58 protein-coding genes and 1 pseudogene (1 of these 59 only partly in view) are annotated in these 57,671 nt (G+C 27.5%); 56 read left to right on the forward strand and 3 right to left on the reverse strand.

The genetic code is table 11. The features are described from left to right. Positions 1-93 precede the first annotated feature (93 nt). From H8S20_RS07160 to H8S20_RS07305, 30 genes and pseudogenes are all read left to right on the forward strand, one after another. Positions 94-1,692 (forward strand): DNA polymerase, encoded by a 1,599-nt coding sequence (locus H8S20_RS07160; protein WP_186859655.1) that lies wholly within the window; start codon positions 94-96, stop codon positions 1,690-1,692. 16 nt (positions 1,693-1,708) lie between these two features. Then, positions 1,709-2,089, forward strand: a complete 381-nt coding sequence (locus H8S20_RS07165; RefSeq protein WP_186859656.1) for a hypothetical protein — start codon at positions 1,709-1,711, stop codon at positions 2,087-2,089. Between the two features lie 58 nt (positions 2,090-2,147). After that, complete coding sequence (locus tag H8S20_RS20780; RefSeq protein WP_186859657.1) at positions 2,148-4,049, forward strand: DUF927 domain-containing protein; 1,902 nt, start codon at positions 2,148-2,150, stop codon at positions 4,047-4,049. 314 nt (positions 4,050-4,363) lie between these two features. Further along, positions 4,364-4,813: a hypothetical protein gene (locus tag H8S20_RS07175; RefSeq protein WP_186859658.1), complete on the forward strand. Its 450-nt coding sequence runs from the start codon at positions 4,364-4,366 to the stop codon at positions 4,811-4,813. Between the two features lie 171 nt (positions 4,814-4,984). Next, positions 4,985-6,679 carry a recombinase family protein gene (locus tag H8S20_RS07180; protein ID WP_186859714.1) on the forward strand — a complete coding sequence of 565 codons (1,695 nt, stop codon included), beginning with the start codon at positions 4,985-4,987 and terminating at the stop codon, positions 6,677-6,679. Between the two features lie 69 nt (positions 6,680-6,748). Next, positions 6,749-7,909, forward strand: a complete 1,161-nt coding sequence (locus H8S20_RS07185; RefSeq protein ID WP_186859659.1) for a hypothetical protein — start codon at positions 6,749-6,751, stop codon at positions 7,907-7,909. A gap of 162 nt (positions 7,910-8,071) precedes the next feature. Continuing rightward, positions 8,072-9,340 (forward strand): hypothetical protein, encoded by a 1,269-nt coding sequence (locus H8S20_RS07190; RefSeq protein WP_186859660.1) that lies wholly within the window; start codon positions 8,072-8,074, stop codon positions 9,338-9,340. Next, positions 9,291-10,157, forward strand: a complete 867-nt coding sequence (locus H8S20_RS07195) for a toll/interleukin-1 receptor domain-containing protein (protein ID WP_243177562.1) — start codon at positions 9,291-9,293, stop codon at positions 10,155-10,157. The genes H8S20_RS07190 and H8S20_RS07195 overlap by 50 nt, the downstream gene beginning before the upstream one ends. 56 nt (positions 10,158-10,213) lie before the next feature. Then, the gene (locus H8S20_RS07200) at positions 10,214-12,040 is read left to right on the forward strand and encodes an AAA family ATPase (protein WP_186859662.1); all 1,827 of its coding nucleotides are present in this window, start codon (positions 10,214-10,216) and stop codon (positions 12,038-12,040) included. A gap of 348 nt (positions 12,041-12,388) precedes the next feature. Then, the gene (locus H8S20_RS07205) at positions 12,389-13,054 is read left to right on the forward strand and encodes a response regulator transcription factor (RefSeq protein ID WP_186859663.1); all 666 of its coding nucleotides are present in this window, start codon (positions 12,389-12,391) and stop codon (positions 13,052-13,054) included. Beyond that, on the forward strand, positions 13,051-14,496 hold the full coding sequence (locus H8S20_RS07210) for a sensor histidine kinase (RefSeq protein ID WP_005211996.1): 1,446 nt from the start codon (positions 13,051-13,053) through the stop codon (positions 14,494-14,496). Before H8S20_RS07205 ends, H8S20_RS07210 begins: the two co-directional genes overlap by 4 nt. A gap of 208 nt (positions 14,497-14,704) precedes the next feature. Continuing rightward, positions 14,705-16,063: an ABC transporter permease family protein gene (locus H8S20_RS07215; RefSeq protein WP_005211998.1), complete on the forward strand. Its 1,359-nt coding sequence runs from the start codon at positions 14,705-14,707 to the stop codon at positions 16,061-16,063. An 11-nt stretch (positions 16,064-16,074) separates the two neighbouring features. Beyond that, on the forward strand, positions 16,075-16,707 hold the full coding sequence (locus H8S20_RS07220) for an ABC transporter ATP-binding protein (protein ID WP_005212002.1): 633 nt from the start codon (positions 16,075-16,077) through the stop codon (positions 16,705-16,707). Between the two features lie 47 nt (positions 16,708-16,754). Further along, the gene (locus H8S20_RS07225) at positions 16,755-17,117 is read left to right on the forward strand and encodes a hypothetical protein (protein WP_005212003.1); all 363 of its coding nucleotides are present in this window, start codon (positions 16,755-16,757) and stop codon (positions 17,115-17,117) included. Positions 17,118-17,450: 333 nt separating this feature from the next. Continuing rightward, positions 17,451-17,663: an NUDIX hydrolase gene (locus H8S20_RS07230; protein WP_042397347.1), complete on the forward strand. Its 213-nt coding sequence runs from the start codon at positions 17,451-17,453 to the stop codon at positions 17,661-17,663. A gap of 41 nt (positions 17,664-17,704) precedes the next feature. Next, positions 17,705-18,019, forward strand: a pseudogene (locus tag H8S20_RS07235) (hypothetical protein). Between the two features lie 66 nt (positions 18,020-18,085). Next, positions 18,086-18,424 (forward strand): hypothetical protein, encoded by a 339-nt coding sequence (locus H8S20_RS07240; protein WP_032116770.1) that lies wholly within the window; start codon positions 18,086-18,088, stop codon positions 18,422-18,424. Positions 18,425-18,444: 20 nt separating this feature from the next. Next, positions 18,445-18,750, forward strand: a complete 306-nt coding sequence (locus tag H8S20_RS07245; protein WP_042397354.1) for a hypothetical protein — start codon at positions 18,445-18,447, stop codon at positions 18,748-18,750. A 75-nt stretch (positions 18,751-18,825) separates the two neighbouring features. Beyond that, entirely contained in the window at positions 18,826-19,452 is a 627-nt protein-coding gene (locus H8S20_RS07250) for a hypothetical protein (RefSeq protein ID WP_186859664.1), read from the forward strand. 84 nt (positions 19,453-19,536) lie between these two features. Continuing rightward, complete coding sequence (locus tag H8S20_RS07255) at positions 19,537-19,845, forward strand: DUF960 family protein (protein ID WP_186859665.1); 309 nt, start codon at positions 19,537-19,539, stop codon at positions 19,843-19,845. A gap of 19 nt (positions 19,846-19,864) precedes the next feature. Beyond that, entirely contained in the window at positions 19,865-20,215 is a 351-nt protein-coding gene (locus tag H8S20_RS07260; RefSeq protein ID WP_186859666.1) for a hypothetical protein, read from the forward strand. 1,422 nt (positions 20,216-21,637) lie between these two features. After that, a complete protein-coding gene (locus H8S20_RS07265) occupies positions 21,638-21,889 on the forward strand; it encodes a Mor transcription activator family protein (RefSeq protein WP_032116765.1) in 252 nt (83 codons plus the stop codon). A 619-nt stretch (positions 21,890-22,508) separates the two neighbouring features. Further along, positions 22,509-24,185 (forward strand): recombinase family protein, encoded by a 1,677-nt coding sequence (locus H8S20_RS07270; RefSeq protein WP_032116764.1) that lies wholly within the window; start codon positions 22,509-22,511, stop codon positions 24,183-24,185. 93 nt (positions 24,186-24,278) lie between these two features. After that, positions 24,279-24,788 carry a GNAT family N-acetyltransferase gene (locus tag H8S20_RS07275; protein ID WP_032116763.1) on the forward strand — a complete coding sequence of 170 codons (510 nt, stop codon included), beginning with the start codon at positions 24,279-24,281 and terminating at the stop codon, positions 24,786-24,788. A gap of 224 nt (positions 24,789-25,012) precedes the next feature. Beyond that, a complete protein-coding gene (locus H8S20_RS07280) occupies positions 25,013-25,468 on the forward strand; it encodes a DIP1984 family protein (protein ID WP_032116762.1) in 456 nt (151 codons plus the stop codon). Positions 25,469-25,801: 333 nt separating this feature from the next. Continuing rightward, positions 25,802-26,038, forward strand: coding sequence for a hypothetical protein (locus tag H8S20_RS07285; protein WP_081921648.1), 237 nt, complete (start codon positions 25,802-25,804; stop codon positions 26,036-26,038). A gap of 175 nt (positions 26,039-26,213) precedes the next feature. Next, positions 26,214-27,194, forward strand: coding sequence for an NAD(P)H-quinone oxidoreductase (locus H8S20_RS07290; RefSeq protein ID WP_032116761.1), 981 nt, complete (start codon positions 26,214-26,216; stop codon positions 27,192-27,194). Positions 27,195-27,200: 6 nt separating this feature from the next. Continuing rightward, entirely contained in the window at positions 27,201-27,341 is a 141-nt protein-coding gene (locus H8S20_RS07295; protein ID WP_186859667.1) for a hypothetical protein, read from the forward strand. A 319-nt stretch (positions 27,342-27,660) separates the two neighbouring features. Then, positions 27,661-27,813, forward strand: a complete 153-nt coding sequence (locus H8S20_RS07300) for a zinc-ribbon domain-containing protein (protein WP_032116760.1) — start codon at positions 27,661-27,663, stop codon at positions 27,811-27,813. 301 nt (positions 27,814-28,114) lie between these two features. After that, the gene (locus H8S20_RS07305) at positions 28,115-29,278 is read left to right on the forward strand and encodes a sensor histidine kinase (protein WP_186859668.1); all 1,164 of its coding nucleotides are present in this window, start codon (positions 28,115-28,117) and stop codon (positions 29,276-29,278) included. A 123-nt stretch (positions 29,279-29,401) separates the two neighbouring features. Here the strand turns inward: H8S20_RS07305 and H8S20_RS07310 are convergent, their stop codons facing one another. Continuing rightward, the gene (locus H8S20_RS07310) at positions 29,402-29,749 is read right to left on the reverse strand and encodes a helix-turn-helix domain-containing protein (RefSeq protein ID WP_032120193.1); all 348 of its coding nucleotides are present in this window, start codon (positions 29,747-29,749) and stop codon (positions 29,402-29,404) included. A gap of 170 nt (positions 29,750-29,919) precedes the next feature. Between H8S20_RS07310 and H8S20_RS07315 the strand changes: the two genes are divergently transcribed. Together H8S20_RS07315 and H8S20_RS07320 are read left to right on the forward strand one after the other, a co-directional pair. After that, a complete protein-coding gene (locus tag H8S20_RS07315) occupies positions 29,920-30,111 on the forward strand; it encodes a helix-turn-helix domain-containing protein (RefSeq protein WP_032120192.1) in 192 nt (63 codons plus the stop codon). 971 nt (positions 30,112-31,082) lie between these two features. Then, a complete protein-coding gene (locus tag H8S20_RS07320; RefSeq protein ID WP_032120191.1) occupies positions 31,083-32,483 on the forward strand; it encodes a glycoside hydrolase family 1 protein in 1,401 nt (466 codons plus the stop codon). 125 nt (positions 32,484-32,608) lie between these two features. On the opposite strand, the gene H8S20_RS07325 is transcribed toward H8S20_RS07320, so the two are convergent. Next, positions 32,609-32,887 (reverse strand): DUF4491 family protein, encoded by a 279-nt coding sequence (locus H8S20_RS07325; protein ID WP_032120190.1) that lies wholly within the window; start codon positions 32,885-32,887, stop codon positions 32,609-32,611. Positions 32,888-33,117: 230 nt separating this feature from the next. On the opposite strand from H8S20_RS07325, the gene H8S20_RS07330 reads away from it, so the two are divergent. The 11 genes from H8S20_RS07330 to H8S20_RS07380 all read left to right on the forward strand — a co-directional run bounded on the left by H8S20_RS07330 (position 33,118) and on the right by H8S20_RS07380 (position 43,178). Beyond that, the gene (locus H8S20_RS07330) at positions 33,118-33,267 is read left to right on the forward strand and encodes a zinc-ribbon domain-containing protein (RefSeq protein WP_032120189.1); all 150 of its coding nucleotides are present in this window, start codon (positions 33,118-33,120) and stop codon (positions 33,265-33,267) included. Positions 33,268-33,709: 442 nt separating this feature from the next. After that, on the forward strand, positions 33,710-34,396 hold the full coding sequence (locus H8S20_RS07335) for a response regulator transcription factor (RefSeq protein ID WP_186859669.1): 687 nt from the start codon (positions 33,710-33,712) through the stop codon (positions 34,394-34,396). After that, entirely contained in the window at positions 34,393-35,547 is a 1,155-nt protein-coding gene (locus tag H8S20_RS07340) for a HAMP domain-containing sensor histidine kinase (protein ID WP_186859670.1), read from the forward strand. The genes H8S20_RS07335 and H8S20_RS07340 overlap by 4 nt, the downstream gene beginning before the upstream one ends. 319 nt (positions 35,548-35,866) lie before the next feature. Beyond that, positions 35,867-36,871, forward strand: a complete 1,005-nt coding sequence (locus H8S20_RS07345; protein ID WP_207725276.1) for an efflux RND transporter periplasmic adaptor subunit — start codon at positions 35,867-35,869, stop codon at positions 36,869-36,871. A gap of 2 nt (positions 36,872-36,873) precedes the next feature. Further along, complete coding sequence (locus H8S20_RS07350) at positions 36,874-38,073, forward strand: ABC transporter permease (RefSeq protein ID WP_186859672.1); 1,200 nt, start codon at positions 36,874-36,876, stop codon at positions 38,071-38,073. A 41-nt stretch (positions 38,074-38,114) separates the two neighbouring features. Next, the gene (locus tag H8S20_RS07355; RefSeq protein WP_186859673.1) at positions 38,115-38,732 is read left to right on the forward strand and encodes a hypothetical protein; all 618 of its coding nucleotides are present in this window, start codon (positions 38,115-38,117) and stop codon (positions 38,730-38,732) included. 4 nt (positions 38,733-38,736) lie between these two features. Beyond that, the gene (locus H8S20_RS07360) at positions 38,737-39,423 is read left to right on the forward strand and encodes an ABC transporter ATP-binding protein (protein WP_186859674.1); all 687 of its coding nucleotides are present in this window, start codon (positions 38,737-38,739) and stop codon (positions 39,421-39,423) included. 110 nt (positions 39,424-39,533) lie between these two features. After that, entirely contained in the window at positions 39,534-40,121 is a 588-nt protein-coding gene (locus tag H8S20_RS07365) for an ATP/GTP-binding protein (RefSeq protein WP_186859675.1), read from the forward strand. A 93-nt stretch (positions 40,122-40,214) separates the two neighbouring features. Then, positions 40,215-41,180: a serine hydrolase gene (locus tag H8S20_RS07370; protein WP_186859676.1), complete on the forward strand. Its 966-nt coding sequence runs from the start codon at positions 40,215-40,217 to the stop codon at positions 41,178-41,180. Between the two features lie 364 nt (positions 41,181-41,544). Continuing rightward, a complete protein-coding gene (locus H8S20_RS07375) occupies positions 41,545-42,300 on the forward strand; it encodes a tyrosine-protein phosphatase (RefSeq protein ID WP_186859677.1) in 756 nt (251 codons plus the stop codon). A 128-nt stretch (positions 42,301-42,428) separates the two neighbouring features. After that, positions 42,429-43,178, forward strand: coding sequence for a thioester domain-containing protein (locus H8S20_RS07380; protein ID WP_186859678.1), 750 nt, complete (start codon positions 42,429-42,431; stop codon positions 43,176-43,178). A gap of 20 nt (positions 43,179-43,198) precedes the next feature. Here H8S20_RS07380 and H8S20_RS07385 read toward each other — a convergent pair whose 3' ends face one another. Next, a complete protein-coding gene (locus H8S20_RS07385; RefSeq protein WP_186859679.1) occupies positions 43,199-43,837 on the reverse strand; it encodes a sigma-70 family RNA polymerase sigma factor in 639 nt (212 codons plus the stop codon). Between the two features lie 396 nt (positions 43,838-44,233). On the opposite strand from H8S20_RS07385, the gene H8S20_RS07390 reads away from it, so the two are divergent. From H8S20_RS07390 to H8S20_RS07450, 13 genes are all read left to right on the forward strand, one after another. Beyond that, complete coding sequence (locus H8S20_RS07390; RefSeq protein WP_186859680.1) at positions 44,234-44,473, forward strand: hypothetical protein; 240 nt, start codon at positions 44,234-44,236, stop codon at positions 44,471-44,473. A gap of 509 nt (positions 44,474-44,982) precedes the next feature. After that, complete coding sequence (locus H8S20_RS07395; RefSeq protein WP_186859681.1) at positions 44,983-45,654, forward strand: YveK family protein; 672 nt, start codon at positions 44,983-44,985, stop codon at positions 45,652-45,654. Between the two features lie 124 nt (positions 45,655-45,778). Next, a complete protein-coding gene (locus H8S20_RS07400) occupies positions 45,779-46,456 on the forward strand; it encodes a YveK family protein (protein WP_186859682.1) in 678 nt (225 codons plus the stop codon). Positions 46,457-46,591: 135 nt separating this feature from the next. Further along, complete coding sequence (locus H8S20_RS07405) at positions 46,592-47,245, forward strand: CpsD/CapB family tyrosine-protein kinase (RefSeq protein WP_032120173.1); 654 nt, start codon at positions 46,592-46,594, stop codon at positions 47,243-47,245. 667 nt (positions 47,246-47,912) lie between these two features. Further along, on the forward strand, positions 47,913-48,569 hold the full coding sequence (locus H8S20_RS07410) for a sugar transferase (protein ID WP_186859683.1): 657 nt from the start codon (positions 47,913-47,915) through the stop codon (positions 48,567-48,569). Positions 48,570-48,587: 18 nt separating this feature from the next. Further along, the gene (gene wecB, locus H8S20_RS07415; RefSeq protein ID WP_186859684.1) at positions 48,588-49,727 is read left to right on the forward strand and encodes a non-hydrolyzing UDP-N-acetylglucosamine 2-epimerase; all 1,140 of its coding nucleotides are present in this window, start codon (positions 48,588-48,590) and stop codon (positions 49,725-49,727) included. Position 49,728: 1 nt separating this feature from the next. Beyond that, complete coding sequence (locus H8S20_RS07420) at positions 49,729-50,958, forward strand: nucleotide sugar dehydrogenase (protein ID WP_186859685.1); 1,230 nt, start codon at positions 49,729-49,731, stop codon at positions 50,956-50,958. A gap of 62 nt (positions 50,959-51,020) precedes the next feature. Continuing rightward, on the forward strand, positions 51,021-51,764 hold the full coding sequence (locus H8S20_RS07425) for a WecB/TagA/CpsF family glycosyltransferase (protein ID WP_186859686.1): 744 nt from the start codon (positions 51,021-51,023) through the stop codon (positions 51,762-51,764). Beyond that, positions 51,764-52,906 (forward strand): glycosyltransferase family protein, encoded by a 1,143-nt coding sequence (locus H8S20_RS07430; protein WP_186859687.1) that lies wholly within the window; start codon positions 51,764-51,766, stop codon positions 52,904-52,906. Before H8S20_RS07425 ends, H8S20_RS07430 begins: the two co-directional genes overlap by 1 nt. A 473-nt stretch (positions 52,907-53,379) precedes the next feature. Next, positions 53,380-54,435, forward strand: coding sequence for a glycosyltransferase (locus H8S20_RS07435; RefSeq protein WP_186859688.1), 1,056 nt, complete (start codon positions 53,380-53,382; stop codon positions 54,433-54,435). 1 nt (position 54,436) lies between these two features. After that, a complete protein-coding gene (locus H8S20_RS07440) occupies positions 54,437-55,675 on the forward strand; it encodes a hypothetical protein (RefSeq protein WP_186859689.1) in 1,239 nt (412 codons plus the stop codon). After that, positions 55,644-57,629, forward strand: coding sequence for a heparinase II/III family protein (locus H8S20_RS07445; RefSeq protein WP_186859690.1), 1,986 nt, complete (start codon positions 55,644-55,646; stop codon positions 57,627-57,629). The genes H8S20_RS07440 and H8S20_RS07445 overlap by 32 nt, the downstream gene beginning before the upstream one ends. A 3-nt stretch (positions 57,630-57,632) precedes the next feature. Further along, positions 57,633-57,671, forward strand: partial view of a glycosyltransferase gene (locus tag H8S20_RS07450; protein WP_186859691.1) — the 5' portion only. The gene runs 1,128 nt beyond the window's last position; only the first 39 of its 1,167 coding nucleotides appear in the window; it begins with the start codon at positions 57,633-57,635; the stop codon falls past the right edge of the window.

Here is a 57,671-nt window from a genome sequence, read left to right on the forward strand (position 1 = left end):
TATATATTTTTTTTGTATTATAAGTAGGTAGCAAGTGAGCTACAAAATGTTCTTTAAAAATTAAATAACAAACATCTAAAGGAGAGAAATCTTATGACAAAATTAAAAGTAGTTTTTGTTGATATTGAAACAAGTTCACTATACTTTATGAAAGGTGTGATAAGACTAATAGCTTTTTCAGATGGGAATAGTGAAGTAATTACTAAAACTGTAGTTGATGATGAATTAAAGGAGATTCTAAAGGATGAGAATATCCTTAAAGTGTTTCATAATGCTAAGTTTGATGTAGAATTCTTTGTACATAATGGGTATGAGGTAAATAATTACGCTTGCACTCTAATAATGGCACAGATATTAGGTGAAAAAGAATTAAGTCTTAAAGCTCTATGTAATAAGTACCTAGGAATAGCTATAGATAAATCTATGCAACATAGTGACAACTGGAGTGTTGATGAATTAACTCAAGAGCATATTGATTATGCTATTAATGATGTTACTAACACAAGATTGTTATACTATAGGCTTTTAGACGAATTAGTTAAGAGAAATCTATTGGAAACTTATGAAAGAGAAAGAAGAGCTTTACCTTCTATAGTAATGTTAGAGCTTAATGGTATAAAGATGAACTTTGACCAGTGGGATAAAGTATTAGACTATGATAGAGAACTTTGTGATGAAATTCAGAAAGAAGTAAGGGCAATATTAGGTTTAGAGGAATTAAATCTAAACTCTCCAAAGCAGTTAGTTGAAGCTTTATATGAATATGGAATTAAGCTACATTCAACATCTGATGATGAATTAGCTAAATACTCAGATGACCATGAAGTGATCAAGCTTATAAGAAAGTACAGAAAGTTAATGACTAAGATAAAGACTTATGGCGACAAAATGAAAACGTTTTTGCATGGGGATGGAAGAATTAGAGGTTCATGGTGGCTAATAGGAGCTACTTCTGGAAGAATGTCTTGTAAAAATCCTCCACTTCAAGCTATGCCTAGTAGTAGTAGAGAATTCTTTGTTGCAGAAAAAGGAAATAAGCTAATATGCGCTGATTATTCACAAGTGGAGCTTAGAGTTCTTGCAAATATTTCTAGAGATGAAACTTTAATTAGTTACTTTAATGAGGGTGTTGACCTCCATGCAGGTACAGCTAGTTTAGTTTTCAATAAACCTATAGAAGAAGTTACTAAGGAAGAAAGGCAAGTAGGAAAGAGTCTTAATTTTGGTATATGCTATGGAATTACAGCTTATGGTATCCAAAAAAATCTGAGAAAATTTGGTATACATATATCGTTAGAAGAAGCAGAGAAATATAGAGTTGAGTTTCTTAAAGCATATCCAAAGGTAAAAGAGCTTCAAGATAAATTACTAAGAGCAGATGGAATCATAAGTTTAGGCGGAAGGTATTGGGAAGGAAGAGCTTTGTCAATGACTCAAAGATTGAATCTTCCAATTCAAGGTTCAGCAGCAGAGGGATTAAAAGAAGCTTTAGCATTACTTGTATGTAATATGAAGAGTTCTTGGAAGTTAGTAGCTGTAGTTCATGATGAGGTTGTTATAGAGGTAGCAGAAGAGGAGGCAATGGAAGCAAAAGATATTTTGAAATGTTGCATGATTAATGGAATGAAAAAAATTATTAATGATATCCCAATTATTGTTGATATTTCAATAAGTGATAATTGGTGTAAGTAAAAGGAGGAAATTATAGATGATTTTTAGAGATAATAAAGGAATATTAGGAACAACTAAAACTATGCCTAATTTAAATGAAGGCAATTATGAATCAATAATACAAAGAATAATTTATTTAAGAGATCAGAAAACAGATTGGGGATTTAGAGATTTTCTTGAAGTAACATATGAGCTTGATGATGATACCACAAAGCAAACAAAAAAGGAAAATATAATGATATCTCAAGCAAAAAACTCTAAATGTTTCAATTTCTTAAATGATGTGTACAAAGGTGATATTCCTGATGAGATAAATATTGAAGAACTAATAGGTAAGAAATGTGTATTAGCTATTAAGCATAATGCTGATGATAAGGGAAATGTTTATGCAAATATAGTAGAAAGAAAGTTTTATTAATTATAAGATGGCTTAGATTTTTTTCTAAGTCATCTTAAATAAAAAAGGAGAGATAGAAGTGTCAGATGTAGCAAGATTAAGACAAAGAAGACCAGCGCCCAAAGTTACATATAAAAAACCTATAATAAAATACGATGATTTAGAAACGGAACAGGAGCTTGATGAAGAGCAGAGCATTGTAGATACAGATAGAATTAAAAATCAAAAAAAGTATATTAATTTTGAGGAAAGGTTAGAAAATGAGGAGAGTATTTCAATTGGAAATTTTAGATATGACCGACACGGCATATATTTTAAATATACTGACAAGAAATCAGGAGAAATAAAAGAGAAAAAAATTTCTGATGGAGTTTATATCAAAGATAAGGTTTATAATATCGATACTCAAGAAGTGTATACAAATGTATTATATAAGTTTGATGATAATTTTAATGAGATTAAGTGTCCTATGAGCGTTATTCTACCTAATGAGTTAACAAAGAAAGTTATCAATGGATTTGATATTCCATATGTAAATAGAAAGTTAATATCAGAATTTTTGAGTTTGCAAGTTAAAACCGCCCCTTGTATTAATGTTTACAAAAATGTGGGATGGCATAAAGCTATAAATTTTAATGATGAATTTATTTTTAGACATGATAGGACAATAACTAATGATGAAGATGAGATAGCTATATGCGATGTAGAAATTTCAGACTATGATTTACGACATAAAGGCTATTTGCAAAGTTGGGTTAATATGTATAGAAAACATATAAAGGGTAACATTCAGTTAGAAGCATTAATTTGTATTGCAACTTCTTCGGTAATTGTCGGGAAGTTAGCTAGAACAACTGGGGAAATGGAAAGTTTATTAATACATATATATGGAAACAGTACACAAGGTAAAACAACTGGTGTGATGACAGCAGTTTCGCTAATGGGTAATCCTAGTACTAAGAATAAAGGACTTATAAGGCTTTGGAATGGTACAAACAATGCAATAATGAATTCTTTAGGCGGTAATTTTGGAATTCCAGTAGTTTTTGATGAATTATCAATGAGTAGAGAAAATGACTTTACAAGTATGATTTACTCAATGGTTAGTGGAAAAGATAAAGCTAGATTAAATGATTCAATTACACAAAGGGAACAGGTGGAGTGGTCAACTGTAATAATTTCTACAGGAGAGCAATCTATTCTTGAAAGAACTAATAAAAATGCTGGATTATCAATTAGAGCAATTGAATTTGCTAATATTCAATGGACTAAATCTGCTGAAAATGCAGAAGAAATAAAAAGAGTAATTCTTAATAATTATGGAGTAGGAGCAGAATCAATAGTAAGGAGAGTAAAGGTTTTAAAGGAAGAAGGGGTACAAGCTTCACTTAATAAATGGATAACTAAGCTAAAAGAGATACTTCCCACAAATAAGTTTAGAGATAGGATTGCAAATAAGCTAGCAATAATACTTTTTACTGGAGAAATAATAAATGATTCCATAAGAATTGATTTAGATTTAGATAGTATACTTAACTTTTTAGTTGAGAATGAAGAGAAAAACATGCTTGAAAGAGATATTGGAGCAAAGGCATTCAATCAGATAATACAAAAGGTAATTGAGAATAAAGGTAATTTCAAAATTAATAATATGCCAATTAAAAGTAACATTTGTTGGGGAAGTATTAATTTCAAAGAAGATTACTATGAAGTTGCGATTTTAAAGAATGTCTTAGAAAAGAACTTGAGAGATTTAGGATATGGAGAACCTAAAGTAGTGGTAAAAGAATGGAAAAATTCTAATTATTTAGATACTGAAAATGATAGAACAACTAAGAGATTCAGACTCTTTAACAGTGAAGAGCAAGAACTTAGAAAAAATTCATTGAAGAAGGAAGAGCTACCAAAGAAATTAGATGATACAACATATATTCTAAAAGTATCAAAAGAATATTTAGATAAATTTTTAATTGATAATTAATTAAATACAACCCCGTAAAACCCGTAATCCCGTTAAAAGTAATAGTTATATATAAAATAAAAGCTAAGTAAGTTAATTATATTAATAAATTTTATATAGCTATAGAAAAAACTACGGGATTACGGGAAAACGGGAAATTAAATAACCATATACAAAGGAGGGAAAATAATGAGTTCCAATAATAATAGTAATGAAATAATAGATTTACTTTCAGAAATAATAATTAACTTTATATGTGAAAGTAAATCTAATAATAAATAGAATCAATAAATTAAATGCATATATAAATAATCAAGAAAGTAGAGGTACATATTATGAAAGAAAGAGAAATGAAAATAGTTAAAGAAATGATAGAGAAAGGAATGGGCAAGCATAGGTATAGTGGACAAGAAGCTTTAGTAAGGCTTTCAATAAAAATACCTGCTAAAAATATATCTCAATTAGTTGAGAAACTTAAAAAATTATCAATAATTCCGATGATGATTTTTAAACACCAAAGAGGACTTACTATAGAGTGGTGGGCAATTAATAATCAGCTAATTTTTGGTAAGGATAATTATCTTAGCTTAATTGAGGAGTTTTTAAATTATGTAGAAGGAATAGCATTTAATGAGTGGATATTTGATTTAGGTTGTTTAGATGATTCTTTACCATTTACTTTAAACCATAGGAATAAGGACTTGATGGTAATAGTTAATCCTAAATTTACAGTAGAAAATTTTAATAATACTGGAGAGATAGAGATAATTGATGAAACTCAATAGTTACAAGTTGTATAGTTAATTAATGACGGAAAATGTCTAGTTATTGAAATGACAATAACAACGATATTTTCCGTTATAAACTAAGATGATAAGTATATATTATAAATTTGATTAATTTATATTTAAAATGTAATTATGGAGGAAGAGAGTATGATTAATAATTATGTAACAATGGATAATTCTATACAGGAATTAATAAGAAGGATTAATAGAGTTCCGAGAATTGGAATATATACTCGTGTAAGCACTAGTGAACAGGCAGAAACTGGGTACAGTATAGATGAGCAAGAAAGATTACTCATTGATTGGTGTAATAAGAATGGATTAGAAGTCTTTAATTGTTATTCTGACAGAGGGATAAGTGGAAAAAATATTAAGAACAGACCAGCTTTAAAAGCATTATTGAAAGATGTAGAAGATAAAAAAGTGGATATGGTAATCAGCTGGAAATTAAATCGTATCAGTCGTAAGCTTGCAGATGTTCTTAAAATAATGGATTTACTAGAGAAAAATAATGTTACATTTAAGTCTTATTCAGAGCCATTTGAAACTACTACACATGTAGGAAGAATGCAAATGCAGATGATGGCAATGATTGGAGAGTTTGAACGTGGGACAATCTCTCAAAATGTAAAGGTTTCCATGTGTGCTAAGGCTAGAGCTGGAGAATGGTGTGGAAATCGTGTGCTAGGTTATGACTTAGTACCAATGGAAGGTACTGAAAATAATAAAAGGAGAAAATCAAGACTAGAAATAAATAAGGAAGAAGCTGAAATAGTAAGGATAATATTTAATGAGTATGCTAGTGGTAAAGGGTATAAGGCAATTACTAATAAATTAAATAAGTTAGGATGTAAGACTAAGAAAGGTAACAATTTTTCACAAGGTTCAATTAGAGATATATTAATGAATCCAGTATACATAGGAAAGGTTAGGTACAACCTTAGACAGAATTGGAGTGAAAAACGTAGAAGAAACATCAATCCAGAGCCAATAATAGCAGATGGAATTCATAAAGCTATAATTGATAGTGATACATGGGATAAGGTTCAAGTAATGCTTCAATCTAAATCTGGAAAACCTTCAAGAATATATGATGGATTTTATCCATTAACGGGAATATTAAAATGTCCTAAGTGTGGAGCTGGTATGGTAATTTCAAGAACTACTAATGTACTAGCAGATGGAACTAAGAAAAGAATAGCTTATTATTGTTGTGGAGCATGGAAAAATCAAGGTACAAGTATATGCAATTCAAATACCATAAGAGTAGAGAAAGCTAATGAGTATGTGTTTAATAAACTTTCAAGTGTATTATCTAATGATGAGATGATTAAATCAATAGTAAGAAATATAAATAAGGAAAGAATAAAGAGAGTAGATCCAAGTAAGAGTGAGTTAGAAAGAATAGATAAGGAACTAGAAAACATAGATAAGAAAAAGAGAAAGATTTTTGAAGCATACGAAGATGACATAATAACAAGAGAAGAATTTCTTACTAGAAAAGATGAGCTAAATCAAAGAGCTAAGGTATTACAAGAGTCAAAAGAACCTCTATTAGTTACATTAGCTGATGATGTAAGTGAAGAAATATCTTATGACTTTATTAAAAGTGTACTAGATAATTTCAGTAAGTTGTTAAATAGTAAAGAGTCAAAAGAGCAGAAGAAGAAATTATTACATATGATAATTTCTAAGATAACAATAAATGAGTTAAGAGAAGTTGATTCAATAAACTTAACTATAGATGATAAGTTAGTAGATTATATAAGTAAAGAAGAAGGAGTAGCTATAAAGGATGCTCCTTCTTCTTTTATGTTAAGAAATATTGGAATGAGTGTATTGAATTTAGATATAACAATTTAAAAATATGTAAAAAGGGTAGTATTTAATATGTAAGTTCATTAAAAAGTATTGGAGAGGTGATATTTAATCATGATTATAATTTTAGAAAGAGAAAAGTTATATGAGGAGGTATGGACTGTTAGAATGAAAGAGCTAGCTAATAAATATGGAATATCTGAGGCTACTCTTAGAAAGCATTGTAGAGCCTTAAAAGTTCCAATTCCTCAAAGTGGATATTGGATTAAAGTTAACAATGGTTCTAATCCTAAAAGAATTCCAATACCTAATTTTAGCGGAGACAATGTAATAACTATACAAAAAAATGAATTAGTAAAAAAGATAAGTTATAAAAGTGATAATAGGTTAAAGCATATGTCTGATGAAGAAAAAAATAGGGTTTTAAGTATATGTGGAATGATAAAAGTAACAGATAAATTAAATAAGCAACATTATTTAATACAGGAATGTAGTTTTTACAGAGATAATAGAGATATGATTAGAGACGGGATAGCAAGTAATATTAATATAAAGGTATCAAAAGAAAATGAAAAGAGAGCATTGAGAATATTTAATGTTATATTAAAAACTTTCGAGAATCTAGGGTATAACATTAGAAGCGAACGAAGAGAGACTAGAATATATATAGGAAAAGAAGAGATTAGAATAGGATTAAAAGAAAAATTGAAAAGAGTGCCACATATAAAAACGGAGAAGGATTCTCATTGGAGTCCGACTTATGATTATGAATACTCTGGAGAATTGTCAATATTTATAGATGAGTATAAATCACCTAAAAAGAATTGGAGAGATTTAGATAATAAAAAGGTAGAAGAAATGATAGGTGATTTTATAGTTGCAGTTATAGATGCAGCTGAAATTTTAAGAGAATTTAAAGAGCAGAGGGAAATTGAAGAAAAAGAAGAAAGAGAAAAAAAGATTAATAAAATGAAAATAAAAAAAAGGCAAGAGTATGAGATAAAAAAATTTGAGGAATTGAAAGAAATTGCAGAAAATTATAGAGTGGCGAAGCTTATAGACGAATATATAGGAGCATTAGAAGAAGTGGCTACAGAAATTAATAAAGAAGATGAAAAATATAAAATTCTAGAATATATAGAATGGGCAAGGAAAAAATCAGCCTGGTTGAATCCTATTAAACAAGGTGAAGATGAGATTATTGGTAATAAATATAATGATATAATATATGAACTTAATTTTAATGATGAGGATAATTATTGGTGGGTAAATTAATATAATTTATTAAGAATGGGTAGATATATGGCAATGCTATTTCTTTTTTGAACTAAGAGTATTGGAAGTAATATGGGAAAATTAGATACTACTAGTTAGAAAAAAATGATATAATTATAAAATAATAGAATATTATAAAAAAAGCTAGTATTAGGGGGTATTATGGCATATATTTTAAAAAAGTCAATAACTAAAAATATAACACAAGAGTCTAAAATTAAGTTTTTAAGACAAAGAAAACTGTTAAAGAAATTTGAGGGTGAAGGGATAAGTTTTGAGGAGTTTATAGTAGGACTACTTAATAATAGAGAATTATCTATATTTGAATTTAATGAGTATTTGTTTGATGAACTGTTTTTTGGACAACAAAGAAGTACATTTATTTATAAATTGTATTCGTATAAGCAAGATATTTTGGATGTTGAAAAGCTTATGAAAATTTTGAATAGAGTATATGGAATAACGAATGAATATGAACTAAGAATAACAGATGTTTATTCTAATGATGAAAATGTAACTATGAGAGAATTGGTAGGATGTAAAATAATAAAATCTATTAACGGAAATAAAGTTAAAAAAATAAAATTACTTTATTATAAAAAAGTTGATGTTGAATTAAAAAATGGAACTAGTCCAGAAAATAGCTATGTACCTATTGAGATAGATTTAGAAAATAATTTGCTAATTGTAAAGGTAAATCCAAAGGCTAAAGTAATAACAGAAGGAGCTAACCCAGAAGAGTTAGTTACAAAGTTTGTAAAAAAAGTTGAGAAGTTATTTGAATTAGATTTTGATAGCTTTAACCATATACATAAAGAAACAATGTACAAAATATGTCAGGAACTATATGGACAAGTTTATAACAAAATGGTTTTTAGTAAACCACAAGGGATAGATGAGGCAGTAAAAAATGTATCTAATATTTTAAATAAGGTATTAAATATTGAAAATTTAGAATTGAAAAGGAAGTCTAATAATATATTTAATATGAATGATAATATATCTAAAATAGTTGAACATTTATTAATATCAGACATTTTATTTTCAACATCTGATAGTGAAATAATAGAGGGAATAGATGGATTTGTTACATATCTACGATTTAATGATGGAAATAATGTTAGTGCTAGATTAAAAGGTGAGAATTGTATAGATCCAATATTTGATTCAGAGACATTTATGGCATTAAGATCACCTATAGATAATGCAAAAAAACTATCTATATTAAAAGTAGTATGGTTTAAAGATGGAAAAAATCTAAGAATATCATATGATACATCTGATTCTTTATGCTTAAATATTCACTTTTATAAAAATTTGGCGGAGGAAGATTTTAATTATGGACTTAATAAGTATTGGGAATACGAAGGAAAATCTTTTGATGAAATTGAAGGAGTGGATTCAATATACTCCGATAAAGTGGCGAAATAATCTTAATTATATAAATTTTGCAGATTACGCTAATATAAGCGAAAGGGATGCAGAAAGATTTTTTAATGAAATTTATAAAGAGAAATACTTATTTCTGAAATTTCAAATAAGATGTCCTCTATGTAGAGAAGAATGTTGGGTAAATGAGGATAATGAAACAATATTTAGCTGTAGTAATTGCGGAAGTAGTTTTGAATGGAAAGAATATCTGGAGAAAGCGAACTATACTTATGTAGCGAATATGGAACTACTGGCTATTGAAAAAAAGAGAGGAAGAAGTATGTCACCAATAGGACTATTTAAAGAAAAAATAAAAAAGAATTCAGATAACATAATAGAATTAAAGGAAATAGATAACAAAAGTGATGATATAAAGATATTCATATCATATGCACATGAAGACGAAGAGTATAAAAAGAATTTAATTAAACATTTAATAGGACTTAAAAGAAAAAATATAATTAAAGAATGGCATGATAGAAGGATATTAGCCGGGGAAAATTTAGATGATGAAATCAACAAAAATCTTTTAGATGCAGATATAATACTATTAATTATAAGTGTAGATTTTTTAAACTCAGATTATTGTTATGAAAAGGAAATGAATAAAGCTCTAGAAATGAATAGTAATAATATTGCAAGAGTTATTCCTATAATAGTAAGAAATTGTGATTGGATGGATTCGCCATTTGGAAAGTTAAACGCTTTGCCTACAGATGCTAGATATGTTAAGTCATGGGATGATGAGGATGAGGCTTATATGAATATAATTAGTGGAATAAAAAGAGTTATAGAAGATATAAAGAAAAATAGATAAAAAATAGGTCTTCTTTATTATAATTTATTAGTATAGATTTGTTTTGGAGGGAACTTATGAGGATAAAAAAGGTGGAAATAAAAAATAATATTGTTTTAGGTGATATGAGTATTTCATTTACAGATGAAAATATGAAGGTTAAAGACATAATAATTTTAGCTGGTGAAAATGGATGTGGAAAAACTACATTATTAGAAATAATATATAACTTTATTTCAGGGGAGTGTGTAAATACTGAAGATACAAGAGATGAAATAAATAAAATTACTGTTGAATTCTCAGACGATGAAATTGAAAAGTTGAAAAGAAGTAATAGTCTAAAGTATTATTTTAATAATTTAGTTGGAAAAGAAGTTAACTTTATTATGGATTATAACTTTAAATATGGTCAAGGATTTAAAATTAATTATAAGAATAAGAATAATGAAATAATAGAATTCGATGGAAATATTTTGAATGATGTTGATATGAAGGATATAATGAAAGTTGTATACTCAACTGCAGAAATTAACTTTAATTCAGCATTAATAGGAGCAGTGACGTCAAAAGAATTAGATATTGATATTAGAAGTCTAAAACAGAGTTCAGAATTAGGTACAGAAATATCTCAATTATTAGTCGACATAAAAGCATTAGATGATGCAGACTTATCTGATTGGGTAAATGAAAATCCAAGAGAAGTTCCACCAGAAGAAATTAAAGAGATTAGATTAAAAAGATTTAAGAGGGCTTTTGGATATATATTTGATGGAAAAAGATTTAAAGGAATTAGAAATATAAATGGTAGTAAAGAAGTTATTTTTGAGGAAAATGGGATTGAAACATCTATTAACAAATTGAGCTCAGGAGAAAAACAAATAGTATTTAGAGGTGGATTTTTATTAAAAGATTCAAATAAGGCTGATGGAGCTATTGTTTTAATTGATGAACCAGAACTGAGTTTACATCCAAGATGGCAAATGAAAATATTAGAGTTCTTTAGAAGAATATTTGAAAATATAGATGGGAAACAAAGGTCACAATTATTTGTAAGTACGCATTCGCCATTTATTTTGCATAATGATAGTAGAAGAAATGATAAGGTTATTGTTATGAAAAAAAATGAACAAGGAGATGTAGTTCAGGTAGATAATCCAAGGTTTTATTCTTGTAATAAAGAAGAATTAATAAAAGAAGCCTTTGAAATAGATACATTCATTGAATCTATAAATACAGTAAGAGATAAACATTTAATAATCACTGAAGGAAAAACAGATTGGAAACATATGAAGAAAGCATATAAAAAATTATTAGAATCAAAAGAAATAGAAAGTGTTGATATCAAGTTTTTAGAATATAAAGATTCATTAGGTGATTCAAGATTACATCAATTAATTGAAAATATTTCAATGCTCGACAATAATAAAAAAATAATTTGTATATTTGATAGAGATGTTTCTAAAACTGTAAATGGATTTGAAAATACATATAAATATCATAAAAATAAAGTATATTCAATGTTGATACCTATTCCGAAACATAGAGAAGAAACACCTGAAATTTGTGTTGAACATTTATATTTTGATAAAGATATTAAAAGAGAAAGGAATGGAAGAAGATTATATATAGGAAATGAATTTTCTCAAAAATTTGGATTTCATAAAGGAGATAATAGTATAGTTTGTCAGAAGAAAGATAGATGTGGAGAAAATTCTTATAAAATAATAGATTCAGATAGTTTTGTGGCTAAAATTGGTAATGAAGACCTTAATATAGCTATGTCAAAAAATGATTTTGCAAATAATATTATAGATGAAGTTGATGAGTTTAAAGAAATTGATTTTTCAGGATTTAAACCATTATTTGAAAAAATAAATGAAATTATAATGTTAGATGATATATAGTGTAGAGGGAATCTATATTAATAATTATAAAACCTCACTTTCTACTGTTACGGAGAACCGTACCATAAGTAAGTGAGGTTTTTACTGAAATTAGGTTAATAAATAAGGGAATTTGAGAAGGAGAGGGTTGAGAATATTATCACTTAAGTAAGCCTTTATATATAGAACTTTAGTGATAAATTATATGTGGAATTGGTATATAAATAATATTATTAATTTAATGTTAAGAGTGTTAATTTATGAAATTAGCACTTTTATATTTATAATATAATTGAAACTTTATGTTATTATGTATTTATAAAATAAATTCATTTTGATATATATTATATAAAATGGAGGAAAATATAAATGAAAATTAATATATTAATTGTTGAAGATGAAAAAGAAATAAGGGAAGGCGTAAGTGAATATCTAGTAGAGGTTGGATATAGCGTTATAAGTGCAGAAGATGGAATGCAAGCAATAGAATTATTTAAGAATAATAAAATTGATTTAGTAATTTTAGATATAATGCTTCCAAAGGCTAACGGATTTGTTGTTTTAAATAAAATTAGACAAGAAAGCAATGTTCCAGTAATTATGTTAACAGCAATGAGTGATGATTATACCCAAATTATGAGTTTTGATGAAGAGGCAGATGATTATATTACAAAGCCATTTTCAATAATAGTTTTACATAAAAGAATAGAAGCACTTCTTAGAAGAGGAGTAAAAGTTAGTGAAAATAAAAAGTGGTGTTATGGAGATATAGAAATTGATTTTGAAGGATATTCAGCAAGAAAGAATGGCGAAAATATTGATTTAAAACCTAAGGAAATAAAATTAATAGAGTTATTATTAAAGTATGAGGGAAAGGTTTTAACAAGAGCACAAATCTTAGATAATTTATGGAGGATTGAAGAAGCACCAAATGATAGGGTTATTGATGTATATATTAAAAATATAAGAAAAAAGTTGTTATTAGATTGTATAGTAACAGTTAAGGGAATTGGATATAAATTTGAGGAGCAATGATGAATAAGTTAAAGCTATTTTCAAAAACATATATATTTACCATGGGGATAATAAGTGTAATAATTTTAATTTCAAATGTTTTAATTTATTTAGCATTACCCAAGGTATATGTGAATAATAAACAAAAGGAAGCTGATAAAATTATTGAAGATTTAATTGAACAAGTAAATAAATCTGATAATAAGGAATCATTTAAGATAGCAAAGAATTTTGCTGAAAAATATAATATTCAAGTTTTACTTACTATAGGAGATGAAAAAAGGGTATTTCAAGGTTTGCACAAAGTAGATATATATGTTAATGAAGAGGAAATTACAGAAAACTCTTTAATAATTCCTAATTTAAGTGGTGAAAATATTATAGAAAGTTTTGATGATGAAAATGGAGAAATATTCGGTCAATATATTAATATAAATAATTTATCAATAATAAAAAGTAGGGACTTTAAAAAAAGTAATGATGTAAATGGAAGTGCTAAAATAGTAATGGATTTAGAATCATTCACAGAAACAAGAGATATTATATTAAAAATACTTCCATATTCTATTTTTATAAGCTTGCTTATAGCACTTATTGCATCATATATATATGCAAGAAAAATTACAACTCCAATAAAAGAAATTTGTGATGTTACAAAAAAAATGGAGAATTTAAATAAAGAAGCCTTTTGTGAGGTAAAAACTGAAGATGAAATAGGAATATTAGCAGCTAATGTAAATAGTTTATATGAAAATTTATTAAATACAATTGTATCATTGGAAGAGGAAATAAAAAATGTAAGTGAATCTGAAAAAATTAAGGTGGATTTTTTAAGAAGCGCATCACATGAGCTTAAGACACCACTAATGAGTATGTATATAATGATTGAAAATATGCTATATGATATAGGAAAATATAAAAATCATTATATATATTTAGAAAAATGTAAGGATATAGTTAGTGAATTAAGTAAAATGGTTCAGGAAATTTTAGATACTTCAAAACTTAATATAATAAATAATAAAAATGAAAGTGTATTAGATTTAGGTAGTTTAGTTCAAAAGAACATAGAACCATATAAATTAATAGCTAAGTCAAAGAAAATTAATATTAAAATGAATTTAAAAGAGTCTTTTAATATTAAAGTAGATGAAAAATTATTTACTAAAGCAATTTCTAATATTATTTCTAATGCAGTAAATTATACTGATGAAGGAAAGGAAATAAGAATATATATAAAAGATAAAAAACTTATTATAGAAAATGATTGTAAGCCAATTTCAGAAGAACATTTAGCACATATTTTTGAGGCATTTTATAGAGTTGATTTTGATAGAAATAAGAGTAGTGGGGGGAATGGGTTAGGATTATACATAGTTCAACAAATTTTAAAAATGTATAATTTAGATTATTCTTTTAAATCAATATTAACTGGAATGAGTTTTGAAGTTGATTTTAATTAAATATTTGAAATTTGTTCATGTTTAATAAAAAATAAAATAGTTGAAAAATAACGGGTATTAGATTAATAATATCCTTATTTTTTTATAAAAAATAATTTAATTAATACGATTCTTAATGAATTTTATAAACTTAATTTTTAAATTTCATAAATATTTCATATTAGGTTGATAGAATGTACTCAAGTTAATAAACAAGGAGGACATAAATATGAATGTATTTAAGAGATCAATATTATATATAACAAGAAAAAAAATAAAAAGTATTATTATGTTATTTATATTATTTGGAATAGCAACGGCAGTTTTAAGTGGAATTTCAATTAAAAAGGCAGCAAATATAGCAAGACAAGATTCAAATAAGGATATGGCAAATACTTTTGAATTACAAGCTAATTTTGCGGGTAATTTTGAAGGAACAATTCCAGAAAATTTAATTGATAAGGTTTCAAAGGTAGAAGGTGTTAAGAATTATGATGCAGCAATTCAAGGAGCTGGTTTAGATTTAGAAAATGTAAATTATATAAAACCTGAAAAAAATGTAGTTCAATATAATGATGATTATAAATATGAAAAACTTTTTTCTGTAGAAGCACATAAAAGTTCAGAATATGATATTAAGTTTATAAGTAAATCATTAAAGCTGATTGATGGTAGACATATTGTTGCTACTGATAAAAACAAGGTATTAATTCATAAGGATTTAGCAGAAGCAAATAATTTAAAAGTTGGAGATACTATAAAAGCAACAAAGAGTGCTGGAGATTTTAATGCATCAACTTTATCTAAAAGTGATTATGACCTTGAAATTGTAGGTATTTTTGAAAGTGAAAATACTGAAAGAGCTGGACATAAATTAGAAATGCCAGAAAATCTTTTAATTACTGATGTAGATACTATTAAAACTTTATATGGATATTCAGATGGAAATGTAAAATATACAAATGCTACTTTCAATACAGATACTGATGTAGATAAAGTAACATCAAAATTTAAAGATATTCCTACTGATTGGAATAAGTATACAATAGTAAAAAGTGAAGATACATTTTTAGCTTTATCTAAGTCTTTTGATTCTTTAGATAAGATTATAAATATGGTTTTAATTGGAGCAATAATAGCTGGAGTAATAATACTTTCATTAGTGTTAGCATTTTGGATTCAAGGAAGAGTTCATGAAACCGGTATATTACTTTCAATAGGAGTTTCAAAGTTTAATATTATTTCTCAATATATAATTGAATTATTACTTATAAGTATATTAGCTTTTGGAGGATCATATTTCTCAAGTAAGGTAATTTCACAAAATATAGGAAATACAATAGTTGCACAAGCAGGTAAGCAAGCGGTTCAAGACGTTCAAAGTGGATTTGGAGGATTTTCATTAGGAAATGATGTTAATAGTTCTTTAGCAACTCGTACAGTAGATGAAATAGATGTAAAAGTAGAGGTTGAAGAATTAATTTATGTATATGTTATAGGAACAGTTATTATCATACTTTCAGTAATGGCATCATCAGCATCAATAATTAGATTAAAACCAAAAGAAATATTATCCAAAATGAGCTAGGAGGAAAATAAATGTCAATTTTAGCATTAAATAAAGTTAATTATTCATATAAAAATGGAAAAAAAGTTTTAAATGATATAAGCATGGAATTTGAAGAAGGAAAACTTTACGCTATTTTAGGGGCTTCGGGTTCAGGAAAATCAACGTTATTATCACTATTGGCTGGATTAGATGAACCTAGAAATGGCGAAATATTATATAATAATCAAAATATAAAAGTAAAGGGATATGAGAATCATAGAAAAAGCAATATTTCATTAATATTTCAAAATTATAATTTAATTGATTATATGACACCTTTAGAAAATTTAAAAATAGTTAATCCCAAGGTGAATAAGAAAATATTAAACAATTTAGGGTTAGCTGATGATGAAATTAATAGAAACGTATTACAACTATCAGGGGGACAGCAACAGCGTGTTGCCATTGCAAGAACACTTGTTACAGATTCACCAGTAATATTAGCAGATGAGCCAACGGGGAATTTAGATAGTGATACAGCTGATGAAATTATAGAAATATTAAAAACAAGTGCACATAAACATGGAAAGTGTGTAATAGTGGTTACTCATAGTAAGGAATTAGCTAAAAAAGTAGATGTTGTACTTGTTCTAAAAAATAAGAAACTAACACAGATTAATTAATAAAAATTATATTATTAACAATAAGTTTTTAGAAGGAATAATTAAGTATGAAAGTAAAACATTTTAAAGATGCAAATTTAATAAGTAAAGTACTATATGTTATTTCAATAATTATATTAGCATATACATTATTAACTATATATAATTCACATGTATATATATTATCACTTGTAGCATCAGGTAAGATTGTGGTAAGTAAAAGTATATTAGTGGTAATAACATATTACATTAATTCATCATTACCGTATGCATTTTATTCAATAGCAACATTTTCTATGGGATATATTATCAATGAATTAAATGTTAAAAGGGAAGTAGAAAAAGATATAAAAACTGATTTAGAAGACTTTAATAAATTAAATGAAGATGATAATGAATTAGAAGAATTAATAGAATATTTAAAAGATTAACTAGCTGTTAAGGATTAATTTAGAAAACTCTTGATATTCACTTGAGAAAGTTATTATGATGTTAGGGTAATGGGCAAGATGGTAAGGGATAACAAGCAATTGGATATAAAGTAAGTTTTGAGAAGGAGTATCAGTTAAGGGTGCTCCTTCTTCTTTTAGGTTAAGAAGTTTTGGAGCAACTATGTTGAATTTGAACATTACTATATAGAATAATATGGGGATGTAGATCATAATTAAATTATAATTTTAAAAGTATATTAGAAAAGGAGAAAAGTAATGAGCAAGTTTACAACCTAACTTAACACCGATACGGAGATTCAATTACATAGTCCAATGCATACTCTTCTTGAAAATGTAGGTCATGAAGTTGAGAATATAGATTTTATATATTTTGAAAGAGCATTTTCTAATGAAGTTAGACCACAAAAGGGAGAAAGCAAAGAATTATATTGGTTTACTAAAGAAGAAATTGAAAGTAATGATACTATAAAACCTCATGTTAAAGTAATGGCATTAGATGCATTACGTATTTTAAGTAATATATAAATATATATTATGATTATGTAGTATATAAGGAGGTTGTATCTATGAATAATGAGATTATACGTAGAAAAATGACAGAGTTTCCGTAATGGAATGATAGAAATGGTTGTTATACAGATGAAAATTGTGATTTAGAAGAAGTACCAAGAATGACATATGATGATTCAGTAAAATATTTCTTTGGTGTGATGAATGATGATTTCTACTATAACATAACAGATAATATTTTTGAATTATCTTATGAGGAAGTAATTAAATATGCTAAAGATAATAACTTCTATGATTCAACATATGAAAAATTAAATCTGTTAATAAATAATGATAAGCCAACAATAGAATTTTATAAAAGTTTACTTTAGTAAAGCTCTTACTTGTATTTAGATATGCAAGTAAGAGTTTTTTATATGTAGAAGGGGGAAAGTATAATGAAAAAAGTTTATAATGAAAGTCAATTAGTTAAATTAAATAGCATACCAGTAGAGGTTATTGAATTCGTAAGAGAAATAATAGTTATATTAAATGAAGCATATGGAGAGGATAGGAATGTAGAATCTGACTTAGGTGGATATGTATTAATAGCAGAAAATATAGTAGATATCGAAATATTGAAACAAGATAAGTTACAATGTTTAGTGCCAGAATATACTGATGTAATAGAAGTTATGAATGGAGAAAATTATACTTCAAGCTTATACTTACTTTCTAGCGATTTTTCAATTGTAGTAGTATGTACTGAAGAACTTTCTAAGTTCCTACTGGAATAAGATAAGGAGGTAGAATTAATGTGAGTAAGAAGAGTGAAGAAAAGATAATCAAGGAAACTAAGTACTGCAAGATAAAAAGCCAAGGAAAAGTTGGAGCAGGAGAATACACATACTCAATAGAGAAAATCTACATCAAAGAACTAAAGAGATACGAAGTAAGGTTCTGTGTCTACAAGGCTACTAGAAGAGGTGACGAAACATACATTCCAAGAAGTCTTGATGTAACAGAACTAGAACTAATAGAGCTAATAAAGGAGTCAATAAGAGAGAAAGTATTTTCAGAAGAATTCATTGAAATGTTAAAACAAGAAATAAACCAAATCTAAAAGTCTTAATTGCTACAAGTATAGTGATTAAGACTTTTTTACATTTAAATAAAAGTATAGAAAGAGGGAGTATAAATGTTTAATAAAAATAATGTATTTATTACAGTTAATGAAGAAGTTTCTTCAATAATTCAGCAGTATATAATAAGAGAAATTAAGAAGGTATTAGATAAATACAAGAGTATAGCAACAGAAGAAATAGGTAGTGTAGGAAAATTAATAAACAGTATAAGCAATGAAGAGTTAAGGGAGGAATTCCTAAATGATTGGAGCATGTCAGTAAAGATAGCAAAAGAAATTGGAGAAAATGAAGTTGATGACAGGATAATTTCTATGTACCAAAATCTAAAAGGTAATGGATTAGAAGAATTATCAATAGGTCATGTTATTAATTGGTGTAATGAGTTAGATGAACAAGGTTATGTAATGCTTGATGATTATAACATAATTTATAAAAGTTCAGCTAATTTAAAAGATGTTGGAAGAAGATTATTAGATGAACTACTTGATGATGCAATTTATGTTGATTCATTAATAGTTAAAGATTCATTAGTTGAATATTGGATAGAGCAAACAAGTAAAGAAGAGGTAATAGATGACTTAATTAGAGGAAATAATATTGAAGAACTATTAGGACTTGCTCCAGAAACCATATATGAAGATGAATATAATAAATATTTATATTCTGAAATAGATTGTTAAGAGGTTATATCTTAGTTAATAAGGTATAGCCTTTTTACTTTTTAGATAAAGAGTGAGAAACTAATAATAAGGAGATAAAGAGAGATGTTCAAGAAAGACAATAGATATGTAACTAGAGGAGTAAATGATGAGATAGATATAAGATTACAACTTATAATGTGGAGCATGATTGATAAGTTAAAGGATGAAGGAAATGTTGAACTGGATTACTTACAGGTTTTTAAGATAAGAAAAGAAGGAAAGAAGATTGTAATAAGTCAGAGTCAAGAAGTTCCTGAATACTCATGCACATATGAAATAGAGCTAGAAGATATTCAGATAGATGATGAGATTAAAGTTTATGTAATAGATAGTGGAGAATATTCTACAATGCTTTTTCCATCAGAATACTAATTGAAGGAGGTTCAAGTAAATGATAAATAAGCTAAGTAAAGAAAAGTATTTCAAGTATGATAGCAAAGAACTTCTTGGAGTAATGAGGTTTGACTTCTATGATGGAAGGCTATCTAACCAATGGAATCCTAGAGAATTAATAATTGAAATGAATGATAGGAAGTTAATAGACCTAAAAAAGTTACAACAAGAACTTAATTACATTCAATTTGCATTGATAAAAGATTTCAATAAAGTTGTAGAGCTATGTAATGGTACAGGTTATGATAAAGAAACTCTAGTATACATAGAGCTTGAAGAAGGTAAGTATGTAATAAAGCTAATACCTGTAAAAGATAGTTACTCATACATATATACGTATAAGAGATAGGAGGAGAAAGTTATGGATATAGTAACAGTAATAAAAGTAGTTGGAACAATACTAACAGTTGTGGCAACTTCAATAGAAGCAACAACTAAGAAGTAGTATGAAATAAGGTATCATCACAATTAATAAGAATAATAAATTAATTGTGATGATATTATAACAATAAGCTAATTTTTTTTATAACAATAATAAACTACTAGAAAATATCGTTGTAATAGTAGTGTCGATGTAACGATAGTGACGATATTTTCAGTAAGAATAAGATTGAAATCAAAAAGAGATAAGATGTAACCTAAATAAAAAATGAAGTAGAAAAATTGAGTAGGTAATCAGTCAAAATACATCTAAAAAGCAACGATAAGACATCAGAAAACAGAGATTTTATAAACTGTGAAGAAATGTAGCCATATAAATGAAAAACTACGAAAAGGGGATAAATTGAATGTTTTCTAAATAAGCTGGTAGGTAATAAAGAAAAATAAGTAAATAATAGAATCATAACATTACAACCTAGGATAACAAGGCATTAAATAGGATGAGGGGTTGAACATACAGGAAATCCTAGGCTCAATAATTCCACTTGAAATCAAGGATAAGTCATAACATATAATATGTACAGGAAAAATCTAAATTCACTCAAAAATAAAAAGAATTGAAATGATAAAACATAAAAATAATGGAACTTGGAACTAGGGAATAGAAACTAAGGACTTGGGACTTGGAAAGAGTAACGGGGGATAGGGGGGCTAAAGCCTTACAATGAAATAAGAATTGAAGTAGATTAATAAAAATCTATTTCAATAAAAAATAAAATAAATAATAAAGAATGAGAAGAGTAAATATAATAAATAAAAATAATAGAAAGAAGTATATAATAATAAGATTACAATAAGAAGATAATTAAGAATAGATATAAGTTAAAAATAAGTGATTAAGAAATTTCAATAACATAAAAAAAATAATAAAGATTATAATAACTAAAGTTAATAATAAAGAAGATATAAACTGATAAGAAATAGATACAATAAGATGAAGAAAATCTAATCAATATATAAGATACAATTAAGATAATATAACAATAAAAGTAATTGAGGAAGAAGATATAATAACTATATCAATTTATATAGATAGAATTAAGAAAGTCTAATAAAGTTACAATAGATAATAAAATCATAACAATAGACAGAGATAAAAATCCAATCTACAAATAAAGAGAAATACATCAGAAAGCAACAATAACATACTAGAAAACAGAGATTTCAGAAAGTGAGAATAAATAATAGCACTCAAAATAAAAACAACAAAGAAAGACTAAATCAACTGTTTTAATTGATGTAGTGAAATATATATTATAAATCTGATTGAAGAGTTAATGTTTCTAATAAAAGAAGCATTAACTCTTTTTATATTTTAGGAGGAGTAGATATGAATAAGTCAGATTATAATGGAGTATACGAAGAGTTAGTCGAATTACTAGGATTAGAAAATACATTAAAAATACATAAATATTTCAGAGGTCAACAAGTGAACTTTCCAATGAGATTATATTCTAAAGAGTACATAGAAGAATATCTTATAAAAAATTACAATGGTAAGAACTTGAAAGAATTATCTAAGAAGCTAGATTACACAACTAATTGGTTGAGGAAGATGTTAAATAAGATTGAATTTAGTTAATGTAGTATTGGATTGATAAAGGTTGTAAGTAGGTCTAACTTAGGTTGAATAGAAGTAAAGAAAATCAATAAGTTGGACGTAAGGACATGTTAAATTCCCCAATAGGGGTAAAAAGAGTTACATAAAAAGAGAATGTAAGTAAGAAAAGAGTGAAAGCTCTATGCGACCATACGTCCAAGAGCAATGAAATCAATAATTGAAGAAAAAGGTAATAAGTCCTAAATAGAACCAGAATCAACACCAAGATGTATAATTCCCGTAAATCCCGCAAACCCATAAAAAAATAATAGGTCTATAATAAATAGAAAAGAGAACTAAAAATAAATAAGTTTTTATAACAATAATAAAATCTTACGGGATTACGGGAAAAACGGGGAAGCAAGATGAATCCAATAATAAGAGCGTAATAAATGATTGGGGGAAAGGGGGCAAAGTAGTAGGGCTAAATAAAATTAAAAAATAAAAATTTATTTTTTATAAATAAAACTTTTTATCTACTTATCTACCTTTACCCCTTACTATCAAAGAATAATTGTAATAGAAAATATCGTCATAACCGTAGTACCGATAGTGTCGATATTTTCAGTAGAAATAAGTTAATGATTATAGGAGAATAAAAATGAATATAGATAAAGTAAATAAGATAGAACAGGTTGCTATATACTGTAGAGTAAGTACAATAGAACAAGCAGAAGAAGGATATAGTATAGATGAACAAGAAAGACTTCTAAGAGATTGGTGTAATAGAATGAATTACTCAGTTTATAAGGTATATTCAGATAGAGGAATAAGTGGTAAAGAGGTAAAAAATAGACCAGCACTAAAGGAACTTCTAAAGGATGCAGAGGAAAGAAAGTTTCAGATGGTGATTTCTTGGAAGATTAATAGGATAAGTAGAAAGCTTTCAGATGTTCTAAGGATAGTAGATATACTAGAGCAGAATAATATAGCTTTCAATTCTTATTCAGAGCAATTCGACAATAGTACACCAGCAGGAAAAATGCAATTCCAGATGATGGCATTGATAGGAGAGTTTGAGAGAGGAACAATAGCTCAAAATGTAAAGATGGGGATGTGTGCAAAAGCAAAATCAGGAGAATGGTGTGGAGGTAGAGTTTTAGGGTATGACCTAGTTCCTGTTGAGAATCAAGAAGGAGCTAAAAGAAAAAAGAATAGACTAACAATAAATGAGAAAGAAGCAGAAGCAGTTAGGTTTATTTTCAATGAATATGTTAATGGGAAGGGATATAAAGCTATTACTAATCAACTAAATAAGCTAAGTTATAAGACTAAGAAAGGAAATGATTTTTCAGTAGGTTCAATACGAGAAATTCTAACTAATCCAGTATACATAGGAAAAGTTAGGTATAATGTAAGACAGAACTGGTCGGAAAAGAGAAGAAGAAATATAAATGCTAATCCTATAATAACAGATGGAATACATGAACCTATAATAGATGAAGGGTTATGGGATAAGGTACAAGCAATAATGGAAAGTAAGAAAGGTAAGCCTTCAAGAATATATGATGGTGAGTATCCACTAACAGGAATACTAAAGTGTCCTAAGTGTGGGGCTGGTATGGTGATTTCAAGAACTACTAATAAGTTAGCTGATGGAACTAAGAAGAGAATAGCTTACTACTGTTGTGGAGCATGGAAGAATAAAGGTACAAGCGTATGTAATTCTAATACAATAAGAGTTGATAAAGCTAATGAATATGTATTCAATAGGATTTCAGAATTACTTTCTAATGAGAAAATGGTTAAATCTATAGTAAATAACATTAATAAAGAAAGACATAAAAAGATAAGTCCAGCTAAGAAAGAGCTAGAAAGAATAGATAAGGAGCTTGAAAAGATAGATAGGAAGAAAACTAAGCTTTTTGAAGCATATGAAGAAGAGATAATATCTAAGGAAGAGTTCAAGGAGAGAAAAGATGAGCTAAACAAGAGAGCTAAAAGTCTTCAAGAGGAAAAAGAACCACTTCTAGTTACACTTTCGGATGATGTAAGTGAAGAAATACCTTATGAGTTCATAAAGAGCATACTAGAGAATTTTAGTAAAGTTCTAACAGAGAGTGCAACTAGAGAGCAACAGAAGAAATTGCTTCATATGATAATATCAGAAATAACTATAAATGAAGCAAGGGAGATAGATTCAATAAAACTAAAAATAAATGATAACTTGGTTGATTATATAAGTAAAGAAGAAGGAGTATCTATAAAGGGTACTCCTTCTTCTTTTATGTTAAGAAATATTGGTATGAGTGTATTGAATTTAGATATTGCTATATAGAGAATATTGAGGTTGTTATATATAAATATTATAATTTAATCATATGTAAATATTATATTCACTAGATAAATTAAAATTTTTGGAGGTGTTAGAATGAATTTTTCTATTGTTACTCTTACTAATGAAGACTTAACTCAATATAAAGTAGATATGCAAGAAGCATTCCAAAAAGGATTTGAAGATGTTTTTGGTAAGACTGAAGATATTATTCTTCCTGAAAGAGATATTAACCATTCTTTGAAAGCTAAGGGTTCAGTTGCATATAAAGCAGTTGTTGATGGTGAAATGGTTGGAGGTGCTATTGTAGTAATTGATGAAGAAGCTCAGCATAATCATCTCGACTTGTTTTATGTTAAGTGTGGTATTCATAGTAAAGGTATTGGTAAGAGAATGTGGGATGAAATTGAAAAATTACATCCGGAAACAAAGGTATGGGAAACTTGTACACCTTATTTTGAGAGAAGAAACATTCATTTTTATGTAAATAGATGTGGATTTCATATAGTAGAATTTTTAAATGAAAAAAATCCTGGAGCTGATATGCCAGAAGATTTTATTGGTGATGGAGGACAGGGGATGTTTGTATTTAGGAAGCAAATGTAATGTGATAACTTCTAGTTTGTATAGATAGAAAATCTCACTTATTACTGATACGGAGAACCGTATCATAAGTAAATGAGGTTTTTACTAAAAATGGATAATTAAATATAAGGGAGATGTTATTTACGTGTCGACTCCACCATGAAATCTAGTAGTACAGAAATGTGCAAAATTTATTTATATAAATAGTAGATAACAGAAAAATTGTTAAGAATAAGGTGATTTAAATGAAATTAGCTGAAGCTTTAAATTTAAGAGCTGACCTACAGAAAAGAATTGCAAACTTAAGAGAAAGATTGATAAAAAATGCTAAGGTTCAAGAAGGGGATACACCATCAGAAGATCCCAATATGCTTTTAAATGAACTAAATGATAATATTATTGAACTTGAAAATATTATAAAATTAATAAATAAAACTAATAGCTCTACTTATATAGACAATGAAAGTATTTCAGATATTATAGCTAAAAGAGATGCTTTAGGATTGAAATTATCTATTTTAAGAAGCTTTATTAGTGAATCTGCTGATAAAATTGAGAGATATTCAAACAAAGAAATAAAAATTTTAAGTACAGTGAATGTAGCTGAAAAACAGAAGGAAATAGATAACCTTTCAAAAGAATATAGATTAATAGATACTAAATTGCAAGGATTAAATTGGACGACCGATATTATTTCTTAAGAATTTAGATGGTAATTTGCAAGGGTGAACATAAGCTCTACTAATTGAGGTGTAAATTAGTACTATGATAGCATATACGGAACAATGTGCAAATAATAAAAATTAAGTTCAGTAATGTTACAAGAGTAAAGTTATAAATTAATGTAACGACCATATGTTAGCTTGTAAATGAGGGTGGGATAGGGACTAATAGATAGTTATCTAAAAGTTAATAAAAATAAATATATATTATAATTAGGAATAATATATTGAATAAATATTTTACTTATTAAGAAGCTTATATGTGTAATGTAATTACATATATAAGCTTTTTATTTTAAGGAGGAGTTTAAGATGAGAAAAACTTATAAGAAAATTCAGTTACTAGAGTTGAGTAAATATCCAAGGAAAGCTATTAAAAGCATTAGAGAAACAGTGTTTATAATTAATGATAATTATGGAGAGAAAAGAGATATTGAAAATGACTTAGGTGGATATGTAGTTATAGCAGAAAATATCGTAGATATCGAAATACTGAAACAAAATAATCTTAAAGTTTTAATAAAATATATAGATAATATGAAAGATTGATTCAGATATAGAATTTTTATATTTAGACTATTAGTTGGTATAGCAAAGAAAAAAAAGAACAGTATATTTATAATATTAATTTATTATTATAAAATATAAACATATTAAGTGAAAATTACTTACTTAAGTAACTTAAATAAAAGCAAAAATAATAGTAATATAGGAAGTGATATTTATGAAGAGTGTTATTGTAAAAAAACCAGGAGGTTATGAGCAACTTGAGGTTGTTGATATGAATATACCTAAATTAAAAGAGGGAGAATTACTTATAAAAGTACATTCTGCAGCAGTTAATCGTACAGATATTATAACAAGAGAAGGAAAAGTAGGCTATCTTGAAAATCCTATTTTAGGAGTGGAGATTTCAGGGGTGGTTACTGAAATAAGTGGTAAAAGCTCTTTTTCTATAGGAGATAGAGTAATGGGATTAGTTAATGGTGGAGGTTATGCTGAATTCGCTGTAATGCCATCAGATAGAGCTATAAAAGTTCCGGATTCTTTATCATTTGATGAAGCAGCTGCAATTCCAGAAGTATTTTTAACTGCTTATCAGACATTATTTTGGCTTGGTAAACTTAAAAAAAATGAAACTGTTTTAATTCATGCAGGTGCAAGTGGTGTTGGAACAGCAGCAATTCAATTGGCAAAACATATTAGTGATGCAAAAGTTATTGTTACTGCTGGTTCTAAAAGGAAACTAGATTTTTGTAGGGAACTTGGAGCAGATGTTCTTATAAATTATAAAGAGCAATCATTTGATGAAGAAGTTTTAAAGGCAACAAATGGTAAAGGTGTAGATTTAATTTTAGATTTTGTTGGAGCTGATTATTGGAATAAAAACTTAGCTAGCATTAAAAAAGAAGGAAGATGGGTTCTTATTGGTATACTAGGTGGAGCAGAGGTTGAAAAAGTAAATTTACTATCAATTATGTCAAAGTGTATTCAATTTACAGGAACTTTATTAACTCCAAGAAGTAATGAATATAAAGCTCTTTTAACAAAGGAGTTTTCTGAAAATATAATATCGTACTTTGAAGATAAAAAAATAAAACCTATTATTGATACTAAGTTTTCTTTAGAGGACATTGGAAAAGCACATTTACATATGGAAGGTAATCATAATATAGGAAAAATTATAATTAATGTGTGTGAGTAATAGAGAATGAAGCTTAGTCAGTATATCTTAGTTTTAGAAAAGAATAAGATAGATAAAAAGAAACATAAACTTTTTGAGGGATATGAGGAAGACTTAATATTTAAGGAAGAGTTTAAGGAGAGAAAGGAAGAACTAAAACTTAACTAAAATAAAAAACTCACTTAGTACAGATATGGATAAGCATATCATAAGTAATGATCTAAATTTTGGATTTAATTAGTTGAACTTATATCGACAAACAGATGTTAGAATGAGTATATTGAAATTATATACTATATAGAAAATATTGTAATAAATTTAATTATTTATATAAAACAATAAAAAAAGGTTGTAATTAATTAAATACTATGTTATTATAAATAAATAGCAAGGTTGCTAACAAAAAAGTTTCATTTAGGTAAATAGTTTCTCAAAAATTAGAGATTATTATATCAAATTAGAATCTTTAATTTCAGGAGGAATATTTATGACAGATAAGACATTAGTATGTAGAGATTGTGGAAGTGAATTCGTATTTTCAGTAGGAGAGCAAGAATTCTATAAAGAAAAAGGATTTACAAATGAGCCAACAAGATGTTTAGCTTGTAGAAGAGCTAAAAAAGAACAAAATAGAAGATAATTTTAGATTATTATAGGTTGTAGTTTTAACTACAACCTTTTTTGTTGTAATAAAAATAAAAACTTCCTTATAACAACTTCAAAGTAAATCTTAAAATATGAGAATAATAAGTAAATATATGTCGAAAAGTTTTGGTATATTTTTGGGACAAACTTATAGACATATAGAAAAAAATGGTATATTGTTAGAAGGTCAACAAATATTTACAAAATTATTTGGTAATTGACATTAAATTGGGGATTGGTTTAAGACTGTATTTTACAGTCTTTTTTTAGGGGGAATATATAAAGGAGAGGTTTTAGTGAGAAGTCAATATACAAAAGACACTTTGGAATTACTTCTAGATAGAGTACCTGATTATATATTTTATAGAGACTTAATGGGAAGAAATATTTATTGTAATGAAAGTTATGCAAAAGATTTTATTGGGAAACCGAAGGAAGAAATATACGGTAAAACGTATGAGGAATTAGATGTATTAAAACCATATGTTAATGTTGCCAGAATTAAGGATAGCGAAGTAATAGAAAAAAAGAAACCGTTGCAATATACTCAAACAATATATTTAGACGGGGTTAAATATACTGTTAATATTGAAAAGTACCCAACCTTCGATGAAGATGGAAATATAGATGGTATATTAGGTAGAATAAGAAAGATATCTCATGCTGAAGAGTTAGACAAATTAAAGGAGGGTTTTTTCTCTAATATAAGGCATGAATTTAGGACACCAATAAATATGATTATGTCATCTATACAGCTGTTAGAAAATAGATGTGAATATTGTGGATTAGGAGATTGTAAAGATTGCTTTATAAGGGATATACATAGAATAAAATTAAACACTTTAAGAATTTTAAAAATATCTAACAATTTTATAGATTTAACCGGATTACAAGCTGGAAATATTGAGTACAGTCCTGATAATTACGATATTGTAGAATGTGTAGAATCTGTATGCAATGATATAAACAACTATAAGAAGTTCAAAAATATAACTATAATATTTGATACAGAAATAGAAGAGTTGATCATAAGTTTTGATAAAGTCAAATTAGAAAGAGTTTTACTAAATTTGATTTCTAATGCAATAAAGTTTAATCATAAAGATGGAATAGTAATTGTAAGCATAATAGTAGAAGGCGATTTTGTTGGAATTTCAGTTAAAGATACAGGAATAGGAATAAAAGAGAAGGATTTAGAAAATATATTTAATGAATTTTATAATGTAGAAGATAGACTTGTTAAAAGCTGTGAAGGATTAGGTATAGGACTAAAGCTAACTAAGCACTTAGTTGAAATGCATAAGGGATTTATTAGTGTAAAGAGTAGCTTAGGTAAAGGTAGTGAATTTGTGGTAAGACTACCTAAGACTATAGAAGAACGTGTTAATAATGTATTAGATAAAATATATTATAATAGATTAGAAAAAATAAAAATAGAGTTTTCGGATATATACGAATAGTAAACATATAAAAAAGGAGTATCTTTTAATAGATGCTCCTTATATTATTGTTTAAAAAAGTATCAGAATTAATTTAATAAAATTAAAGATTAAAATATAAATAAGATTAATATCTTTAAATTATTAATCAGTATTTTTATCAATTTCTCTCAGTGTATTCTTAGCTTTTAAATAATAAAAAAGCTCTAGCTTATCTTCGTTTTTCCAAGAAGAAAAATCATCTAATAATAATAAAATATCTGATAAGTTCAATGATTTATAATCAGGAGAATATGGTTCATCATCTAATAAAATGGATATTGGGACACTTAATTTTTCAGATATTACTTTTAAAGTAAGAATAGAAGGATAACTTCTATTATGCTCAATATCACTAAGAAATGATATGGATAAATTAGTTAATGATGATAATTCTCTTAGACTTAATCCATTAGATTTTCTAAACTGTTGTAACTTCGTTCCTAAATCCATATATGCACCTCGTTATAATACGTTATTTACGTATTGTTTTACTATTAAATTATAAGATAAAAGGATATAGAAGTAAACCGAATAGAGTAAATACGCTAAAATAGTAAAAATGTGTCGAATATATTGAAAAAATACTTAATTAACGTAAAATTGTATAAGGGGGTGAAAAAGTGAAAATAGGAGAGAAGATTAAGTTGAGTAGAGAGGAACGTAAAATCACGCAAAAAGAGTTAGCTAAGAAAGCTGGTATATCTAATACATATTTATCTGATATTGAAAGGATGAGAACAAATCCATCAATAAAAGTTTTACAACAACTTGCAGATGCGCTTGAAGAAGCGGTAAGTAGCTTTTTAGAATAAAAATAATTTAAATATATTGGGTTAAATAAGGAGTTTCTATAGAAGATTCTCCTTTTTACTTTATTACAGTAAATATTAAATAAAGAGTTATTATCAATTAAGATAATAAGCAAGGGGAGAAGAAGGTAAAATATAAAGATGACAAATTATATGCTTAAAAATTAAGAAAATTTTAAATGTTTACGTAAACACAGTAATAAAATGAAAAAAATAGTAAAATTAGTGTGAATATGTTGAAAAAATTACTTTAATGGCGTAAAATTGAATTATAGAAGATTATAACAACATAGATGATGTTAAGTCGGAGTAATTGTTTATATCTAATTAAATTTAATCTTCTTTATTATAAATTTAACTACAGATAAATTGATAATATACAAAAGAGAATACACTTAATAATATGCTTAATATTTAGATCATTTCAATATCGAAGATTCCCCTTCGACCCCAATCATTTAAATCTTAAAAAGTTAAGCTTTAAAACTTAATATGTTAGAAATTTAAAATAAGACATGGCTATAATAAACAAACGATAAAAATGTAGATTTACTAAATTATAATTTTATATTTTAGTAGTTAATAGCATATTACATAGTAGAAATAAGTATAACCCATCTCTTACATGTCACCCCGATATTTTAAAGTTTTAATATTTATTGAGTAGATATTTATTAACTTTTACAGTAGGTTTAAAAATTGTTAGAAAAGTTTAGGTGTTAAGCTATTATTACAAGATCACCATAGTATAGGGTTTTATTTAGTTAATTGAAGACTAAATAAAACCCTATTTATATATGAAGAGTTTTTTAGATTTGACTTATATATGAGTTGATAAATATTATATATGAGCTTTTATATTTTCAAAAAATGAAAACACATCTGCAAATGTTTACATGCGGGTATATTTATTATAGTATAAAGGTATAATTAGAGATAAGTTATCTAGTACTTTTAGATGGAGGGAAGTATTTATGACAGATTGTAGGTTACCAAAAGACTTTTTCTTTGGAGCAGCAATGTCTGGTCCACAAACTGAGGGGTCTCACAATAAAGGTGGAAAGTTACCAAACTTCTGGGACAGATATTCTGATTTAGAAATTAACAAGTTCCATAATAATGTAGGAAGTTATGTAGGAAATGATTTTTATAACAAATATGAAGATGATATAAAGATGTTAAAGTCTTTAAACTTTAATTCTTTTAGAACATCAATACAATGGTCTCGTCTTTTAGATAAGGATGGAAGTATAAATCCTGAGGGAGCAGAATTCTACCATAAAGTAATAGATTGTGCTTTAGAAAATGGATTAGATATTTTTATTAATCTTTATCATTTTGATATGCCAGTTTATCTTTATGATAGAGGGGGATGGGAAAGTAGAGATGTTGTAGAAGCTTATGCTAATTATGCTAGAAAAGCTTTTAAGGAATTTGGGTCTAAGGTTAAGCATTGGTTTACATTTAATGAGCCAATAGTTGAGCCAATGTGTACATTCCACCAAGCTTTATGGTATCCATATATAAGAGATGAAAAGAGAGCTATGACAGTTCAATATCATATTACCTTAGCTCACTGTTTAGCTGTTAATGAGTTTAGATTAGCTCAAAAAGCAGGAGAATTATGTGAAGGAGCAAGAATTGGATTAATAAATTGTTTTGCGCCTCCATATACTAAGGAAAATCCATCACCAGAGGATTTAGAAGCGGTTAGAATGGAAGATGGATTACACAACAGATGGTGGCTTGATGTTGTAAGTAATGGAAAACTACCACAGGATGTACTTGATACATTAGAAGAGTATGGAATAGCTCCATATATAAGACCTGGAGATAAGGAAATAATAGCTTTAGGTAAGGTTGACTGGTTAGGATTTAATTATTATCAACCAGCGAGAGTACAAGCTCCAGCTAAGAAGTTTGATGATGAAGGAAACCCAATATTTTCTGATCCATACATCTGGCCAGAAAGAAAGATGAATGTTTATAGAGGATGGGAGATATATCCTAAAGGAATCTATGACTTCGGAATGAAGATTAAAGATGAGTGTCCAGGTTTAGAATTCTTCATATCAGAAAATGGTATGGGTGTTGAAGGCGAAATTAAATATGCTGATGAAAATGGAGTAATCCAAGATGACTATAGAATAGAGTTCGTTCGTGAACATCTTGAGTGGGTAGCAAAAGCTATTGAAGATGGAGCAAACTGTGTTGGATATCATTATTGGGGAGCAATAGATAACTGGTCTTGGATGAATGCATTTAAGAATAGATATGGATTTGTTTCTGTTGACCTTGGCGATGGATATAAGAGAAAGAAAAAGAAATCAGCAGGTTGGATAGCTAAGGTTGCTGAAACTAAAATAATAAAGTGATATAACAAAATAATGTAGCTAAGTAATATAGCAAAATAATAAGGAACTGTTTAAATACAGTTCCTTATTATTATTATTATTATTATTATTATTATAGTTATTTTTCTATAAATGGATTGAGATTTTTATCTTGGTTTCTTAGGATACCAACCTTTCTTAACCCTCTCTTCTTGTTCAAATATCTCTTTTATACTCCAAAGACAGCTAAAGCCTATTACCCCTAAGGAAGCAGTAAATATAGAATTATCAACATAGAGTGATAATGCAAGAAAGACAATTCCTACTACTAAGAAGATTGGCCAAATCCTTTTAGAAAAGTAATATTCACCTTTTATTACTATAGGATGAAATAGGCCTATTATAAGGAAAGAAATTAAACCAATAATAATACCATCAAAATTCAAAATAACCCTCCAATTATAAATAATTTAATTAATAATATGAAATTTTAAATTATAATATGATAAATGAAATAGTAAGTTATTAAGGGTTGCAATTTAATAAATACTATGTTATACTAAGTAAGTAGCAAAGTTGCTAACAAAAAATAAAAAGTTTCATTTAGGTAAATAGTTTCTCAAAAATTAGAGATTATTATATCAATTTAGAATCTTTAATTTCAGGAGGAATATTTATGGATAAGACATTAGTATGTAGAGATTGTGGAAGTGAATTCGTATTTTCAGTAGGAGAGCAAGAATTCTACAAAGAAAAAGGATTTACAAACGAACCAACAAGATGTTTAGCTTGTAGAAGAGCTAAAAAAGAACAAAATAGAAGATAATTTTAGATTGTTATAGGTTGTAGTTTAAACTACAACCTTTTTTGCGTATAATAAAATAAAAATTTTAATATTAATAAATAATAAATTGTGGTTAGTATATTTGTATTAGTTTAGGACGTTAAATAGATGAATGAAAATAAATTTAATGGATTTATTGGACGGAATCTATCATACTCATATGCACTAAAAAGTAATGATGAACCGTATGACAAGTAAGTCATGCGTTTTTTTATATTACTATAAAAACTTAAAAATTTAGAAAAAGCATAATTTAATGATTGTGTTGAATAATAATTTTAGCTATTAACATATAGATTAACTGAAGTGAGAAAAGGAAACTTAGTAACATATGATGATTGGGTAGACAGTTGATTTAACTAAATTTTAACTATCAATATTATATAATATATAGATGAATTAAAGTTTATGGAAGGAAATAATTATGAGATTATTATTAATAGAGGATGAAGAGGACTTAATTAATACTTTATCTAGAGGGCTTAGAAAGGTTGGATATGCTGTAGATACAGCTACTGATGGAAGAGATGGGTTAGATTTATTTTATATGAATGAGTATGATTTAATCATACTTGATTTGAATTTACCATCTATGGATGGACTTGAGATACTTTCAAAAATACGAGAAGAGAATCAAGATTGTAAGATACTAATATTATCAGCTAGATCTAATTATGAGCAAAGAATAGAAGGACTAGATAAAGGAGCAGATGACTATTTAGTGAAACCTTTTGATTTTGGTGAGTTAAATGCAAGAATTAGAAATTTATTGCGAAGAAGTTTTACCCAACAAAGTACTAAATTAAAATATGAAAATATCATTATAGATATGGCAAAAAGAACTGTTTATGGTGAAAATAATGAAAATATAGATATCAGACCAAAAGAATTTGCAATATTGGAGTATCTAATAATAAATAGAGGAAGAGTTATTAGTGCAGAAGAGCTTATAGAGCATATTTGGGATAATGATGAGAGTATGTTTTCTAACGTTATAAAGGTTCACTTAAGTAATTTAAGAAAAAAGTTAAATCAACATTGTAAAGAAGAAATTATTTTAAATGTACGAGGTGTAGGATACACCATTAACGAAGGTGAGAGTGAAAAATGATTAATAGGTTATCATTAAGATTTAAAATTACATTTGTTGTAACTATAATAATTATTTTAATTTCAACGATATTAACTATTACTTCTGTACATAATGCAAATATTATTTTCTTACCTACGGTTAATAGTATAAACCTTAAAGATAATAATGAACCTACTTATAAACTTGGTGATAAACCAATTAATGATTCAATTAATGAGGAGGTCAGATACAAAGAAAGTATAAATATGAGTAGGTTATCGTATAATTTTAAATATAATGCTGTCTTATATATGATAATTATAATTTTTGTTGGCTCTATATTAATATATTTTATATTAGGTAAAATGTTAAACCCAGTAAAGAAATTTAGTAAACAGATAGAGATAATAAATGAGTATCAACTATCTGACAGAGTATCTGGATTCAATAGCTGTGAGGAACTTGGAGAGCTTCAAAAATCTTTTAATAGTATGCTAGATAGGTTGGATAGAGCATTTGAAAGTAAAAAGCGTTTTTCATCAGATGCAGCTCATGAATTAAAGACACCATTAGCAGTACTAAAAAATAGCTTAGATGTACTTGAAATAGATGAAAATCCTAGTGAAGAGGATTATAAGTACACAGTGGCTATATTTAAAAAACAAACAGAGAGAATGATTAGTTTGGTAAATAATTTATTTACTATGTCAGAACAAAAGGATTACCATTTTAATGATACTGTAGATATGAATATTATAATTAATGATATTATAAAGGATTTAGCAAAGGAAATTGAGGATAAGAGTTTAAGTATTAATACTTATGGTAAGAGTTTATCCGTTAAAGGAAATAGTGTTATGCTAAATCACGCAATTTCTAATATAATTCAAAATGCAGTAAAGTATAATAATAAAAATGGAAGTATAGATATAATTACTGAAGAAGTTGATAAAAAGTGTATAATAACAATCAAAGATACAGGTGTTGGTATTGAAAAAGGTAAGGAAAAAGAAATATTTGAACCTTTTTATCGTGTAGATACATCTCGTTCTCGTAAAATAGGTGGTGCAGGATTAGGGCTCGCTATTACTAAGGATATCATTAGTCGTCATGGAGGGGGTGTAAACTATACACCTAATGAGAGTGGAGGAAGTATATTTGAGATAACTTTACCAATGATAAAGATTTAAGTTTGGATTAGATTAAATGTTAAATTGTATAATAATAAAAGGGCTTATATAGGTAAAACTGTTAGTTATAATAACTAGCAGTTTTTTTACTATTTAAAATAGTGTTATTAATTTATTTTGTAGTTTAAGTAACACTAAATAAAATTTTTATAATATCAATATTCTTATTGTTGTGATTAACTATCATAAATTACTCTGTAATTTAAAGTTTATGTATACAGTTAACCGTTATTTAACTCTGATATTTGTATTATGGGTATATAAACAACATTAAAGAAAAGAGGAACTAACAAAACTAATGGGAGGAGAGATTAGGAAGTTGGTATTTAAGAAAAAGAAGTCTTTAACGATTATATTTTTAATTGCGATATTAGCAATTACAGCAGGATATTTTACTATTAAAAATGTAGATGACAAAAATCTAGAAGAGGAAATAAACAGACCGCGAGAATATGAGGTAACAAGAGGTAATATTACAGCAGGAACTAATGGAGCTGGGATAATAAAGTTTGAAAGTGTTGACCATAATTTTAGTCAAAGTGTAACTATTGATGAGATTTATGTTAAAGAAGGACAGAGAGTATCTGAAGGAGATAAGCTAGTAAGTTTATCAGTGGAAGAGATACAAAAGAAAATAAATGAACTTTATGGCTCATTAAAAAGGGCTAATATGGAGCTTGAACAAGCTAAAAAGGCACCAGAATACTCTAAGGATGCAGTTGAGTTAGCGGAATTAGAAGTATATAGACTAAATACAGAAATTAATAAATTATATGAATTAAGAGAATCGCCTGTACTTTATGCAAAGGTAAGTGGAGTAGTAATGTCTTTAGGAGGTACAGCAAATTCTATAACATCACCTGATATACCTATTGTTGTAATTGGAAATTCAGATAAGGTATTTGCAGAAATAGTTGTATCTCAAAATGATATTAATAATATACAAAAAGATCAAATTGTAACTTTAGAAGTAGCTGCCCTTCAAGATGAAAAAATTCCTGGGAAAGTAAGCTATGTAAACTTAAAGCCAAACTCAGAGGGGAATTCTACTACATACAAGGTAATAGTTGATGTAGAAGGAAAGGACTATGGACTTCTTGAGGGAATGACTACAAATGCTCAGTTTATATTAAAGGAAGTAAAAGATGTACTTATACTTTCAAATAAAGCTATAAAACTTAAAGATGGAAATCAAGTTGTAAATGTAAAAAATGAAGATGGAACTTTAAGGGAAGTTACTATACAAACTGGATTCTCAGATGGTAGAAATAGTGAAATATTAAGCGGATTAAAAGAAGGCGACACTGTCGTAGTTGGAGGATAAGTATGAGATTCTCTGAAACACTACGAATTGTATTTATAAACATAATTCAAAATAAATTCAAAGTTCTTCTTACCTCCCTTGGAATAATTGTAGGTGCAGTAACTATTGTATTAGTAATTGCAATCGGTCAGGGGGGAGAAGATGAAGTTATGGCTCAGTTTAGTGGACTAAGTGCAGAAACTATTTATGTAAACCCTGATTATTCAATAAGTAGTTTTAATAATAACGAAAGTATACCAAAGCTTACAGTTGATATTATGAATCAGATAATGGATGAAAGTACAACTTTATCAGCTATAGATATAAGGGGTAGTGCCTATAAAGAATCTGTCATTAATGGAGTAAAAGAGCAGATGGCAATAGCAGGAGTAACCGAAGAATATTCAAAAGTATCCAATTTAGATGTTGTTTATGGAGAGAATATAAGTGATATTGATGTTGAGGATTATACCAATGCAGCTGTTATAGGAGATGGACTAGCTAAGAAATACTTTATGAAGCCAGAGGACGCAATTGGAAGTACTATAAAAATAAATAATAGAACTTATATTATAAAGGGAGTATTGGAAAGAAGAGGAGACGGAATGCAGGGATTAAGTCCCGATGAAACTATATTTATTCCATTTAGCACAGCATCTCAGTATGTATTTGATAATAATACAATGCCTCAGATTGTTGCTCTTGCAAGTAAGTTATCTTTAGTTAAAAGAGCAATGGCCGAAATCAAAGACACAATAAATTATGTTCTTGAGGATGGTAGTGTATATAAGCTAGAGGATGCAGGAAGTAGAATAGAGGCAGCTACAAAATCAGCCAAAACTATGAAGTTATTACTTATGTCAGTTGCAACTATAGTATTTATAGTTGGAGGCATAGGTATTATGAATGTTTTATTTGTATCAGTAAAAGAGCGTACAAAGGAAATTGGAATATTAAAAGCCTTAGGAAGCTCTAAAAAGGATATAATGATACAGTTTCTTTTAGAGTCAGTAATTATAAGTGGTTTTGGTGGTGTAGTAGGAATATTATTAAGCGTTTATATTATGCCGCTTATGAAATATACAAATATACCAGTAACACCTTCAGTTAGTGGGAAAGTTATGGCGTTAATATTTGCAGTTGCAACAGGTACATTATTTGGAATATATCCAGCTTATAAAGCGGCAAATTTAAAACCAATAGAAGCGTTAAGTTATGAATAACAAAAAATATTAAATATAAATGTTGAAAGGAAGTAATAATTATGAAAATGAAAAAATACTTAGCTTTAGGATTAAGTATATTAGCAATAATGGCAATGGTAGGGTGTTCATCAAATGATACTCCTGAAAATAGTAGCGAAGATAACAATACGTCAGAGGTTAATAATTCACAAGATGAAAACAAGGGAAATGAGGGGTCTGAGGAAAGAACATATCTTGGAAAAGTTAAGAAGATAGTAGGAAATGAAATAGAAATAGAATTAGCAAAGGATCAAGACGTAAGTGGAAATGGTTCAAAGTTACCAGAGGGTGTTCAGTTTCAGGAATCAATAGGGGGAGATTCAGGTTCTATACCTGAAGGTAGTCAATCACTGACAGAGGGTAGTGGTGAAGCAATTAGCCAAGATTCAATAAGTATAGATCCATCAGAAGGTGGAGAGGTATTTCAACTTGGAGATCCAGGAGATAATGAAAAGTTAGAATTAGAATATACAGGTGAGACTATAAAAATTACAATTCCAACAGGTGCAAATATATTTGATATGAGATCTGGAAGTGATAGTAAATTATCTGCAATAAAAACAAACTCAATAATAAAGGTATTTGCAAAAGGAACAAAAGAAGCTCCAATAGTTCAATCTGTTGATATAGTGGAATAAGGTTATGGAAACTATAATAAAATTAGAAAATATAAATAAGTCTTATAAAGTAGGAGAAAATTCACTTCATGTTCTTAAGGATATAAACTTAACTGTAGAAAAGGGAGAGTTTATCGCAATACTTGGAGCATCAGGTTCCGGAAAATCTACACTTATGAATATTATAGGTTGTATGGATAATAGTGATGATGGGGAATACTTTCTTGAAGATATACAAATACACAAGTGTGGTGATGATGAACTAGGAAAAGTACGTAATGAAAATATCGGGTTTATATTTCAAAAATATCACCTAATACCACAATATACAGTTATTCAAAATGTTATGATGCCTTTGTTAATTAGAGGAATGTCCCGTAGAGAAGCTACAGAAAAAGCAAGGGAAATTCTCGAAAGTATTGGATTAGGAGATAGAATGAATCATAAGCCCAATGAATTGTCAGGGGGACAGCAACAGAGAGTAGCAATTGCTCGTGCTCTTGTAACAAAGCCAGCATTGCTTCTAGCTGATGAACCAACAGGGGCACTTGATTCAAATACTGGAAAAGAAATACTTCAATTATTTAAAAAAATGAATGAAATAGGTAACACTATAATTATGATTACTCACGATACCAATGTTGCAAATTATAGTAAAAGGGTGCTATATCTTGATGATGGGGTCTTGACTGAAGGAAAAACTAATTACTAATTATTACTTATGTCCAAAGGTTGAAAAAGTCGAATTTTGTTGTTATAATTAAATCCTGTTATTACGAATAATCATTTGAAATTTATTATAAATATTTGGAGGATTTGCCAATGCCAGTAAGAATTGCTATCCTAGGGGGACCTAGATGTGGGAAGACAACATTAATTCAACAATTATATGTAGACTTAAAGATTAGAGATATAAATGTAGGAGTTGCTACAGAATATAGCACAGATTATTTAAGAGAAAAGGGAATGATTGAATCAATCTCTGAGCAATATGGAATATACTTAGGTCAATTACACTTAGAAAAGAGCTTAGACAGCTTTGATTATGCAGTAACTGACTACGCTACATTTGTACCATACATATACGGAAGATTAATGCTTGGAGACAAGATTAGAACTAAGAAAGAAATCGAAATATTAAAAGATTTATACAGCTTAGCTTTAAGAGATTTACCACAATATGATTACATATTCTTCGTACCAAGAGAGTTTGGATACAAGAAAGATGGAGTAAGATGGCAAGATGAAGAAGTTGCTCAAGCAGTGGACAAGGCTATCTTAGGATTCTTAGATGCTGAAAATGTTAAATACTCAGTAATCAAAGGATCAACTAAGGAAAGATCAGAGCAAATAATGAAGATTGTTGGAATAAATAAAGAAGTAATACAACCGGTTGCTATTGCAGAGTAAAAACTACATAATATAACCTTCATGTGGCATAACGTTTTTGGGACAAGTTGTGCACATGAAGGTTTTTTTTTGAAATATACAGGGGTGCGTATGATGAGAAATAAAAAGATGATTTGGATAATATCTATATTTATAGTATTTGTATTAGTAATTTATATTGCTTTTATTAAAAAGGATATATTAAAGGAAGAGACTTTAGGGGCAGGTAGCTCTGATAATTATAAAAAAAATATATCAATAGATAAAGGCTCCGAAAGAAAAAGAGATGAATATGATTCTAATAGTGATCTAGGTTTGCGAATAGATGAAGTCTTAGGTGATTATAAAGATAATGTAGCTATATATTATTATAATTTAAATACTAATGAAAAATATACTTTAAATGAGAATAAAGAGTTTATAGCAGCATCAACTACAAAGGTAGCTACAGCAATGGATATTGCAGACCAAGTACAATCAGGTGTATTTTCAATGGATACACTTGTGGATTATACAGAAGAAGATTATGAAGAAGGTAGTGGAGTCTTATATTTACAAGATGAGATTGAACCATTGCCTATAAGCAAGATAATCGAATTATCTATTACTGAATCAGATAACATAGCTAAAAATATGCTTAGAAGAATTAGTAAGATAAAAACAGATGATTATATTGAAAAAGTAACAGGTGAAAAAGTAACGCCAGGGAATATTACTACAGCTCAACAACAATTCGAAATATTATATAGACTATATACTAATCCAGATGGCAATGAGTATTATGATGATATAATAGAACATATGAAAAATACAATTTATGATGATAGAATAGCTAAATATGTTCCTTATGAGAATGTTGCCCATAAAATAGGAGAATATTATAGATATTATCATGATATTGGAATAGTTTATGATGAAAATCCTTACATTTTAGTGGTATTAACTAAGGATATAGGGGAGTTATCAGATACATCATATGAAGGAGATGGTGAAGCTGATGATAAATATTTAGTTGACTGGGGAGAAAGTGCAATAGAACTAATAGAGGAGATATCTAGAGTTGTTTATGAAAATCAATAATTTATATCTGCTTGTTTAATAGCACCTAATTAAAAGTTATTAAGTGTAAGACTGTTTATAATAAGGATAATTATGATGATACTGAATTTAGTAATTTTCGTAAGGAGCTTGAAGAAATATTTTCAACAGGTTGTCTTGTAAAAATAGATAATTATATTTTAAAGGTTTGATGTATAAATACATTTAGTAACAGTTTGTACATAAAAATGCTATAGTTAAATTTATAGATTTTTTGTATAATATATTAAAGCTTTTATGATGGAAAGAAGTAATATTTTATTAACATAAATTTAGATTTGGTCGTATAAATATATAAATTAAATATATAAATATGTAATGATAAAAAGAGAGGGATATAGAAAGTATGATAGATATACATTCGCATGTTATACCTAGAATTGATGATGGGGCGAAAGATGAAGAGATGGCCGTCAGTATGCTGAAGATGGCTGAAAAAGGTGGAACTAAAAAGCTTGTTGTGACACCTCATTTCATGAGAGGTAGATTTGATTATGAATATAATGAAGTTACCGAAGCTGTAGAAAAGCTTAGAGTATTAGCTAAAGATAATAATGTAGAAATTGAAATATATCAAGGACAAGAGATTTATTATTCAGATAGAATAATTGAATATTATAATAGAGGTTCTATTGGGACAATTAACGGGACAAGATACATGTTAATTGAATTACCAATGCTTGAATTTAATCTAGACCAAGTTATAGACAACTTATATGAGCTACAGCTAAAAGGGATAACCCCTATAATAGCTCATCCTGAAAGATATAGACCATTTATAAAAAGGCCTTCATTAATAAATAAGCTAATAAAGGAAGGATGCCTTTTCCAACTAAACACTGGTAGTATTACTGGAGAGTTTGGAAAAGATGTAAAAAAAACAGCTGAAGCTTATTTAATGAATAGAGTTTATAACTTTATAGGTTCTGATGCACATAGAGATACAAGAAGAAATACAGATTTAAGTCAATTCTTAAATATTGTAGAAAAAGAAGATATAGTTCTATTTAAAGAATCATCAGAAGCTATGTTAAACAACGAAGAGGTAGAGTTTATAGGAGCGATACTAAAAGAAAAGAAAAAATTCCTGGGGATTTTTTAAAGTAATGTTTACCTGCGGCAATTTAGTTTGTCGCAGGTATTTTTATATAAATATTAATCTGGAAAATGCTAATACTATTAAGATACAGACATAAAAGCAAAAGATAAAATTGGACAGAGGTGATGAAAATGAAAGCTTTTAAAGTTCTATATTCTAAGGTTAGTATTTTAGTATTAGCATTTATCTTATTAGGCACATCAATAAGCAGTTTTGCGCTTATTAATGAGAATTGTAGTGTTGAGCCTAAAGGTTTAACTATAAATACTGAGGATAGAATAATAGGTGAGTTTTATTATGATAATTTTAAGGTTGATGTGCAGAAGATAGTTTCCGCTGCTGGTATTGGGTATTGTCTTGATTTAGATAAGGATTATCCGGTTGGACAAAGGTTTAGTTCTTATGGAATTGCTACTGATGATATAAATATAATATTATCTAATGGATATCCAAATAGAGGAGTTGATGAGCTTGGGGTAAATGATGAGGATGAAGCTTACTTAGCTACTCAAGTTGCATTATGGACTTTGTTTGAAGGATACAATATAAATAGGATTGATACAGGAAGTGTTGAGGTTAATGCTGCTGCAAAGATTATATATAATAATGTAATGAATAATAGAGGATACAATCTTGAAAATGATACTATTCTTTATAAAACTGGAAATTATAATATTCAAGGTGTTGTTATATATGTTAGACAGCCAATAGATATTAAGCCTATTCCACCAGTTGAAGTGGTACCACCTGTAGAAGAGGGAACGGGAGGAGTAACATCTCAACCAAATGACCAAAAGCCAGTAGAGGATAATAAAGAGCAAGGTACAGGTGGAGTTAATGATAATATCCAAGAGAATTTACCTGTTGGAAAAGGAAGATAAGAACAGTTAAGAATTAAAAGTTATTGGAGAAGTGAGCGTAGTTTCTTCAGTGACTTTTTTAATTTCATTCTAGAAGTGTGGTAGGTGAGGTTATTTTCTTTGCAATAGTTTAATAGAGAGTTAGATTTTTTCATATAGGCTATGTTTATTAATTCTAGCTCTTCTATAGATAATGTATTAATGGCTAATTGTAATCTAGAGATTTGTTCAGAGGTGATATAGGATTTTTCAAGGTCAATAGTATCTTGGATTAGATCGATTATTTCAGAAGAGTCTTCATTATTAGTAGGTATGTTAAGGCTTGATTCAGTATTTCTTTTGATATGAGTTCTGGCAAGGGTGCCATATTTGTTTCTTATAGAGTTGATAACATATCCATCAAAGACATTTGGATTTTTAGAAAGGTCAAACTTGTCTATAGCATTTATGATTGCTATTTTGCCTTCTTGTTGTAAATCAGATTTTTCATAATCCTTCAATTTATATATGCGACTATATTTATCGACCAGGGGAGAATACTTATTTATTAATGTAAGTGTTGCATCCTGGTCTTTTTCTTTTGCTTGCTTCAAAGCTTCTGTTAAATTTGTATTGTTTCTTAGGTGAGAGTTTTTTGTAGATGAGATAGTAGTTTTAGAAATGTTATTAGTTTTGATCATAAATTTTAAAATACTCCTTTCGAAAGTCAAAGATAAGAACTTATGTTCATTATAATTATAACATAAAATGGTAATAATATAAATATATTAATTGAATTAAAATAAAATTAATAATTAATGTAGAAATATGTAGAAAAAAATAGAAATATATTTACTAAATTATGGAGTGTTGATATAATTATGTTAGTTAAATAGGAATTATTATGAAATTAAATAATATGATTAAAAAATACCCAATACATTACGCAAAAGTATCAAAAAATAGCGTGAAATATCTTCGTAAAAACTATAAATTAGGACAAAAAACATATAAAATAGTAAAAGAAAATCAAAAGTTGCCGATATATAATATAGGATTTAATTATAAAAATATAAGGAGGATTTAATATAAGGAGCATGGGTAATAAGTTAAAGCTTTATAGATGTATATTTTTAAAAGAAAATAAAGATTATATAATAGGCAAAGATATTTTTAACTCAAAAATATATAATATTAAAAAAAGTGAGGAAACTTCAGAATTTAAAATTGGAACTGATAATTCTTTTTATGCCTCAGAGGAAAAAGGTGGAATACTTTTCAAAAAAAGTATATTAAGAGTGATTAATTACAATGAGGTATTAAAGATGGCTAAGTAGTTCTAATTTTAGTCATCTTTTTTAATTATTACTAAAAATATAATGTAAGTTATATTGAATTTTTTATGAACTGAGTTTTTAATGAAAATAAAGTAAAAGAATGAAGTTTAATTTAAAATTTAATATAACAATATTAAAAAGAAGCTAAAATATAAAAAATGGCAAAAGAAAACAGTGAAAAAGATAAAAAAATAAAAATCGTTAAACAAATTACGACAAAATATTTTAAGAAAATATTGACAATAGATATATATATTACATTTTAAGGTTTTATAAAATGTTTTCACGTTTAAAAATCAGCAAATGTCGAAAATTTTATTTCTTAAAATTAAATGTAAATGCTAACAATTAAATAAAAAATGTAATTAAAAGGGAAAGATATGTTTTTTGATGTTGAATTGCAATGTTTTCAAAAAAGAATTTAGTTGTTATAATCACTGTGGGAAAACGATACGACTATATTTTTTATTAGTTAAAAATTATAAATTAAAAATGATAAAGGGTTAGGTATGAAAGAAGTAAAATTTGAAGATGTTTTTAGGAGCTTAAAAAATAACTTAAGATTAATTTTAATTAGCACTTTATCAGTAACTTTAGTATCAGCTATAATAACTTTTTTCTTTATACCACCAGAGTATGAAGCATCTACTAAAGTTTATATTGGTAAAGAAAGATTTAAAAATGTATCTACAACTTATACTAATGAAGAGATTAATATGTATCAAAGGCTTATAAAGACTTATTCTGAATTAGTTAAAACTAAAGATTTAGTTAGAAAGTCAATAAGTAATGTTGGACAAGATATATCAGTAAACGAAGTATTGTCCAAGCTTCAAGCTATTTCAATAGCAGATACTCAAATACTTCAAATAAAGTATGTAAGTGATAGTAGGGAAGAAGCATATGATATGGTTTATGGGATAACAGAAGAATTTATGAAGTTATCTAAGAAGCTTTATCCAAAAGGAAATGTTCATATAATTCAACAGCCTATTGTTCCAGAAATTCCTGTAGGACCTAATAAAAAAATGAATGTTGCTATAGGAGCATTGCTTGGAATGATGATTGGATTAGGAGTTACCTTTTTAAAGGAATTTATGAATGGTACATATTCAGATAAAGAGGAAGTAGAAAGAGATTTAGAGATTCCATGTATAGGGATTATTCCGAAGATTGATTAGTCGCTAAAGCGAAGAGAAATTTGCCTTTGGCAGATAAATCTTCAACTGTGTTGAAGAGAAATATATCCTTCGGATAGAGAAATGTTCACCTGGGGTGAAGAGATATTAGATAGGAGTGAATTAAGTGGAAGAACAAGTGATAAGTATTGAAGAGATTTTTGAAGCTTTAAAGAAGCGTTGGAAGATGATAGCTTTAATTACCATAGTAGCAACAGTTATCTCAGGAGTTTTTAGCTTCTTTATAATTGATCCAGTTTATGAGGCAAGCACAAAGCTTTTTGTAGGTAAGGAAGAAAATTCAGAAGAAGTTTATAACAGTAATGATATAGCAATGTATCAAAAACTTTTAAAAACTTATTCTGAAACAATAAAGACTAGAGACTTATTAACAAGTGCAATAAAGGATTCAAATTATGACTTAGAGGTTGGAGCTGTATCAAGTGCATTAACAGTAGTTCCAGTAGCTGATACTCAAATACTTCAAATAAAGTATCAAAGTAAGGATCCTAAGGAAGCAGAGATAGTCCTTAAAGCAATTTCAAATAATTTTATAAAGACAGCTAAGGAATTAGTTCCTAATGGTAATGTTAGAACTATAGAAGCTGTTGAAATGCCAGAAAAACCAGTTAGTCCAAATAAGAAGATGAATATAGCAATAGCATTCTTTTTAGGATTAATGGTAAGTGTAGGTTTAGTATTCTTACTTGAGTATTTAGATAACACTTATAAAACTAAAGAACAATTAGAAAAAGAGTTAGAATTACCAGTACTTGGGGTTATTCCTACTTTAGAAGATTTATAAGGAAACACCTACCCATATAAATTCGTAGGTGTACATATAAAGTGTAAGTTTAAGTTACCAAATTGAAATTTTGACTTTCACTTAAATTTAATTAACTAAATAATAGATTTAGAATCTCATTTTGGAGGTAGAAAGATGTTTGTAGTTGACCAAAAACCAAAGTCTATAGCTGCTGAAAGTTATAGAACTCTTAGAACAAATATACAGTATAGCTCTTTTGATAAACAATATAAGAGTATAGTTGTAACAAGCTCAGAACCAGCAGAAGGTAAGAGTACAACAGCAGGGAATTTAGCGCTTGCAATGGCTCAAGGAGAGAATAAGGTTCTTTTAATAGATTGTGATATGAGAAAACCTTCGTTACATAAGAGATTTAGAATATCTAATAATTATGGATTAACAGATTTATTATTACATAAAAAAACTATGGAAGATGTAGCTATCCAATATAATGAAGGCTTAACAGTAGTACCAGCAGGGAAGGTACCACCAAATCCATCAGAGATGTTAGGATCAAGAGCTATGACAATCTTCTTAGAAGAGATGAAAAAGCACTTTGATTACATAATAATGGATACACCACCAGTAGGAGCTGTAACGGACTCACAAGTACTTTCTACTAAGGTTGATGGGACAATCTTAGTTGTAAAAGCTGGTGCAACAAAGAAAGATGTTGTTATGAATTCTATAAATGCAATAAAGAAGGTTAATGGAAATATTATTGGAACAGTTCTTAATGGAGTAGAACAAAGTAAGAATAAATACTATTACTATTATGGAAACGAATAGTCGCTGACGCGAAGAGAAATGTTATCTTTGGTAAGAGAAATATGCCTTCGGCAGAGAAATATATGACTACGTCATAGAGAAATTTGACTTCGGCGAAGAAGTGTTTGCTTCGTAAGGAGAAGGATTATATAAGTTTATAGCTTGTTGAGGGGAGAATAAGCTTAATAAGTTCGAATATATATATAGCTGTTGTATTGGGGGATATGACAGGCGAGGATGATTACCTTTAGACAGAGGTAGATTAGTTTGTGTAGGTTAAAGGGGAATGGTTTTGCTTGCGCAAAAGTCCAAAGGTCGCTGCGCGACTCCAAGTGTCGCCTGTGGCGAGGCCAAGAGTTTTGCTTGTGAAAAAGACCTGTATCTAGGGAAGTGAATACTTAAGATAAGTGGTGTGGATTCGTTGAAAGTTTGGGAATAGCTTTGACGGAGTATGATGTTTTTATAGGGGAAAGTTTTCATATATGTAACGTATTTAAACAAAGGATAAGAAAAGGGATTTTAAATAAGCTATATATGGGAAATAAAGCTTGTTTGATTAATTTAAAATTCCGGTGTTTGGGGGAATACCGGAATTTTTTATGGGGTTTTTAAAGTATTTTTATTAATTTTTATAGTGGTTTATTATTTTTTTTAATTATTTAGAAAGTTATGTTAGGGGTGTTATGTCATGGAGGAACTACAGTGTAGGATTGATGATAGTAAGATTGTAGTAGAAGAAAGGAAAATGTATGAATTTTCCAAGAGAAGTATAGACATATTAGGATCATTATGTGGATTAGTTTTATTAAGTCCGATACTTTTGATAATTATGGTTTTAATAAAGTTAGAATCTAAAGGACCTGTGATATTTTCTCAAGAGCGTGTAGGTCGATATGAGAAGAAGTTTAAAATGTATAAGTTTAGATCAATGGTGATAAATGCTGAAGAGTTAAAGAAAAAACTTGAAGCTCAAAATGAAATGTCGGGACCTATGTTTAAGATGAAGGATGATCCTAGAGTTACTAAGGTTGGGAAGTTTATAAGAAAAACTTCATTAGATGAAATACCTCAGCTTGTGAATGTTCTTAAAGGGGATATGAGTCTTGTAGGCCCAAGACCAAGCCTACCTAAAGAGGTTGCTCAGTTTGAACTTTGGATGCATAGAAGACACGATGTAAAGCCAGGATTGACTTGTTATTGGCAGGTAAGAGGAAGAAATAATATAGATTTTGAAGATTGGATGAAACTTGATATTAAATATGTTGAGGAAAGAAGTTTTTGGGGGGATATTAAGTTAATTTTTAAAACAGTATTTGTACTGTTTGGAGATAAAAATGCTAGCTAAAAGAGAGGATATGGACAAATGGAAAAAATAAAAGTTATGAGTGTATTTGGAACAAGACCAGAAGCTATAAAGATGGCTCCGCTTGTTAAAGCGTTAGAAAAAGATGAAAGATTTGAATCAATTGTATGTGTTACTGCGCAACATAGGGAAATGCTAGATTCAGTATTAAAAATATTCAATATAAAGCCTCAATTTGATTTAAATATTATGTCTCATGGACAAACAATAATAGATATTTCTAATAAGGTATTAAAGGGTGTTGATGAGGTTATAAAGAAATGTAATCCTCATATAGTTTTAGTTCATGGAGATACTTCAACTACCTTAAATGGAGCTTTAGCAGCTTTTTATAATAAAGTAGCTGTTGGACATGTTGAGGCTGGATTAAGAAGTTATGATATCTATTCACCATTTCCAGAAGAAGCAAATAGAAAGTTAACTGGAGTTATAACTAACTTACACTTTGCACCAACTAAAACTAATGAAAAGAATTTGCTTTCAGAAGGAGTTAACTCTGAAAAAATATATGTTACTGGTAATACTGTAATTGATGCCTTGTTAAGTGTAGTAAATGAAAATCATGTCTTTGAGGATAAGACACTAAATAATATAGACTTTGATAATAAAAAGGTTATATTACTTACTACTCATAGAAGAGAAAATTGGGGAAAGCCAATGGAAAATATTTTTAAAGCTATGATTGAATTAATTAATAGTAATGAAAATGTAGAAGTAATATTTCCAATGCATAAAAACCCATCGATTAGAAAGTTGGCTCATGAGTATTTTGATAAATATTCAGGGAGAGTTCACTTAATAGAACCGTTAGAATATGTAGAGTTTACTAACTTAATGGCTAAGGTTTACTTAATAATGACTGATTCAGGTGGGATTCAAGAAGAAGCTCCAGCACTTGGAAAGCCAGTTATAGTATTGAGAACTGAAACAGAAAGACCAGAGGCTTTAGAAGCTGGAACTGTTAGACTAGCCGGAATTAATAGAGAAAATATAGCTACTATAGCAAATGAGTTAATTAACAATGAAGAATCATATAAGGTTATGGCACAAGCGACTAATCCATATGGAGATGGTATGGCTTGTAGTAGAATCTTAGAAATAATAGAAGAAAATTTTAGATTTATTAGAGGGGGAAAATAAAATGGGTAAGTTAAATATTATAGGACTAGGATACATAGGTTTACCAACAAGTTTAATGTTTGCAGCTAATGGAGTTGAAGTTGTAGGAACAGATTTAAATGTAGAGTTAGTAAATACATTAAACAGAGGGGAGCTAACTTTTGAAGAAGAAGGATTAGAACAAGTATTTAATTCTGCACTAGATAGAGGTATAAAGTTCCAAACTGAATATGAGAAAACTAATAGATATATTATAACAGTACCAACACCTTATATTGCAGACTCAAAGAAGATAGACGCTAAATATGTAATTGCAGCAACAAAGCAAGTGCTTAAGATTTGTGAACCGAATACAATTTTAGTTATAGAATCAACTATATCACCAGGAACTATTGATAGATTTGTTAGACCTATAATTGAGGAATTTGGATTTAAAATAGGACAAGATATACATTTAGTTCATGCACCAGAAAGAATAATACCTGGAAAAATGGTATATGAATTAGAACATAATTCAAGAACTATTGGAGCTGACTCAAGAGAAGTTGGAGAAGAAGTTAAGTCTTGGTATGAAAGCTTCTGTAAAAATGAAATTGTTGTTACAGATATAAAGACTGCTGAAATGAGTAAGGTTGTAGAAAATACTTTTAGAGATATTAATATAGCATTTGCTAACGAATTAGCTAAGATGTGTGATAGAGAAGGTATGGATGTATATGAGCTTATAAGAATTGCTAATAAACATCCAAGAGTAAATATATTAACTCCAGGACCAGGAGTTGGAGGACACTGTATATCTGTTGATCCATGGTTCTTAGTTGGGGATTATCCAGATATAGTTAATGTTGTATTAGGGGCAAGAGAAGTTAATGATGGAATGCCTCAATATGTATTTGATAAAATACATAAAATAATGAAGGAAAATAATATTAAGGATTATTCTAAGGTTGGTTTATATGGATTAACATATAAAGAAAATGTTGATGATATGAGAGAAAGTCCAACATTACAATTATTAGATATATTTGAAAAGTATAATATAGATACAATTAAAGTATATGATCCATTTATAAAAGAAAAGAAATTTGAAGGTCAAGTTATGAATTTAGATAATTTCTTAGCAGATACAGAATTAGTAGTAGTTCTAGTAAGTCATGATGAAATAAGAAATAATCAAGAATTATTAAGTGAAAAAATAGTATATGATACAAGAAATATTATTGAAGTATGCGAAAAAGTTTATAGAATATAAGATAAAAATGTTAGGTTGCAATTATTGTAGCCTAACATTTTATAAGAAAAGGATAGTGTTTTATGGGGAAAAGAGTTAAGTTTTTAAATACATTTGTTGATGCATTAACTATGGAGGAAACATTAGAGAGAATACAAGAGTATATTGAAAATAAAGATTGTGTACAACATGTTGTAATTAATGCTGGTAAAGTAAACTTAATGCAACAAGATGAAGAATTAACTAAGATAGTAAATGAATGTCCTTTAATCAATGCAGATGGACAATCAATTGTGTGGGGGTCTAAAATTTTAGGAAATCCATTGCCTGAAAGAGTTGCAGGGATAGATATATTTACAGAATTAGTTAAGATATCGGCTGAAAATGGATATAAACCTTATTTTTTTGGAGCAAAAGAGGAAGTTGTATCTGAAGTAGTAAGAAAATTTAAAAAGGAGTATCCCAACTTAGAAGTTGCAGGATATAGAAATGGGTATTTTAAAGATGAAGAAGCGAAAATTATAGCTGAAGATATTAGAAATTCAGGGGCAGATATATTATTTGTAGCTTTTAGTTCTCCGATGAAAGAATTTTGGATAAAGGAACATATGGATATAATGCAAGTACCATTTGCTATGGGAGTTGGTGGAAGCTTTGATGTTGTTGCAGGTAAAACAACAAGAGCTCCAAAGTGGATGCAAAATTGTGGGCTAGAATGGTTTCATAGATTTATTCAAGAACCAAGAAGAATGTTTAAAAGGTATATAGTTGGAAATTTAAAGTTTACTGCTAAATTAATTAAATATAGGACTAAGGGAGTATTATAGTGGATAAAAAGAAGATATATTATTTAACTATGGAAGGAATAACATCGACTGTCTTTAATTCGCAAGTACTTGAATTATTGAATAGCGAATTATCAATAGAAAATAATTTAACATTATTATTGATGCAACCTATAAATGTTAGATGGAATAATAAAAGATTAAAGCAGTTACAAATATTAAAAAAGGTAAATAAGTTTAATGTAAAAATAATTCCGTATATAGGATTCAAGGGTGAAATTTCCAAGAAGATAGCGTTTTCTTTACTTAATATATATATAAATAAATTTTCTAGAAATGTTAAAAAAATTATTCATTGTAGAGGGCAAGAAGCAACAACAATTGCAAAAATGTTAAAAGAAAAAAATGAAAATATAAGTATTATAGCCGATATAAGAGGAGTTCCTTATGAGGAACTTAAAGAAGTAAACATAAATAGAGCTAAATACTTTTTAGAATTAGATAAATATATTTTTAATGATAAGTCAATCGATTATATTAATTATGTATCAAACCAATTAAGACAATATTATCATAATAGATATAATTTTAAAATAACAAGAGAAACGGTAATTCCTTGTTTTGCTTCTTTTAACGAAGTAGGTAGAGAAAAAAATAATAACGATACACTAAATGTTTTGTATGTTGGAGGACAGCAATTTTATCAAAGAATAAATGATATACCAAGATTGCTTGCTAAAATTAAGAATAATAATATAAATGCAATATTATGTTTGAATGGAAATAAAAATTATGAATTAGAAAATACATTTAAAAAGTTAAATATAAGAAGTGAATTTTATTATAATTTAGATAAGAAAGAATTAGATAGTATTTATTCAAAAGCAGATATAGGAATTTTAATTAGAGATAATACCAATTTAAATAAAGTTGCATCGCCAGTAAAGCTATCAGAATATTTATCAAAAGGATTATATTTAATTATGATAGGTGAGGTTGGAGATTTCTATCAATTTATAAAAAAATATCCTCAATTAGGATATTGTAATAAAAATTTAGAAGAAGTTAGTGAAATAGATTTAGGAAAGTATCTAGAAGAAAAGGACTTTAGAAAGGAATTTTCTAAAAGATTTTCTAAAGAATACTGCATTAATAAATATAGAGAATTATATAAAAGTATTTAAGATAGAGAATAATAGAAGAACTTAAATTTTATAAAAATATAATTATCATAAAAATATATTTTTGTAGTTATTATAAATCAATGTTTTAATTGTTTTATATTATATAGAGTTAGCCATATATTATATACGAATAATCTTTTATTAATAGATAAATGTATATAGTTATATAAAATGTAGATATAGATTATAGTGCTATAATAGGAAAAAATATAATTATTGTTCATGTATTAGGTATAGTAATAGGACATCAAGTCACTATTGAAGATAATGTTAAAATTTATCAGAGAGTTACCTTGGGAGGAAATAATAATAAAAAGAATTTATATAATTATTTAGGGATGAATTACCAATAATAAAGTCAGGGAGCATATTAAGTCCAAATAGTATGGTATTGGGAACAGTAATAGTTAAGGAAAACTCCTTTATTAAAGCAGGAGAAATAGTTAGTTAAAATTAGAATAGGAGAATATGATATGAATATACTATTTTTATATCCTAATATGAATATAGGTGGAGCGCAGAAAGTTGTATTAGATTTAGTTAATGAAATATCAAATAAAACAACGAGTAAAGTTTATCTTGGAACAACAAAAGGAAAACTTTTGGATAGGGTTAATGAGAATGTAATAGTAATAGATTTACCATTAAATCAAAAAGAAAAAATGGTTACCTCTATAAAAAAAATAGTAAAAATAGTTAAAGAAAACTCTATAGATATTGTGCACTCTCACCACAGATATACAACTTCATTGATATATTTAATAAACTTATTAATGAGAAAAAAAGTTAATATTATACATACAGAGCATAGTGTATATAAAAATAAGAATTATATTAATTTAAGAGGAAAAAATATCATAGCAGTTTCTGATATGGTAAAACAAAATTTAATTTCTAATGGGGTTAAGTCAGAAAATATATTTAAGATTTATAATGGTGTAGATAATGGCAAGAGCACTATGATAAGAGAAGAGAAACATAATAATATATTTAATATAGGAGTTTTAGCAAGATTATCACCTGAAAAAGGTCATATTTACCTTATTAAGGCTGTAAAAAATTTGATCAATATTGGATATAAGATCAATTTAAATTTAATAGGAGATGGGGAATTAAAAAACGAATTAAAAAAATATGTAGCCGAAACTAATATGAATCAATTTGTAAAGTTTCATGGAGATAAAGAGGATATATATAATGAAATCAATAAATATGATTTTTTTGTTTTGCCTTCAGTTCAAGAAGGATTACCATTATCGATACTAGAGATTATGGCTAATTCTAAAATAATTATTTGTACTGATGTTGGAGGAAATAGAGAAATTATAAATAATAATACAAATGGGTTTATTATAAATAAAGAATCAATTAAGGAGTTAGAGGAAAAAATAAAATATGTAATTGATAATTATGAAAAATTAGATTACATTGAATATAATGCTAAAAAAACTATAGAAAGTAAGTTTACAATTGATAATATGATTTTAGAACATTGTAAGCTATATGATAAAGTTTTAAGAAGAGGTTGATATGAATTATTTGATATATATTTTTTTGTTTACGTTCATATTTAATGAGAATATAAGAGTTATATTATTTTCAGGAATAAGTTCGAATTTATATTATAATATACCTGTTTTATTAATTGTAATAAAAGTTATTTTTGATAAGAAAATAGAAAAAGATAAAAGTTTCTATGTATCTGCATTAATTTTATTTATTTATCTTATTATAATAACTAGAATTAATAATAAATCGATAGGATTTTATTTAAATCCAACATTTAATTATATTATACCTATTATCTTCTTAAGTTTTAGAGATATTTATAATGATAAAACTCAAATATTAAAGTTAATAAAAATATTAAATGTATTCATAATTTTTATTACACTATTTGGGGTAGTAGATTTTATATCTAATTATAAATTAAACTATTTGGTGCAAAGTTTTATAGGTGAAAATGGCATTAAGGATTTAATGAATACCATGATATCGTATGGAGGATACAGATTATTTACTATTTGGGGACATCCTTTAGCTATGGCACAATACTATATAATTTATTTTATTTTAAATTGGTATGCAAATAAATATGGAAAAATAAAAAATAATATGTTTCTTATAACATGTATTTATATGATTGGTATAATATTAACAGGTAGTAAGATGGCATTAATAGTTAGTGTTATAATCGTTATTATTTATTCAAGTAGAAATAATAATGTATACTTAAAACTCGCATCTATTTGCTTTATAATATCTATAAGTTTATTATTGATAAATACAGAATTTTTCTATCAAAATATAGTGCAGCGTATAGAGAGTGCTATACAAGCAGGAGATATTACGAATGGAAGAATAGGAGCGATGAATGCTGTTAAACAAACAGGGATAGAACCTAAGTATTTTAGTGGTGGAGGATATAATTTCTCAAGAGAAGTAACTGATATTGCAAGAACAAATAATTTTGAAATTCCATTTATTATGTTATGGTATGACTATGGTCTATTTTTTGTTTTAGGACTATTTTATTTTTCTTTTGGTAAGGAGTGGCTAAAGATAGCAATGAACCAAAAATATCTAGCTTTAGGATTAATAACTTTATTTATTATTTATATTAATTCGTATAATGGATTAGTATATGGTGATAATTTAATGAGAGTAGTTTTAACAATTAGGATATGTAGTTTTTTTATTCAAGAAAATATAAAAGATGATTGTAGGAGAGTAATAAATGAAAAGAAAGAATTATGTTCTTTTAGCTAGCAATAAACTATATAAAAAAATTGCATTACCATTAAAGGATTTCTATTATAGAAAATTTGAGTTAAGAGGCACGAACAAAACCTTATCATTTAGAAATATTATAAATATAAACTACTATAAAAAGTCTAATGAAAATATAGAAATATTGTCAAATATATTGACTAGATATAAAATGCATGAGTTTGACTTATTAGGGAGTGGTTGGAGAGAATTTGGGTATAATGATATAAACCTACCAGAATTGATAATAAAAAATAATATTTTAAATAAACATAGAGAATATACTAATAATTTAGTTAGTTTTATAGATGAAGGATATAAATACATTGATTGGCAATTAGACATTAAAAGTAAATATAGATTCGATAGTAAAAGATCTACTTTTAAGCAACCTATCGGAGTAATTAAAGGAGTAGATATTAAAATACCTTGGGAATTAACAAGAATGCATCATTTATTACAAATGGCGCTTTTTTGTTTAGAATTAAAAGAAGAAAGAAAGATATATATTATTGAATACAAAAATCAGCTTTTAGACTTTATAGCATTTAATCCTATAGGAATGGGAGCAAATTGGAGATGTTCTATGGATGTTGGTATACGTGCGGCTAATATCCTTCTTGCCCACGATATTTTTATTCAACTAGACGAATGGGAAATATTGGATAATAAGTTTGAAGAAATTTTTATTGAAAATATGTACCAACATGGAAAATACATAATGAATAATCTTGAACGTTCATGCTCATATCAAAGTAATAATCATTATATAGGTAATATTGCAGGTATGGCTTTTATAAGTATGTACTTAGAGGGTGAGGTAAAAATAAATAAATGGAGAAAGTTTGCTTTTAAGGAATTAGTTAAGATAATGGATGAGCAATTTAACGATGATGGAACTAATTTTGAAGGTTCTACATCTTATCATAGATTAAGTAGTGAAATGATGTTATATTCAACTGCAATTATGAGCGGATTAAGCTGTAACAGTATAGGAGAGAAATTTCAGTTTTCAGATAAGTATCTAAATAAACTGTATAAATCTATAAAATTTTCTAAAGATATTACACAGAATAATAATTTAACAGTACAGATAGGTGATAATGATAGTGGAAGATTCTTAAGAATTACACCATATGGTGTAATGAATAGTTTTGAAGAATATAAAAATAAATATATAAATTTAGATAAATACAGTAAAAGTAGCTATGACTATAGATATTGGGATGAACAAGATTTAAATCATAGTTCTTTTATTAAATCTGGTAATTCATTTTTTAATGATGATAATAGTTATTCTTTTGAAGATTTAATTGTAAAATCACTAAAAGCAAATAAAGTAATTAATACATCAATAGATAAAGAAAATATTAATTGCGATAGAGAGTCCAATATAGAAGAATACGGTAGTTTTAGTTTTACAAAGATCAACAAGATAAAATTAAAATCAGCTATAAAGTTAGAAGAAATAAATATATGCAATTATCAAAATTTTGGATTAATAATACTAAAATCAAAAAGATTTCATATGAGTTTAAGATATGGAGTTGTAAATAAAAAAGTTTCGGGACATTATCACTTAGACATGCTTAATCTAACAATATGTAATGATGGAGAAGAATTACTTTACGACGCAGGAAGTTATACATATTCTACTGATTATGTACTCCGAAAAGAATTTAGAAATGAATTATCTCATAATATTCCTATTGTGGAAGGGGTTTCACAGGGGGATATAGGGAAACCTTTTAAACTAGAAAGCGATATGGTATGTTCTTTAGAATATTACTCCAAAACTAAATTAATAGCAAAAGCTAAATTTAAGGATGTAGAAGTAGTTAGAAAGGTTGAAGTTTTAAATGAAGAGATAATTATTACTGATTATTCTAATAAAAAAATATTATTTAATATTAATGAGAAAAAATCGAATGGTTATGGAAAGTTATTGAGGTGATATATGAAGATATGTTTTATTACAGATACAATATTTATGCAT

The organism is Clostridium hominis (genome assembly GCF_014287825.1).
Taxonomy (GTDB): Bacteria; Bacillota; Clostridia; order Clostridiales; family Clostridiaceae; genus Clostridium; species Clostridium hominis.

Excerpts from the sequence above, each read along its gene's own strand:
- H8S20_RS07255 (WP_186859665.1), top strand. The coding sequence starts at position 19,537 with ATGTTCAAGAAAGACAATAGATATGTAACTAGAGGAGTAAATGATGAG.
- H8S20_RS07260 (WP_186859666.1), top strand. The coding sequence starts at position 19,865 with ATGATAAATAAGCTAAGTAAAGAAAAGTATTTCAAGTATGATAGCAAA.
- H8S20_RS07205 (WP_186859663.1), top strand. The coding sequence starts at position 12,389 with ATGAAAATTAATATATTAATTGTTGAAGATGAAAAAGAAATAAGGGAA.
- H8S20_RS07220 (WP_005212002.1), top strand. The coding sequence starts at position 16,075 with ATGTCAATTTTAGCATTAAATAAAGTTAATTATTCATATAAAAATGGA.
- H8S20_RS07210 (WP_005211996.1), top strand. The coding sequence starts at position 13,051 with ATGATGAATAAGTTAAAGCTATTTTCAAAAACATATATATTTACCATG.
- H8S20_RS07355 (WP_186859673.1), top strand. The coding sequence starts at position 38,115 with ATGAAAATGAAAAAATACTTAGCTTTAGGATTAAGTATATTAGCAATA.
- H8S20_RS07390 (WP_186859680.1), top strand. The coding sequence starts at position 44,234 with ATGGGTAATAAGTTAAAGCTTTATAGATGTATATTTTTAAAAGAAAAT.
- H8S20_RS07275 (WP_032116763.1), top strand. The coding sequence starts at position 24,279 with ATGAATTTTTCTATTGTTACTCTTACTAATGAAGACTTAACTCAATAT.
- H8S20_RS07310 (WP_032120193.1), bottom strand. The coding sequence starts at position 29,749 with ATGGATTTAGGAACGAAGTTACAACAGTTTAGAAAATCTAATGGATTA.
- H8S20_RS07440 (WP_186859689.1), top strand. The coding sequence starts at position 54,437 with ATGAATTATTTGATATATATTTTTTTGTTTACGTTCATATTTAATGAG.
- H8S20_RS07375 (WP_186859677.1), top strand. The coding sequence starts at position 41,545 with ATGATAGATATACATTCGCATGTTATACCTAGAATTGATGATGGGGCG.
- H8S20_RS07300 (WP_032116760.1), top strand. The coding sequence starts at position 27,661 with ATGACAGATAAGACATTAGTATGTAGAGATTGTGGAAGTGAATTCGTA.
- H8S20_RS07445 (WP_186859690.1), top strand. The coding sequence starts at position 55,644 with ATGAAAAGAAAGAATTATGTTCTTTTAGCTAGCAATAAACTATATAAA.
- H8S20_RS07265 (WP_032116765.1), top strand. The coding sequence starts at position 21,638 with ATGAATAAGTCAGATTATAATGGAGTATACGAAGAGTTAGTCGAATTA.
- H8S20_RS07200 (WP_186859662.1), top strand. The coding sequence starts at position 10,214 with ATGAGGATAAAAAAGGTGGAAATAAAAAATAATATTGTTTTAGGTGAT.
- H8S20_RS07225 (WP_005212003.1), top strand. The coding sequence starts at position 16,755 with ATGAAAGTAAAACATTTTAAAGATGCAAATTTAATAAGTAAAGTACTA.
- H8S20_RS07195 (WP_243177562.1), top strand. The coding sequence starts at position 9,291 with ATGAAATTGAAGGAGTGGATTCAATATACTCCGATAAAGTGGCGAAAT.
- wecB (WP_186859684.1), top strand. The coding sequence starts at position 48,588 with ATGGAAAAAATAAAAGTTATGAGTGTATTTGGAACAAGACCAGAAGCT.
- H8S20_RS07435 (WP_186859688.1), top strand. The coding sequence starts at position 53,380 with ATGAATATACTATTTTTATATCCTAATATGAATATAGGTGGAGCGCAG.
- H8S20_RS07395 (WP_186859681.1), top strand. The coding sequence starts at position 44,983 with ATGAAAGAAGTAAAATTTGAAGATGTTTTTAGGAGCTTAAAAAATAAC.
- H8S20_RS07385 (WP_186859679.1), bottom strand. The coding sequence starts at position 43,837 with ATGATCAAAACTAATAACATTTCTAAAACTACTATCTCATCTACAAAA.
- H8S20_RS07190 (WP_186859660.1), top strand. The coding sequence starts at position 8,072 with ATGGCATATATTTTAAAAAAGTCAATAACTAAAAATATAACACAAGAG.
- H8S20_RS07410 (WP_186859683.1), top strand. The coding sequence starts at position 47,913 with ATGGAGGAACTACAGTGTAGGATTGATGATAGTAAGATTGTAGTAGAA.
- H8S20_RS07165 (WP_186859656.1), top strand. The coding sequence starts at position 1,709 with ATGATTTTTAGAGATAATAAAGGAATATTAGGAACAACTAAAACTATG.
- H8S20_RS07185 (WP_186859659.1), top strand. The coding sequence starts at position 6,749 with ATGATTATAATTTTAGAAAGAGAAAAGTTATATGAGGAGGTATGGACT.
- H8S20_RS07230 (WP_042397347.1), top strand. The coding sequence starts at position 17,451 with ATGCATACTCTTCTTGAAAATGTAGGTCATGAAGTTGAGAATATAGAT.
- H8S20_RS07320 (WP_032120191.1), top strand. The coding sequence starts at position 31,083 with ATGACAGATTGTAGGTTACCAAAAGACTTTTTCTTTGGAGCAGCAATG.
- H8S20_RS07365 (WP_186859675.1), top strand. The coding sequence starts at position 39,534 with ATGCCAGTAAGAATTGCTATCCTAGGGGGACCTAGATGTGGGAAGACA.
- H8S20_RS07370 (WP_186859676.1), top strand. The coding sequence starts at position 40,215 with ATGAGAAATAAAAAGATGATTTGGATAATATCTATATTTATAGTATTT.
- H8S20_RS07340 (WP_186859670.1), top strand. The coding sequence starts at position 34,393 with ATGATTAATAGGTTATCATTAAGATTTAAAATTACATTTGTTGTAACT.
- H8S20_RS07360 (WP_186859674.1), top strand. The coding sequence starts at position 38,737 with ATGGAAACTATAATAAAATTAGAAAATATAAATAAGTCTTATAAAGTA.
- H8S20_RS07250 (WP_186859664.1), top strand. The coding sequence starts at position 18,826 with ATGTTTAATAAAAATAATGTATTTATTACAGTTAATGAAGAAGTTTCT.
- H8S20_RS07295 (WP_186859667.1), top strand. The coding sequence starts at position 27,201 with ATGAAGCTTAGTCAGTATATCTTAGTTTTAGAAAAGAATAAGATAGAT.
- H8S20_RS07240 (WP_032116770.1), top strand. The coding sequence starts at position 18,086 with ATGAAAAAAGTTTATAATGAAAGTCAATTAGTTAAATTAAATAGCATA.
- H8S20_RS07405 (WP_032120173.1), top strand. The coding sequence starts at position 46,592 with ATGTTTGTAGTTGACCAAAAACCAAAGTCTATAGCTGCTGAAAGTTAT.
- H8S20_RS07175 (WP_186859658.1), top strand. The coding sequence starts at position 4,364 with ATGAAAGAAAGAGAAATGAAAATAGTTAAAGAAATGATAGAGAAAGGA.
- H8S20_RS07160 (WP_186859655.1), top strand. The coding sequence starts at position 94 with ATGACAAAATTAAAAGTAGTTTTTGTTGATATTGAAACAAGTTCACTA.
- H8S20_RS07270 (WP_032116764.1), top strand. The coding sequence starts at position 22,509 with ATGAATATAGATAAAGTAAATAAGATAGAACAGGTTGCTATATACTGT.
- H8S20_RS07290 (WP_032116761.1), top strand. The coding sequence starts at position 26,214 with ATGAAGAGTGTTATTGTAAAAAAACCAGGAGGTTATGAGCAACTTGAG.
- H8S20_RS07350 (WP_186859672.1), top strand. The coding sequence starts at position 36,874 with ATGAGATTCTCTGAAACACTACGAATTGTATTTATAAACATAATTCAA.
- H8S20_RS07180 (WP_186859714.1), top strand. The coding sequence starts at position 4,985 with ATGGATAATTCTATACAGGAATTAATAAGAAGGATTAATAGAGTTCCG.
- H8S20_RS07215 (WP_005211998.1), top strand. The coding sequence starts at position 14,705 with ATGAATGTATTTAAGAGATCAATATTATATATAACAAGAAAAAAAATA.
- H8S20_RS07280 (WP_032116762.1), top strand. The coding sequence starts at position 25,013 with ATGAAATTAGCTGAAGCTTTAAATTTAAGAGCTGACCTACAGAAAAGA.
- H8S20_RS07285 (WP_081921648.1), top strand. The coding sequence starts at position 25,802 with ATGAGAAAAACTTATAAGAAAATTCAGTTACTAGAGTTGAGTAAATAT.
- H8S20_RS07420 (WP_186859685.1), top strand. The coding sequence starts at position 49,729 with ATGGGTAAGTTAAATATTATAGGACTAGGATACATAGGTTTACCAACA.
- H8S20_RS07330 (WP_032120189.1), top strand. The coding sequence starts at position 33,118 with ATGGATAAGACATTAGTATGTAGAGATTGTGGAAGTGAATTCGTATTT.
- H8S20_RS07425 (WP_186859686.1), top strand. The coding sequence starts at position 51,021 with ATGGGGAAAAGAGTTAAGTTTTTAAATACATTTGTTGATGCATTAACT.
- H8S20_RS07380 (WP_186859678.1), top strand. The coding sequence starts at position 42,429 with ATGAAAGCTTTTAAAGTTCTATATTCTAAGGTTAGTATTTTAGTATTA.
- H8S20_RS07335 (WP_186859669.1), top strand. The coding sequence starts at position 33,710 with ATGAGATTATTATTAATAGAGGATGAAGAGGACTTAATTAATACTTTA.